The sequence below is a fragment of the Streptomyces avidinii genome, from assembly GCF_045161815.1.
GTDB lineage: Bacteria > Actinomycetota > Actinomycetes > Streptomycetales > Streptomycetaceae > Streptomyces > Streptomyces avidinii.
Genome location: NZ_CP108863.1, coordinates 7683436 through 7735253, shown reverse-complemented (window position 1 = coordinate 7735253; position 51818 = coordinate 7683436). Strand labels below are relative to the sequence as shown.

Below are 51818 nucleotides of genomic sequence, written 5' to 3'. Positions count from 1 at the left end.
CTCCCGGCAGGCGTTCGGCCGCGACGAACAGCAGCGGGAACAGCAGTCCGATGTTCAGCGTGCCGAGCACCGCGACCCTCCCCCACCAGGCTCCGCGCGGCAGTGTCCGGGTGATCGCCAGTGCGATCAGGCCGGCGGGCAACGCCCTCAACAGGCCCGCGAACAGCGGGTGTCCCGGCGGGAGCAGCTCGGTGGTGACGACGTAGACCGTGCCCCAGGTCAGCGGCGCGAGCGCGGTCAGGAGGGTGCGGGGCAGGTTCCCACGGGCCGTGCGTACGGCTGGACTTGTCATGCGTCGGAGTCTCTTGCGCCCCGATCGATGAGTCCAACACATGTTTGTCAGCTCATCGATCGCGATCCACGATGGATCCATGGAACTCCAGCAGATGCGCTACGTGCTCGCCGTCGCCGAGACGAACAGCTTCACCCGGGCCGCCGAGCGGTGTCTGGTCGTCCAGTCCGCCCTCAGTCACCAGATCGCGCGCCTGGAACGGGAGCTCGGCGCGCGGCTCTTCGAACGCACCAGCCGCCGGGTGCGGCTGACGCCGGCCGGTGCGGCCTTCCTTCCGGCCGCCCGCCAGTGCCTGGACGCCGCCGAGCGGGCCGCCGCCGAGGTCGCGGCGGCCGTCGGTGAGGTGCGGGGGCGGCTCGCGGTGGGGCTGATCCCCACCGTGGCCGCGGTCGACATCCCGGATGCGCTGCGCGACTTCCGGGGCCGGTACCCGCAGGTGCGCATCAGCCTGCGGGTGGGGGCGAGCGAGGACCTGGTCGAACAGGTCCGGGAGGGCGCCCTCGACGTGGCGTTCCTCGGGCTGCCGACCACGGCCCGGCCCCAGGGGGTCGCCGCCCACGAACTCGCCCGGGACCGGCTCGTCGCCGTGGTCGCGCCGGACCATCCGCTCGCCGGGCAACCGTCGGTCGACCTCCGCAGGCTCTCCCGCGAGGTGTTCGTGGACCTGCCGGCCGGGACGGCCGGACGCGTCCAGTCCGACCTGGCCTTCTCGGCCGCCGGTCTGGTCCGGGACGTCGCCTTCGAAGTGACCGGCGCGGACTACATCGCCCGGCTCGTGGGGCCGGGCCTCGCGGTGGCCATGCTGCCGTCCGCCTACGCGCCCCGGCTCGCCGGAGTCGTGACCGTCGAGGTGACCGACGCCCCGGCCCGCGTCGAGTACGTCGTCTGGCGCCGCACCGGCCGCACTCCCGCGGCGACCGCCTTCCTCGCCGCGCTCGACGTCGGCATACAGGACGGGCACGACTGCTGACCTCACCTCCCACCCCGCAAAAGGTGCATAGATGCGCACATGTTGACTACGCTGAATCCGACATGCTGTCATCGATCCGCCGACCGGGACGGGGACCGTGCTGTCCGTACTGCGCAACGGCACCTATCGCCGTCTGTTCACCGCCCAGGTCGTCGCCCTCGTCGGGACCGGCCTCGCCACCGTCGCACTGAGCCTGCTCGCCTACGACCTCGCGGGTGACGACGCCTCCGCGGTACTGGGCACCGCCCTCGCGATCAAGATGATCGCCTACGTCACCGTCGCCCCGGTGGTCGGTGCGCTGGCCGACCGGATTCCCCGCCGCACCCTCATGACGGCCATGGACCTCACCCGCGCCGGCGCGGCCGCGGTCCTGCCCTTCGTCACCGAGATCTGGCAGATCCACGTCATGGTCTTCCTGCTCCAGGCAGCGTCGGCGGCCTTCACCCCGACCTTCCAGGCCACCGTCCCCGCGATCCTGCCCGCCGAACGCGACTACACCCGGGCCCTGTCGATGACCCGGCTCGCCTACGACCTGGAGAGCCTGTTCAGCCCGGTCCTGGCCGCCGCCCTGCTCAGCCTGGTCTCCTACGACTGGCTGTTCGCGGGCACCACCGCCGGTTTCCTCGCCTCCGCCGCGCTCGTCGTCGCCACGGCGCTGCCCGCGCCCGCCCCCGTCGAGCGGACCGGCGGGGTCCACGCCAGGGCCGCCTTCGGCACCCGCCTCCTGTGGACCACTCCGCGGCTCCGCGCCCTGCTCGCGCTCGACCTCGCGGTCGCCGCCGCCGGAGCCGTCGTCTTCGTCAACACCGTCTCCCTGGTACGCGGCCACCTCGACCGCCCGGCCGGCGCCGTCCCGCTCGCCCTCGGTGCGTACGGCACCGGATCCATGCTGACCGCGCTCCTCCTGCCCCGCCTCCTGCAACGCTCGACCGACCGGGCGGTGATGCTCGGCGCCGGCTTCGCCCTGCCCGTGGTCCTGGCCGCCGGGGCGGCGCTCACCGCGACCGGCCCGCGCGCATGGTCCTGGCCGGCGCTCCTGGCGGTCTGGGCCGCCATCGGAGCCGCCTGCTCCGCGGCCCTGACCCCGGGAGGGCGGGTGATCCGCCGCTCCACCGCCGACGCGGACCTGCCCGCGGCGTTCGCCGCGCGGTTCTCCCTCTCCCACGGCTGCTGGCTGCTCACCTACCCGCTGGCCGGGTGGCTCGCGGCGGGGACGGGGCTGCCGCTGACCGTCATGGTCCTGGGAGCCGTCGCCCTGGGCGCCGCCACGGCCGCGGCGATGACCTGGCCGGCCCGTGACCCGTACCGGCTGGAGCACCTGCATCCGGACCTGCCGCCCGGTCACCCGCACCTCGCCGACGCCCGCCCGGCCACCGGCGGCTGGCAGCACGGGCACCACTACGTCATCGACCGGCACCACCACCGGTGGCCCGGAAAAACCTCTGGCCGGTCGGCGTGAGGGTCGATACGATCACCACGATGACGACTTCTTCTGCTCACAGATCGGGGGTCCCGTCCACGCAAGGTGAGTGCTGATGCTCACTCGAACCGTGCACGAGGATTCCCGCCTTTCCCTCTGGCTCCGCGTACGCCGGTACGCCGTGCCTCCGTCCATGATCGAGACCGCCACCGTCCGCCGCTCCGCCGGGGACTGGGCCGGGGCCTGCGCCGCAGCGGGCGTCGACGTCGATTTCGATCTGCGTTTCCTGGCGCGCTCGCGCGGCCAGGACCTCGCGTCCCGGATCCGGGCCGACCTCCGCCATCTCGCGCCCGACCTGTTGCGCTGGCACATGCCGCGCATCGCACCCGACGGACTGCTGCGCCCCGGGCTGACCGTCCCCCTGGCCCGGTACGACACGGGCGAGCCCTACGACGCGGACGCGCGGGACGGCACTGCCGTGCGGGACGACCCGCGCACCCGCCCCGTGTACCTCGTGGCCCGGACCCCGCCCGCGTGGGCGGACGGCGGTCAGCGGATCAGCCTCGCCCTGTGGGACGGCTCCCGCCCCGCGGACGGCTCCTGGGGCGATCCGCGGCGCCCGGCCCGTCCCGACCGGCGGTTCCGTCTCGACCTGCACCGGCCCCTGTGGGACGCCCGCCGGGCCGACGAACTGAGGATCCGTTCCGGGGCCGGCCGACGGCCCGCCCACGACCCGCCCGCCCCGGACCCCGAACTCCTCGCGGCGCTCCCGCAGGGGCACCGGTGCGCCGTCGACCGGTGGGCCGCCGAGGCCGCGATCCTGCTCCGCGCCGAGGGCCGGGCTACCGGCGCCGTCACCGTACGGCCGGGGGGCGGGCGGCGGTTGCTGCTGGACCTCGTGGCGGACGGACCGGGCCCGCCCGTCCTGCGGGTCGGAGCCGCGCCCGCCGGACACGCCGCCGCACTGCCGGTACTGCCCGACGCGGCGGTGTGGACCCTGCCCGACCTGGAACTGGTCCGCACCGGATCCATCGAGGTCGAGCGCCTGCACCCGCTGGTCGCCTCGGCGTTGGCGGCGGACCCTGTGCCCGACCGGGCGCCGGGAGGCCCGCCCGGGACCGCGGACCGCGCGGGAGAACCCCGCCTCGTCGAGTGCCGGGGCGCCCGGCACCGTATCGGCCTCGTCGACGGGGTACTGGCCGCACTGGACCACGATCCGGCCGAGATCCGCCGGGAGGAACTGCTCGCCGCGCTGACCGGTACGCCGCTGCCCTGCCTGCAGGCCATCGACACGGCGCACCGTCAGCCGGACTGCCTCACCGGGGTCCGCGAACGCCTGGACCACGGCGACATCGCCGGCGCGCTGGCCGTGGTCGAGGGGCTGCTGGGCCCCGACGCCCTGCTGCGCGCCGGGGCGCTGCGGGACGAACTGGAAGCCGCCGCGGAGCGGCGGATCACCTACGGGCTCTTCCGGTCGGGCCTGGCCGGACCCGGACCCGGCCGGACCCGCCCGGGAGAACTACGCCCCCGGGGCCACCGCCCCCACCCGCGCCAGGCGCACGCCCGCTGACCCGGGGGACCCCCCGTCCCCCGGGCCCACCCTGCCCCGACCCGACCCGACCCGCCCCGCCCTGCCCTGCCCCGGCCCGCCGGCCGGCTTCCTCACGAACCCACAGGTGATGCCACATGCCCTCGTACACCCCGTCCGCCGCCACCACCGACACCCGTACCGAGCCGGTGCACGGCCGTCCCTCCCGGCTCGCCGTCGCCGACGCCCTGCTGACGCTGCTGCGCGACACCACCACCGAACCGCGCCCCGACGACCAGTTGGAGGCCCTGACCCTGGCCGTGGCCGCCGACCTGCCCGTACTCCTGTGGGGTGAGCCCGGCATCGGCAAGACCGCGGCCCTGACCCAGCTCGCCGAAGCCCTGGACCTGCCCCTGACCACGGTGATCGCCAGCGTGCACGAGCCGTCCGACTTCTCCGGTCTGCCCATCGTCGGGGACGACCCCGCCGAGCAGGGCGTCCCGATGGCCCCGCCGGACTGGGCGGTGCGACTCGTCCGCGCCGGGCGGGGACTGCTGTTCCTGGACGAGCTCTCCACCGCCCCGCCGGCCGTCCAGGCCGCCCTGCTCAGGCTCGTACTGGAACGGCGGATCGGCTCCCTGCAACTGCCGCCCGGGGTGCGGATCGTGGCCGCCGCCAACCCGCGGGGCTCGGCGGCCGACGGCTGGGAGCTGAGCCCGCCCCTGGCCAACCGGTTCGTCCACCTCCAGTGGACCCACGACCACGACGTCGTGGTCCGCGGCCTCGGCGGGACCTGGCCCCGGGCGACGCTGCCGCACCTGGACGCCGCGAAGCTGCCGACGGCCGTGGAGGACGCCCGCCGTGCGGTGTGCGGGCTCCTCACCACCCGCCCGGCGCTCGTACACCGGCTGCCCAGCAGCGAGGCCCGCCGGGGAGGCGCGTGGCCGTCGCCGCGCAGCTGGGACATGACGGTGCGTCTGCTCGCCTTCGCACACGCGGCCGGCTCCTCCCGGGAGGTGCTCTCCATGCTGGTCAGGGGCACGGTCGGGGACGGTCCGGGGCTGGAACTGCTGGCCGTCCTGGACCGCATGGACCTCCCGGACCCCGAGGACCTGCTCGCCGACCCGGCGGGGGCCGACCTGCCCGAGCGGGGAGACCGGCGCCAGGCCACGCTCGACGGTGTGGTGGCGGCGGTCCGCAAGCGCCCGGACAGAGCCCGCTGGGACGCGGCGTGGGCGCTCCTGGTCCGGGCCCTGGAGACCGGAGCCCCGGACCTGGTCGTCGTTCCCGCGACCACGCTCGCGGCGCTGCGCCAGGAGGACTGGGACGTTCCGGAGTCGATCGAGCGGCTCGCCGGTGTGGTGACGCTGTCCCGGCGCGCGGACCGGTCGGTGGAGCGGGCGGCGGCCCGCACCGGGGAGCCCGTCGGGGCCGGCCGATGAACGCGGCGGCGACCGCGGCACCCGGAACGGCGGAACTCGACCTCGACAAGCTCTTCGCGGCCCGGCTGCACGCCGCCCGGGTCCGGCCCTACCTGGCGACCGCGCTGTTCGCCCTGCACACCGTGGAATCGCGGCGGGTGCCGACCATGGCCGTCGACCGGCACTGGAGGTGCTACGTCTCGCCCGGGTTCGTGGACCGCACACCGGTGGAGGAGCTCGCCGGGGTCTGGGTCCACGAGGTGTCCCACCTGCTGCGCGACCACCACGGACGCGGTGACCGGGTGGCCCGGGAGCGCGGGCTGACCGGACCGGGGGAACGGCTGCGGATGAACATCGCGGCCGACTGCGAGATCAACGACGACGTGTACGGCGAGGGACTGGTGGAGCCGGAAGGAGTACTGACGCCGCAGTCGCTGGGACTGGACCCGGGCGAACTCATGGAGGACTACCTGCGGCAGTTCCGGCTCGGACCGCTCACGCAGGAACTGGTCTGGTTGGACTGCGGCAGCGGCGCCGACGGACTGGAACGCGCGTGGGACCTGGGGCCGGACGGCGCGCACGGCCTCAGCGCGCAGGAACAGGACGCGGTGCGCTTCCGGGTGGCACAGGGGATCAACGGGCGTCCCGGCAGCGCTCCGGCGGGGTGGCGGCGGTGGGCGGAGGAGGCCTTCCACCCACCGCAGCCCTGGCGGGAGTTGCTGGGAGCGGCGGTCCGGTCGGCGGCCTCCGGCGCGGGTGCGGGCGAGGACTACAGCTACGCCCGGCCCTCGCGGCGCTCGGCCGCGGTGCCCGGCGCCGTCCTGCCGAGCCTTCGGCGCAGGCCGCCGCGGGTCTGTGTGGTCATCGACACCTCCGGTTCGGTCAGCGACGCCGAGCTGGGCGCTGCGCTGCTGGAGGTCGCGGCGATCGCCCGTGCCGTGGGCGGGCGCAGCGACATGGTCAGCGTGGTGCCGTGCGACGCGGCGGCCCGGATCGTGCACCCGCTGTGCAGCGGGGAGGGCATCCCGCTGCTGGGCGGTGGAGGGACGGATCTGCGCACGGGGTTCGCGAAGGCCCTGGGCACGGGGCCCCGGCCGGACGTGATCGTGGTCCTGACCGACGGCCAGACGGCATGGCCGGCCGTGCGGCCGCCGTGCCGGACGGTGGTGGGTCTCTTCGCCCGCCAAGGGGCGGGCCGGTGGAGCGAGAACGATCCCGACTACGTGCCGGACTCGCCTCCGGCGTGGGCCCGCGTGGTGACCATCGGCTCCGGCGCCCGGTGACCCGTCGGCGCGGGGCCCGCGGAGCGGAAGATGACGGAAGGTGCCCCGACAGGATACGAAGACCCTCGTGAGTGAAAAGACCCAGGCGGCGACCGTCCGCGTGTTCATAGCGCTGGCCCCGCCCGACGACGCGAAGGAAGAGCTGGAGGAGCGGCTGCAGCCCGCCTACGCCGCGTACCCGCGCATGCGCTGGAACCGCATCGAGGACTGGCACATCACCCTGGCCTTCCTCGGCGAGCTCCCGGTCACCGCCGTCGAACTCCTACGACCGCCGCTCGCGGAGCTCGCCGAGACCCGGCGGCCGCTGGGGCTCGCGCTGCGCGGCGGCGGGCACTTCGACGAGCGGGTCCTGTGGACCGGGATCGACGGAGACCTCGAAGGACTGCACCTCCTCGCCGCCGACGTGCGCGCCGTGGTCACCGACTGCGGCATCCCCTTCCACGGCCGGCCGCTGCGCCCCCATCTGACTCTGGCGCGCTCCCGCCGCCACGACACCACCAGCGCGGTGGAGGCGGCAGCCGGACTCGACGCCTTCGCCGGCCGCCCGTGGCAGACCCGGCGCCTCCACCTCGTCGGGAGCAACACCGGCCGCGGCCCCGGCCCCATCCACTACCGCGACATCCAGGCCTGGCCCCTGGGCGGCGAGGGCTGAACGAGCCCCGTCGCCGCTACGCTGACAGGTCCTGCGGACAGCGAGGGAGCGCGGCAGTGGGGGCCGGATCATCGGAAACCGAGGAGCCCCATGGTCGACGTGCCCCGAACCGGTCGGCAACCGGGTGAGCAACCCGTCGAGTTGCCCTACGAGGAGATCACCGCCCCCGAGTACACGGCACTGGCGGCCGCGCTCTTCACCCTGGAGGAGGGCGGACCGGACGGGACGGTGCTGCGCGGCAGCTGCCCGAGATGCGGGGCGGTCCTGGTGGTCCGCACGGCCGGGGAGTCGCTGCGGGGGCTGCGCCTGCGCTCCTTCCCGGAGGCCGTCCGGCGCATGCCGGCGGCTCCCCCGGCCGGTGAACGCGTCGAACCGATGCGCTGCACCTGCGAGGACGCGCATCCGGGACGCCCGGAGGGACGGGTCGGGTGCGGTGCGTCCTGGACGCTGCTGCTCACGGAGGAACCCGGGTGACCCGGCGGGCCCTCGCGTTCGCGCCACGGCTTGCTCCGCTTCCTCCGCACGGGTCGCCCGCCCTCGTATCGTGGCGACGGACGGCCGCCGCGAGGGTCCGTCCGTGGTCCGGCCCGAGCCGAACGCCCGTCGAACGACCGGTTGGAGCGGCATGAGGATGCTGATCAACTTGCCCTGGTTTGGCGCGGCCGCAGGTCAGGACCATCCTGAGCGCATCGAGGTCAGCAAACTCCCAGCATGAGTCCAGGAGACGTGCACTTTGGCGACCAAACTCATCCGAGGGATGGGCAGCTTCTTCAAGAGCTGCGACTGCACCCGGCAGGGCCGATGCCCCCACCCCTACGCCATCCGCTACCGCGACGCGTCGGGCCGGCAGCGCGAGGAGACGGGCTACGCGACCCAGCAGGACGCCCTCGACCGCATGACGAAGGTGTACCAGCAGAAGCAGGACACTCCGCAGCGGCAGGCTATGGAGAAGCGCGAGCTGGGCAAGCACCGGTTCGGGGAGTACACCGCCGCGTGGCTCCCCCGGCAGCGCCACTTCGCCCCGGGCACGGTCCGCACCGTGAGCCGGCTGCTGGACAACCACGTGTTGCCCAGCTTGGAGTCCCGCCGGGTCAACACGTTCTCCTCTACGGTGGTCGACGACTTCTTTCAGGCCATGGAGGAGCCGGGCACGGGCCTCGCCACACAGCAGAACGCCTTCGACACTCTCAAGAAGGTGCTCCTCGACGCACACCGGCGCGGAGCCATCACTGACGATCCGTTCCACGGGGTCGTCCCGCCCGGCTACGTTCCCGAGCAGATCACGATTCCGACCAAGGAGGAGACCCACGCTCTCAAGGCAGTGGCCTCCGACGGACTACGCGTCCTCATCGACCTGATGTCAGACTGCGGGCACCGAAACGGCGAGGCCTACGCCGCCAACATCGAGCGGATGGTCGCGGACGACGCGTACCGAATCTCCGAGCAGATAGACGGGGTGACGCGGGAGCGGTGCCGACTCAAGCACCGCAAGCCCGGAGAGTTCCGCGAGGTGCCCATGCCGGCAACCGTGCGAGACTCCCTGCTGCGCTACGAAGCGACTCACGGAACAAGCCCCGACGGATATCTACTCCGGACGCAACGGAGCCCCCACTGGGCGCACATCACACTCGAGTACCAATGGCGGGCTGCCAGGAAGCGAGCCGGCATCACACGAACGCTCAAGCCCTACTCGCTGCGCCATTACTTCGCGTCGAACTGCCTCACCAAGGGCATCCCCATCACGGATGTGGCGGAGTGGATGGGCCACAAGAACATCAACCTTGAAACTTGAGCCGCCCACCGAATTAGTACAGAGGGATCCCGTCCCGTCGCGAGACGCGGTACATCCAGCACTCGGACATGTCCAGGTACTCGGCCGCATTCAGCGATCCCGACGACCTGACGACTCATGCGACAACCTCTCCGAAACGTCCTGCATCGAGGCTACGAAGAAGTGACGGCCGCACCTGACACAGCCCTGTGAAGGGCGTCAGACCCAGAGCGGGCAAGCCGCCGAAAAGTTCCCCATGGCCAAGCAACGAGCAATTGCCAACCGGGGGTCGACAGGCTCGGCCAGAAGATCCGAAGCGGACCCGGGCAGCGCCTGTACGCAGGCCACCCCGCCGCTGCTCCGCACCCTCGCCGGCCAGGTGACCACCCTCGTGGAGCAACCATGATGTCCGGGCTCCACCGGTCACCCGGGCCGTTCCACCGCACCAAACACCGGAGTGGTCGCCAGGCTCGACGCTGTCGTTCTACGCCGACAGGCTCGTCGAGCGCCGGGGCCACGACATCGACGCTGCATCGCACAACTCGTCGCTCCGGCAGACGTTGTCACGCTGGCCGTGCGCGTTCCCTGAGGTAGGACCTCCGTCACCAGTAGTGCTTCCGGCTCCCAACAGCGTGACCCGTTGCTCCGAGGATCCAGAGAACAGCTCCGACGACCAACAGAATGATCCCGATGGTCCACAGGATGGAAATTCCGGTCACGAATCCGATGATGAGCAGAATGATGCCAAGGACGAGCATGGTGTCCTCCAACGCCTCTTGCTGCTTCACATCCAGGGTAGGCGCCAACCGCATCCGGTAGCCTGTCCAGGCACGGATCGAAGGAGCGATGTCATGATTATCATCCCCGGACTCATCATTCTGGGCATCGCCGCCCCTGTCGGCCTGCTCGGAGTATTCGGCAATGCGGGCGCCGGGCACGCAATCAGCAACGGCAACTTCTCGATTCTCGGATACCGCGCCACCGGTTCGACCGGATCACTCATCCTTACCGGAATCGATGACGCCCGCACCGGAATCGATGACGCCCGCGCCGAGACCGGGGCCCGGTGACTGACGCCCCTCATGGCCGAGGCCGCTGGTTCGGCCTCCGATCCTCACCCCGCTGACGGCTGTAGGCGGTGCATACGCGATGCGACTACCCTTCCGGCCCCGCACCAGGGCCTTGCGCCCTCGGCGCGGCCGGCGGCCGACGTACGGTTCCTGGCTGGCTGCCACGCTCAGCGGGACCCGCGTGAGCACGCTGCCAAATCAAGGGGACGGCACCCTCGTCCTCGTGCTCGCCGGTGAGTTCGACCGTGGGACCTTGGCACATTTCCGCAAGGCGTTGGCCGAGGCCCAGGCCGGCCCGGCCGTACAGACAATCATCGACGTTTCGGGGGTCGCCTACGCCGACTCCGGTCTGCTACGGCTCCTCGTACAGGCCCATCACCGGCTCCCCCGGTTCACAGTGGCGGGCCCCCTGCCACCCCAACTGCGGCGCATCCTGGAACTCAATGGTGCAGCTGGGGTCCTACGCATCGCGCCGGATTTGGAAGCGGCGCGACGCGCCTGAGGCCGCCGCGCTCGCCCTGCGGGAAGACCGCCCCCGCCACCGGCGCCCCGTCTCATGGCTTGCGGATCTGGTTCTCGAGGTGGCGGTTAGCGAAGCGGGCCGGGACGCCCGGCCATCCAGGATGATCTCGGCCCGGCCTCAAGCAGGACTGAGCCCGGGGAGCACTGACGCGCGGCAAGCGGCCTCGCCGCGGAATCGGAAGCGTGGAGCTGTCAGCGGTGCTGGGCGCGGATGACCACCAGCTCTTCCCGTTCCTCAGCCCCGACCGCCAGGCCCTGCTGTTCCAGCCACGACCGTCGCGATCGCAGGACCGGGCCCCACGGCACGATGGCCGTCGCCGTGATCTTTGCGGCCAGCCCTGCCCCCGCCAGCCGGTCGAGGGTCGCCTCGGCACCGCATATCCCCGAATGCACCATGAGCAGGATTCCACCGGGCCGCAGCAGGGCCGGGGCGTCCACGCAGATCCGGTCGATGACCGCGCGCCCGTCGAGTCCGGCATCCCAAGCCCGTTCCGGCCCCCGCGTTGGCAGTCGACTGCCGGGTGCGGGGACGTACGGAGGGTTCGAGACGACCATGTCGAAGCGCCGCCCCGTGGTGCGAGCCTCGAAATCCCCATGCAGGACGCGCAACGGCGATCGGTGAATCCAGGCGTTCAACCGGGCCGTCGCCACCACGGGCCAGGACACGTCGACGGCCTTGGACTGTGCGCCCCTCGTCGCGGCGTTCAGGGCCAGGGCGCCGGTGCCCGTACCGATCTCCAGGACGTCGGTATAGGGGCCGAGGTCCTCATTGGCCAGGGCCGTGGCGAGGAGGCCGGTGTCCGCCTGCGGCTGGTAAACCCCCGGCAGGGCCACCAGGCCACCGGGCAGCATGGCCAGGGACAGAGCAGTACGGGGCATCCGCTACCTCCGGTTCCGCTGCAGCCCCCCGAGCGAGCCACAGGGATTGACGAGGTGCGCCTGCCCTGACCGCGGCGCCTCATCCAACGGAGCATCGGTCTTCGGAGGATCAGACCAAAAGCGGCCCCAATTCGCAGCACCTATGGCAAATGCGCACCCGTTACCGAACCAAGCAGCCGACAAATGATTAAGAGTTCAAAATCTTGAAAGCGAGGTGTCGGCTAGACATAATCACAGCGGCCACGCACTCCGCAGGCTCACATTCGACAGGTAGCCAAGATGGCGCATCGAGGACGCCGGATCCCGAGGAGCGTGCTACCTCACTTCCTCGGCCCACCCGTCGGGCTACCGTGGAAAGGGGCCAATGAGAGGTGCTCGGCAGGAACGCGCATGCACCCACCCCCAGCAGACCGACCGGAATCAGCGCAGCGAGTAGCCATTCAGGCACGTCCCCCCAGAGCCTTCCCCGCACTCCGTCCAACCGGCATAGAAGCCCCCACTGACACCGCCGCGGGACGAATCACGGCCCAGTCGCAGGGGCTTCTGCATGGTGAGATCCCTTGGCCAAGGCCCACCGTCTGAGTCGGCCCGGCGGTACCGTCGCGTCAGAAGCGGTCACAGATCGGGGTGGTGGGTGTGAGCGGGTACATCGAGGAGCAAGAGCGGATCGGGCAGCGGGTTCGGCGTCAGCGGCTCTCGGTCGGGATGACTCAGGCCGACCTCGCCGCCGCGCTCGGACGGACTCAGGGGTGGGTGTCCAAGCTGGAGAAGGGGCGGATCGAACTGGACCGGGCCGGTCTGATCAACGCTGTGGCCGCCGCCCTGCACTGCCACCCGAACACCCTGATCGAGCGCCCCTACACAGGTGGCGGAGCCGAGACAAAGTGGCAGGTCTCCGCGGCCTCCATCCTGCGGGAGTTGCGCCGCTACGACCTGGCCCCCGTCTTCGACGGCACCCCGCGCCCGTCCGAGGTGCTGTGGCACGACATGAAGCGTCTGCTCCGCCTGCGTGACGCTGCGGCGAACGGCGCCGTGTTGAGCGAGCTGCCGGACATGCTGCGCGAGGCACGGGCACTCGCCGAGGTGTCCACCGGCCACGAACGCGAAGAGGCATTCGCAATCTACGCAGTGGCCTGCAAGTTCGCCCACACCGCCGCCCACGCCCTCGGACACCCCGAGCTGGTCGCCATGGCCTGCGAACGCGCCACATGGTCTGCGCAGCTCTCCGGCGACCCCGTGATGCCTGCGATGGCGCTGTGGATGCGCATGTGGGACACCTGGGCCTCGGCCGACTGGGACGATGCCCTCGCCCTCGGGGACAAGGCCCTCGCCGGCATCGAGACGGAGTACGAAGCTGGCGACCCTCTCGCCCTGCGCATGTGGGGCGCCCTGCACCTGCGGGCCGCCATCTCGTCCGCACGCGGCGGCAACGCCGCCGGATCTGATGAACGCCTCTCCCTGGCTCGTACGGCGGGAGAGCGGGTCAACGCCTACGTCGGGCCGGAGATCCACGACCGGCACTCGGTCACGTTCAGCCTCGGCAACGTCGTCATCCACAGTGTCAGCGCCGCCCTTGAAATGAGCGACCAGACCAAGGCCCTCCGCCTCAATCGCGAGGCGGACCCCGCGCACATCGCGGTCCTGCCGAACTCCCGGCTCGGTCACCACCACATGGACCTCGCCCGCGCCTGGCTGTGGGACGGCAACCGCGACCAGGCCCTGACCGAACTGGAGACCGCCGAGCGGATCGCCCCGCAAGTGGTCCGCAACCACCCCGTAGCGCGTGCGACGTTGCGGAAGATCGTCTACGCCGAGCGGGTCGCCACCCGCCAGCGTCTGCGTGGCATGACCGGACGTTTTTCGCTGGACTGATCTGCGGTTATTCCGCGGAATCATATTCGTGCGTAGCGGGCCGCATACGGTCCGCTACATGACCTCGACGCGTCGCACTGACCATGACCGCGTACGACAGCAGGCGGACGACCGTGATCCCCGCTGGCCATTGCGCGGCGATCTCGCGTACGACACCGCAACCTCCCGCACGGGTGTGGTCATAGACATCCCCGGGGACACCGGTATCACGCTCTACCGCCTGCGCCCCGAGGGCGGAGGCGAGGACGGCTGGAACGCCTCCCTCGTCACCCTGATGCCCCCTGAGGACGCCCCCGCGCCGCTGCCCCACAAGACCCCGGGCAGCACGGTGCAGGACCGGTCGGAGTACGCCCCCTGGGAGGACCCCTTCGGCTACCCCGAGGCCAGCCCCTCCCTGCGCGTACGCGCTGAGCGCGGCATGGACCGATTCCTGCGGTCGGCCGGCACGGACGGTACGGCATGAGCAGGCGCCCCTCGTGGCTCTACGAAGGCGCCCGCGTCCTGGACCCCGCCAAGGACCGCGAGGGAATCATCCAGTTCATCGGCCAGTGGGAAGACCCCCAGACCCGCCGCGTCATCCCCGAAGCCGTGTTCTTGCGCCCCGACGGGGGTACGCCGCGCCTTCTCTCGGGCAGCGCAGCGTTCTTCGACGAGCCGTGCTACCCCACGTTCGGGCAGCGCCCTCAGGGCTTTCCGCGCGTCTACGCCAACCCCGGCACGGCATCAAAGCGCCGCTACAGCACGGACGGCGCCATGTGCCGCTGGTATCCGTACGATCCTGAGGAGCGCCGATGGACGAGCCCGAAGGGCCTCCTGCATCTGTTCGAGATCGTCCGGACGCACCTGTTCCTGGAACACTGCTGGCGCCTCACCGGCGGAGAGAACGGCGGCGAATGGCTCATCGAGTACGCACCACACGGTCTGCCGAGGAGTAGCACGTGGGTACCGGCTTCGTCATCTCGACCGCGGCGCAGGCGAGCGGCTGGACGTGAGCCCAGACCACCGCTCTGATCGTTCCTGTCATCGCGCTGGTCGGCGTCTACGTCACGTACACCCTGAATAAGCGCGCGCTGCGACGCGAGCACCGCTCCAAGACGTTCGCCGAAGCGCTGACAGCGGCCCGGGTCAGGGCGAGGCGGCAAGTGCGACGCGGCGGAGGTATTCGTCGTACTCGCAGCCGGCGTCGGGATCGCCGACGGTCGGACACATCACGGGATCATCCGCCTCGCCAAAGAGGAAGACGGGAACCCTGCAGTCGGTACCGGAGAACGTGAGCTGCAGGTAGGCACCGCGATCCACCGGCTCGTCCACCCCCGGACCAAAGTGCCAGCTGCCGGAGGACATGTCCGACCGGTTGCCGCAGCGCTCTGCCGCCGACAACCGGGGAACCCCGTCACTGGTGAAACTGCCGTTCGCGTGGAAGGTCAAGACCGTCCCCTCCCGGCTGCGCCACTGGCCGGCCAGCTGGTCGGCCGAAAGCGCCACGGCGTGGTACGCCGCAGCATTACAGGCAACCGTCACCGCGCCGACAGCCACCATCAGCCCGGCACGCCGCCATCCCATGCATCCCACGGCAACTCCACCCCCGCAGCCAGGCCCGCGTCCACGGGCTCAGCACACATTTGAACACGCTCAAATGCGCGGCCTGCGCCCGGGTCCCCGCCCTACCGACCACCATCCGGCCCACATGGCCTGCCCGCCACCCCGCGAATGCCTGACCAAGCCGCCGCTTCAGGGCTGCCATCGCGCGATACGAGCAGACCCCTGTTCCTACCTCTCGCCAACATTCTTCAGGCAGCAGCCCGCAGTCGTTCCCGGAATCCGGCGACAACCGTTTCTGCCTGTGACCTACGCAGCCAGCCGTACCGCATCCGCCGACGGCCGGCTTCTCCGGACATCCGCCGGGAGCTGACCGACGAGGCCCGCTCCCTCCTCGCCCGTATGACCTTCCACCACGCCTGGCTCCAGATCGAAGCCTCGGCGGTCGCCGGACCCTGCGCCGCGCTCGTCACCGCCGCGCGCTCCGAGGCGGCATCCACATGAGCGAGGCATCGCAGCAGCCCCCGATCGACACCGACAACGGCATGAACCTCGGCGTCGCCTACTCCCGCGGCCGATCGAACGCCGCACGCACCCTCTGCATCCAAGCCATGCGGCGAAACCTCTGACCGCTACGCTCCTTACAACCCGTTGCACCCAGCCCCAGGGCCCCCGACTCCTTCGCGGCGCCCCCGAGCCATCCAGAGTCCTGACGAAGTGTCACCAACGTCAGCATTGGTCCTGGCAATGCTGACCCCACCTGGTCACGCCCGGGAAAGGTCGAGCGTGCTCAGGGGGCCTCCTGGAGCCCCCAGCGCTCGCCCCCTTCGGAACGATCTCCGCGCGGGAACCGGCCCAACCCGGCCCGCTCCGGCACTGCACCCTGACGCGGCGTCACGTGAACAGGTAGGGCTGTCAGTCTGGTTGGCAGGTGTTGTCGCGGATCTCGAAGAGGTCCAGGGCTCCGGTCATCTCCAGCAGTCTGAGCAGCTGGCTCGGGAGTGGGCCTGCCAGCGCCAGCCGACGGGTGTTCCGCAGTCGGATCAGCTCGTTGAGGAACGTCGAGTCGGCGAACCCTACTCCTGCGATATCGAGGACCAGGAGGTCGGCCTCGCCCGCCTACCCGTCACAGACATCCGCATGGACGCCGCATGTGTCCAGGTCGAACTCCCCGGAACAGACGACCACGTACAAACCGTCCGCCTCGGACCGGACGGTCACCCGCGGCGGCTCCATACTGCCTCCCGTCGTGAAGCGCATGACCGCACCAGGCCACTTGTCCCTACCTCCTTCCCCGCACATCCGTAACCATCCACGGGCATGTCGCCGAGGAGTCGCGCGGCAGGTGGCCTGCCCACGCGGGCCGCCAAGCGGGGCACCCGCGAGGCTCAGTGGTTCGGGCCGGCGGCGGGTGCGGAACCGGTGAGCCGGTTGGTGGCGATCAGCTGTTCGGCAGCGGTCAGAGCGTGGTGGACGCTGCGGTGGCCGAGCAGAACGCACAGCGTGTAGGCGGCATCGTCATACCGGGTCCGCAGACTCGGATCCTCAGGGGCGGCAAAGATACGACGGCGCAGATCCCGGAACCGTGCCAGGTGCTGGCGCAGCACGTATGGGTTCGGAATCAGCCTCGGGCCCGGCGGCCGGGCCTCGGTCAGCACGCGGTCAATCGCGGCCCGTACGGCCGACTCGAGCTCCGGCGGCGGAGGCATTGGGTCGCCCCGCAGGGAGGCGACAGCAGCCCAGGCGGCCTCCTGCAGGCAGACGTCAGCAGCACTGGCGGACTCGGACAGGATCCGGCGGGCGCAGCCGCTGTCACACGGCACCAGCGCCATCAGGATTCCGACCGCCCTGCCCACCACGGGCGTCTCCACCCTCCCCCCACAGCCCTCCGCGGGTGGAGCCTGCCGTTTGTCCACGGCTGCCAGCCCTGGTCGACCGGACTCTGCGCTGTTCACCGCACCCCTCCCCGACGGATGACCCAGGACACGATCCCCGGGTAGGGACTGTGTAGCAGCCGGGGCCGCGTCGAAGGCCCTGGGCGCGCCGCCGCAGGAGAGGGCTTCGCCCGTAGGGCTGGGGTCATCACCAATGTTGACCTGGCCGCGCTATCCGGCCGTGCCCAGGGCCATCAATCCCTGGGCACGGCAGCAGGACGTGGGGTGGTCAGACGCTGCCGCGCCAGGAGCCGGTCTCGGTGTCGCGGTCTTCTATGAAGTGTTTGAAGCACTTCAGGTCGCCCTTGGCCGGCAGGTCGACGAATCCGAGCTTGTCACCGATGTTCTCAGCGTTTCCTTCGGGGTCGAAGTCCATCATCGGGGTCACCCCGGGTGTGGGCCGGGTCGATCGGCCGGAAGGTGACCAGCCGCGACGCTCGCCCTCCCCACCGCCGCCACCGCGGTGTTCGGCAATGGCGCTCCGGACACCTGGCCGGCCTGATCGACGACGCGACGGCGGAACCCGACCGCGCCGAACACCAGGAGCGTGCAGCCTCCGAAGTGACCGCCGAGCAGCTCCGCCCAATTCCGGCGTGGACTTGGACGCGGCCAAGCATCACGGTCGGCCGCCGCGGCGTCGATCCGGTGGGCGTGAGTCCTGAACGGCCGTACGCGGCGACGGCTGGCACCTTGGCCCGCACTGGCCAATGAAGACGTTCCAAACAGCGCGATTCGGGCGGCCGTGCTCACCGGAAGGACGTGGGTGAGGCCGTTGACCGCTAACTTCCACCGCGTGGCGCCAGAGCTGGCGCAGACAGAGCACGTCGATCGTCCAGAGCTCACGCAGGTGTCGCTCTTCAGCAGGGATTTCGCGGTCCAGGCTGAAGGGCAATGTGCCGGTACAGCAACGGCTCGTCCACAGGAGTCTGGCTGTCCACCCTGACCAGGAACTCCCCCTGATCGTCAGGATGGAGATGCGGTAGTGACGGGCCAACCCTGCGGCGAAGCATCGTCCACGACGTGGTGCTCTGGTCCCTTGCCGTGTCTTGCAGGACTCCTCGCACGGTCACGGCAAGCTGGTCCGGTTCGTCGCAGAGAGCCTTGCCGGCCTCTGCTCAGCGCGTGGCGGCGGGGTTTTCGGCAAGGGCGGTGTCGACGACGCCGAGGACGCGGAGGTGATCATCCACGAGTACGGCCCAGCACGGTGACGGTAGCAGGGTCTTCACCTCCCGGCGGTGAGCCAGGACTACCGCCGTGGGCGCGTCACCAGCGGCGTGCGCCGCCCACGACGCAGCCCACGCGGCCCGGCGCGCCTCGGGTCCAAGGCCGGCGGGGGAGGCCCGGGGAACGACCGGGGCCGGCTCGGCGGACCGGGCCGGCCGCCGAGGCGCGTTTCACCGGTGCCTCCGACTGCGACGCAGGAGCAGGAAGACAACGAACATCGCAGCTGCGACGAGCAGCGGGGTGCGGTTGGCCCGCACGATGGAGGCGGCTCGAACAGCCTTCTCGCGAACCGGGTCCGGGGTCTTCTCGGCGGCAAGGTGTCCGGCGCGCGCCGCGGTGTCACGTACCTGGGCCGCAGCGTGTGCTGCCTTGTCGAGAACCGGATCGGGGGTCTTGTCCTTCACCAGCTGAGCGGCATGCGTTGCCTTCTCCCGGAGCTGGTCGGTCATCAGGGTGGCCTTCTCGGCGGCCTGCTCCTTGATCTCGGCCGCCTTCTCGATTGTCTGGGTCTTGATGTCGGCCTTGGCTGCCAGCGCCTCCACGGTCTGTCCGAGCTCCTCGCTGGTGTGCTCGACCTGCTCGCGCAGTTCCTCGGGACTGGGTTCGGGTTCCTTGTCGTCATGGGAGGGGGTGCTCATCGGTGTGCTGCCTCCTTGATCTCGGCCACATCGGCCTGGACGCTGTGGATGGCCTGCTGCGGTGCGGGAGTGCCGGCCTTAGTGATCCGTTTCTTACCGGAAGCGGCCATCACTGCCGCGACGGCGGCCAGAGGGCCGCGATGATCAGAGCCGACGCCCAGACCTTCAGTAGCAGGCGGCGAAGGTGCCGACAAGGCCCCGACCAGACCACCGCCCGCCCCGAAGCGCCTGCCCTTCTGAGTCATCTCCGCCCTGGCCAGCAGCATCTCTTCCTGGACCAGTTCTGAGATCTGCTGGGATGCTCGCGAGACAAGGTCGGCCACCGATTCCTCGCTGCTGTCACGCCCCGGCGGACGCGCAACAGCGCTCATGATCCCTCCTTGCTCCCCTCGGCCCTCTGGTGCGCTGGCTGCACGATGGCCGCCATGCGCCCTTCCGGAGCGGCGCCGCGCCGGTCAGCGGGGCTTGATTGGTCCAGGTGGTGTCCTGGATGGGGGCGTCAGCGTTGCGTTTGCCGGAGTCGATGCCGTTCAGGCAGGCCTGACGACTTTCGTAGTGCTCGCACGGCGCTGCGGCGTGGAGCATGAGTTCGACTGGAGGCGTCGAGGAGCAGTCAGAACCAGCTCGAGCGCTCATCACACCTACGGCCGATGACCGGGGTGTGGCGCTCGCGAAAAACATTCGAACACATGTTTCACTCGGGGTGTGAGACCACCGTTCCACTTCCCCGAGGACCTGATCACGTTCCAGAAGGCGTGGCAGCAGATCTACGCCGAACTCGCGCAGGCCCCCGCCGAGGCCGGTACGACCGCGCTGCGGCGCCGGCTGATCGCGCTCTCCCGACGGCGTGCACCGTGTGCGACGCGGCCGAGGCGCTGCTGCTGATCCTCGCCCAAGGCCAGGACGACGTGCGCGGCCTCGGCGACTGATCGCAGGTCAGACAGCCGGGGACACGGTGTAGTCGTGGCGTTGGTAGCCGCGTCCATTGCCGTGCCAGTCCAGGAACAGAACGGAATCGCCGATCGCGCCGGCCCGATGCTTGATGGTCGCGGTCCGGTAGGTGCCGGTGCGTGCCCCGCTGGAGGTGCCGTCCTCCAGCCGCTCCTCGACCTGGGGGAAGTCGCGCTCGGCCACCACGGGGTCGGTGTCGTCGCAGGATTGTTTGATCTGCACGCGCAGCTTGGCCCCGTCGAAGATCGTCGGGTCGTGCACGGGGTCGAAGCCAGCCCCGTCGCCGCGCTGCGCCCGCAGGGATGCCACCAGGCCGCCGACCGCTCGCGCTGGACGTCGAGTTCGAGGGCGAGGGGGAAGCGTCGGCCGCAGGGTGAAATGCCAGCAGCGTCGGGACCGCAGATTTGGGAACCGGGTACACCCGAAGCGGCGCCCCGAGCGAGTCAGCTCAGGACGATCGGTTCTCGGACATACCGTCTCAGCTTTGAACGCGTCGGTCGTACTCCATTTGGTGCGCCCGGATTTCGTCCGCGTTGTTGACCGTCCAGTCGTACAACCGGCCGAACGGCTCCCGCAGGGATTCGCCGAGCGGGGTGAGGGAGTACTCGACCCCGACCGGGGAGGTTGGCAGCACGCGGCGCACGACCATCCCGTTGCGTTCCAGGCGGCGCAAGGTGTGGGTCAAGACCCGCTGGGTCACGCCCTCGAGGCGGCGCCTGATCTCGTTGAACCGGCGGGGCTTGTCGAGGACTGCCATCACCATCATCGACCACTTGTCAGCGATCTGGTCGAGGATCGGGCGGCTCGGGCAATCGGACCGGTAGACGATGTCGATGCCTGTGCCGGCGCCGGTTTCAGAAATAGCCATGTCGGTATCCTTCGCGATCCTTGAGATGCCGAAAGTGCGTTATTGACGCCGGTCGCCCCCCACCGCACTGTAAGTATGCATCAGGAACCTAGATGCATACCGGGTACCGATCGGAGATCTCCATGAACCACGACGCATACACAACCCTGCGGGTGGGTCGCGAGGACGGCATCGTCCGCATCACTCTCGACAACCCACCCGTCAACGTCTTGAACGTCGCCCTGATGACCGACCTCCGGCACCTGCTGGCCGCGCTACGGGACGATGACTCGGTCCGGGTGATCGTGTTCGACAGCGCCAACCCGGAATTCTTCATAGCCCACGTCGACATGTCGCTCGTCGACACGCCAGACGCCTTCGACAAGCTCGCGGCCGACCTTCCAGACGGCGTCAACGTCTTCCAGGCTCTGGGGGAACTACTCCGGCACCAGCCCCAGGTGACCATCGTCAAGCTTGCCGGGATGGCGCGCGGCGGCGGGGCCGAGTTCGTCACGGCCGCGGACATGGCGTTCGCAGCGATCGGTCGCGCCGGGATCGGCCAAATTGAAGCTCTCATGGGCATCGTCCCCGGGGGAGGAGGCACGCAGTACCTCGCCGGCCGGGTCGGCCGCAGCCGCGCCCTGGAGGTGGTGCTGAGTGCGGACCTGTACGACGCCGAAACCGCAGAGCGCTACGGCTGGGTCAACCGGGCCGTCCCTGCCGACGAGCTCGACGATATCGTCGACCGCCTCGCCCGAAACATCGCCGCCCTGCCCGAAGGTGTGATCGCGGCGGCCAAGCGCGCCATCATCCCTGATGACCTGGCCGAGGGTCTCCTGCGGGAGCACGACGCCTGGGCGGGCCAGATCGTTCGCCCCGCAGCCGAGCAGGTGATCCGCGGCGGACTGGCCTTCGGTGCACAGACCCGCGACGGCGAGCGCGATCTGGAGGGACTGCTCCGGGGACTGGCCGGATAGGACCTGGACGAGTGCGCCACGTACTCACCGTTGTGCTGTCGACCGCGGCAAGGTGCGGCTCGCTCACGACAGCGTCGAGCAGACCCGTCCCCCAGGCGCGAAAGCCTCCACGTGTCGCACCCAGCGTTGCCGAGCCCTGTGGATGCGCAGCACGCCTCGCCAGTACGGCGCCAGACGACCCGCCAGGTAACACGTCCACTTCACGGCCGGGCGTGCAGACCAGCTCGAGTGCCGAAGCTCGTCGGCCTCGGAGGCCGCAAATGGCAGATGGGCCAGGGCCGGTCTTCGCCCAGTCGGCACAGAGCCGAGCCCGGCAGGCTTGGGCGTCTCCTCACGTGGTGTGGCCGCGTTTCGGACATCTTGCGCTGGAAGTGCGCGGAGAGGCGCGTACGCGGTTTTGCGGGCAGGCGAAGGCTGACTACAGCCATGCACCGCCTCCGAGCCCCGGCACTGGCCGAACGCCCGACCAGGCGGTGTTCTGTTCAAGGAGGTTTCACCATGCTCATCACCGTCACACGCACCGGCGGGCTTGCGGGCGGAGAGCAGACTGCTTCTCTGGAAACGGAGTGCCGCAGCGACAGGCTCGAGCTGGAGCGGCTGGCTGAGCGTGCGCTCAGCGGTGAAAGCCCTGCGGGGCAGGACCCCGTTCCGGACGGCTTCAGCTACGTCGTCCGCGTCGACAGCAAGCTGGTGGAGTTACGGGATCCGTACCTCACCGAGGACCAGCGGCAGCTGATCGACACTGTTCTGGCCACTGCAGCCTGACCGCCCCGACCGGGACCGGTACGGCGCTGGTCCCGGTCGTTCAGCCACCCTTGATCCTCGACTCGCTGACAAGTGTCTCTCCGAGCCGTGGAGGTTGCCCGTGATCGACGCTGGGGCCTCAGGGGCAGAGGGAGGGATGAGGCGGATCTCCGGCGCAGTCTCAGCGGGTGTTGTCGCCCGGCCGGACTTCCACGGGGTTGTCTCACTTGATGTTGCCGGTCAGTCGTCTTCGGCCGTTGTACATCGGCTGAAGGCGGCTTGGCGGCAGCGTCCCGAGCAGATGTAACGCGCATCACTCTCCGGGCGCCTTGGGCCGAGCATGCGTGATCATGACCGGAATGGACACTCGTTTCCTTGGCATCGCTGATCTCGTCGAAGCCCCGTCCGTGGCGGTCGTAGTCGACGTCATGCGTGCTTTCACCGTGGCTGCCTGGGCCTTTGCCCAGGGGGCGGAAAAGATCGTTCTTGCTGAGTCGTTGGACGAAGCCCTGGCGCTCAAGGCCCGCCACCCGGATTGGGTGGCGCTCAAAGACGGTCCGCCCGCGCCCGGGTTCGACACCGTCAACTCCCCCGGTCTGCTGCGGTCCATTGACCTTGGCGGACGGACCGTTGTGCAGAAGACCACGGCAGGGACGGTCGGCGCCCTTGCGGTGAAAGAGGCGTCGCTGGTGCTGTGCGCGAGCTTCGTGGTTGCGGAGGCAACGGCTCGGCTCTTGCGGACGTACGAGAGTGACAGTGTCACGTTCGTGGTGACCGGCGAAGATGGGCAGGCCGATGAAGATCTGGCGTGCGCTCAGTACATCGCTCGGAGGGCCACCGAGGCCGGGACGGACGCTGCTGGGTTCCTCCGCCGCGCTGCCGAGTCGCGCGCCGCGGCCGAACTCGCGGAGGGGGTGCGCCAAGGAGTCCATCCCGATGACGTTGCTCTCTGTCTTGAGATCGACCGGTTCCCGTTTGCCATGGTGGCGACGTTGGAAGGCTCGCTCATGGTCCTGCGTCCACGCGCGATGCCTTCGCCGACTGACGCGAACCCGGCCTGATCGCTATTGAGCTCTACTTTCATCATCGACAGCTAGCACCCTGTCGGGGATGCAGTGTCAACTGCATCCCCAATCGCGGTGGTCATGCGGATGCGTGGCTGAACTCGCTGGCCAGTAGGAGGCCCAAAAGACGGGCCTCCTCGATGCCCTCGGCGATCGGGAAGAGGCTCCAGGCCGAGGGGAGGCCCAGGACCCGGCCCGGCCCGGCCCGGCCACCAGAAGACGACCGGTACGCCGCAGGAGCAGCATCAGTTCGAGCGTCGAGGGGTCGGCAAGGGTCACAGCGCACCACGGTCGAGCGGTGAGCCACCGCGTGCCGGCCAGGGCGAGTGCCACGCTGACGAGGCGAGCGCGGGAACCTTGTCAGCGGACGACGTCGAAGACGTTCTTCTGCAGCCCGTTCGCGTACGCCTCGTGCTCGACGAGCTTCAACTTCTGTGTGTCCTTGTCGGTGACGCTGAAGAGCCGCTTGCCCGCGCCGAGCAGCAGCGGGAAGACAACCAGGTGGTAGCGGTCGATCAGGCCGGCGTCCGAAAGGGCCTGGTTCAGGGAGGCACTGCCGTGGACGATGATCGGGCCGCCCTCGGTCTCCTTCAGTGCGGCGACCTCGTCGAGCGAACGCAGGATCGTCGTCTCGCCCCAGTTCGACACCAGGTCGTCCTCGGTGAGGGTGGTGGAGACGATGTACTTCGGCATCACCTTGTAGTCGGCGAAGTCCTCCATGTCGGGCCACACCTGGCTGAACGCCTCGTAGCTGGTCCGGCCCAGCAGTATCGCGGAGGCTTCCTTCTGCTCCCGGCCCTTGATCTCGAACGCCTCGGGGAGGAACTCGACGTCCTTGAAGGTCCACCCGGAGTTCCGGTAACCGGGCTCGCCGCCCGGGCCCTCCACGACGCCGTCGAGCGATATGAAAGCAGTGCTGATCAGGGTACGCATCTCAGGTCCTCGGTGTCTCGTGTCTGGCTCTCAGCAGGGTCGGCCGATGCACACTTCGACCACACTCGTGGCTGCGGTGCAGCCATCATGATCTATGACTGTGGATCACGGAAAAACGCATCGGTCGACAGCCGACCAGCGGCGCATGCCCGGCGGCCGACACCGCAGTTGCGCCCCGGGCTCCCTGCGGCATCGGCCGTCGCAGCTGACCGCCCTCGGTTGTCGCGACTCGCCAGCAGCCCGCGGTGCTTGCCGGATGGCTCCGTTGCACGCAACAAGTACACCGCCGAAGGGACACCGCCGGCGAAGGTCCTGCCGGCGGAGAAGAAGCGGTGACCTGTCTCCTCACCGCCTGATATCGCGGACAGGGGATCGTCCGGCTGAGCCTGAGGTACGCCCTGCCCGCCGTCACCCAGGCCACGTTCGGGTTCGGGACCTGCTCGGTGATCTCAGCGTCGAACTCCCGCTCCACATCGGCGATCTACGTTGCGGCTGGTGGTTGGAGCGTTTCGCCGGCGCGGCGGTATTCGGCGTTGATGCGCTGGGCTTCTTCGAGCTGGTCCTCGAGGACGACGATCCGGCAAGCTGCCTCGATCGGGGTGCCCTGGTCGACGAGCTCCCGCACGCGGGCCGCGATCCGCAGCTGGTAGCGGGAGTACCGGCGGTGACCGCCCTCGGAGCGGAGCGGGGTGATCAGGCGGGCTTCGCCGATGGCACGGAGGAAGCCCTGGGTGGTGCCGAGCATGGCGGCGGCCCGGCCCATGGTGTAGGCGGGGTAATCGTCGTCATCGAGACGGCCGAACGAGTCGTCTGCTGTCATTGAACCTCTCTATGGAACGCGTGGAGGGGCCCTGGTGCCGTACGGCACCAGGGCCCCGAAGGAACTACATCACCATCTGCCGGCCCTAGTACTGCACCGGCCTACTGTTTCCGCGGACCTGACCTGAACTCGGCAGGGGGCGCGGGGATCGCGGTTGCTTGACCGGAGACCACCTCACTATCGATGTCCTGCGGTACCCGGGCTCAAGATTTCCGCCCGGGCGATCCTGATGGCGCTCGGCTCCTCCGTTCTTCCCTCGGTTATCAACTACTTTCCCAACGGGGGACTGCGTTCTGCTGGTCCTGCTCTACTGCGCACTGCTGGTGATACGAACTGCTCAGTGGCCTGTGACAGCGCCACTCTTCGGCAGCCAGCCCCGTCGCCCATCGTGCGTCTGCTCTGGCTTGGAACCCCACTGCCGAACTTCCCGGTGCGCGCGTCCGCAGCCGACGCCTTCACCGAGGTGCTGCTCACTTACTTCACTGCTGGGTACTGCGAACTGCACTTACTTCGGGTACTGCTACTGCGTTAACTGCGGTACTTCTCTCGGCGGCCCCTGATCACTGCGGGCCCCCCGGTCCGGTCGTCAGCCCCGTCGCCGTCCTGCAGCATCCCTGGCTTCGGAACTCCACCACCGCACCGTCCTGCGCACTGCAACTGCGGGTACTGCTGCCCGGCAGTTCGTCTCTGCCAGGCCTGCTGTCTCTCTGGGCTACGAGAGAAACCATAACCACGCCACCGCCCAATGTCTACTCCGGCCGTCATAGATTTCCATGTGTTCGAGAGTGAGGTAATAGACCTCGAACGCTGCCTGCCTCTGCTCTCGGGGACAGCTGACGGATGGCACCGCATCCAGTCGCACCGCCGCCTCGGCGTGCCATTGCGGAGGGTGCGGCAGTGAAGCCCTGCCGGGCGGCCTCTGCAGGCTTCGAGGGCCATGCCGCCGCTGCCGCGAGGGCGGGATCAGGCGGCGAGCTGGGGCCGGCGCAGTTCTGCCTGGCCGAAGAGCAGCGCGTAACCGTCCGGGAGCTGGTGGAGGGTGCGGGCGAGGAGGTCGGGGTCGGCGAGGCGTGTGACGACGGCGAGTACGGCGCCGGTGTCCCACCGGGCGATGGCCGGGCTCACGCCGGTTCGTACGGCCAGGTCTTTGACGAAGCCCCAGCCGGTGAGTTGTTCGGTGTCGGGGATCTGGGCGGTCAGGGCCAGGGCCGCCTCGACGGGCAAGCACTGGGCGAGGCCGACGCGTGCGTCGCCGGTGATCTGCCGGCCAAGGGCGGCCAGGACGGTGCGGACGGCTTCTGCGGCGCGTTCGCGGGTGAGGTAGGCGCCCTCGTAGCGGACGCGTTCCAGCATCTGCTCGAACGTCATGGCCGTCAGGGGCGGGTTCGCTCGAGGCTGGTCGTACATGGTGCGGTTGCCTTTCTCTTCGCGGATCCGGGTCCGGCCGGAGGCGGTCAGGTGGGCTGGGGGTGCCCGAAGAGGAGGTCGTAGCCGGGTGGGAGCTGGAGCAGGACCTCGCGCGCGAGGACGTCACCTGCGGTGGCGGCCGCCGCGTTCCTGGACGTGGGCCAGGAACGACTCCCTGCGCATCGACATCACGTCACCTCCGAGAGAGGGGTGAAGGGGCGAGGGTTGCGGTTGCGGTTGCGGTTGCGGTTGCGGTTGCGGAGGACGGGGTGCCGGAGGGGGATCGGGTTCCCCGTCCTCCGCCGCTGGTGCGGGGTTGTTCAGCCGGAGATCTGCTTGCGGCCGGACTCGCCACCGATGGCGATCTTGCGGGGCTTGGCGCGTTCGGCGATCGGGATCCGCAGGGTCAGGACACCCGCGTCGTAGTCGGCCTCGATGTGCTCGGTGTCGAGGGTGTCGGCCAGCATGACCTGGCGGGAGAAGACACCGAGGGGCCGCTCGGAGAGTTCCATCTGCACGCCGTCGGACTTGCCCGTGGGCCGGCGCTCGGCCTTCACCGTCAGCATGTTCCGTTCGACGTCGATGTCGATCGCCTCGGTGCTCACTCCGGGGAGGTCGAAGGCGATCACGTAGACGTCGCCCTGGCGGTAGGCGTCCATCGGCATGACCGACGGCTTCGACCAGGTGCCCGACGCACCTGACAGCTGCTGGACGATCCGGTCCATCTCGCGGAACGGGTCAGTGCGCATCAACATCGCGAAACACCTCCAGTTGGTTCAGGCAGGAACTGCCAATGCGCTTCAACGTGCTCCCGTTGTAACATGTCATCGAAACGATGACAAGCAAGGAGTCATCTGGAGGATGACGACCGACGGAGAGTGCCATGAAGGAAGCCGCCCCCACGCCCACCCAGGTCCCCTTCCTGGCCGCCGCCGCGGCACTGGAGACCATTGCCCGGGCCGTCAGGGACGCACAGCAACCGCCCGCATCACCGACGGCCACAGCGGCGCACGCGACGGACTCAGGGCCGGACCCGGCTCTGGCCGCGCTGCAGATGCTGCGCGAGGTCCGCGATCAGCTCGCCGGCTGGGAGAGCGGGCTGATCGAAACCGCCCGTGGCCGGGGCGCGAGCTGGGCCGACCTCGCCGGACCCCTCGGGGTCGCCAGCCGCCAGGCCGCCGAACGCCGCTACCTGCGACTGCGCCCCGGCACGGCCGGGAGCACCGGCGAGCAGCGTGTCCAGGCCACCCGCGACACCCGCGCAGCCGACCGCACCGTGAATGGCTGGGCCCGTGACAACGCGGCCGACCTGCGGCGACTCGCCGGCCAGGTCACCGCCCTCACCGGTCTCCCCGCCAGCGCCGATTCCGCCGTCGGCGACCTGAACCTGGCCCTTGCCGACAACGACGTCTCCCGCCTCGTGCGCCCGTTGGCCGACAGCCGCCCTCACCTGCGGCCGCAGGACGCCGAGCTCGCCGAACGCATCGACGCCCTGACCCGACACACCGACCGGCTCCGCCAGGACACCCACGACCAGCGCAGCATGTGATCCGCACCCCCGAATCCTCGACCGGCCGACGGGCGTCGGGACCACGCCCGTCAAGCCAAGGAGTGATCCACCATGGCCGAACACCCTCCCCGGGAGGCCGGCGGCAGCGACGTCGCCGTTGACGTCCTGAGCCACACGGTCGCGGTCCGGCCGACCGGCGAGATCGACATCGAGACGGCAGCCTCCCTCCGGCTCGCCCTCACCGAAGCCCTCGCCCACGCCTCGTCGGACAAGCCCGTGGTGGTCGACTGCAGCCACCTCACCTTCTGCGACTCCGCTGCCCTCAACGCACTCCTCACCGCGCGACGGGCAGCGCAGAAGACCGACACCGTCATCCGCCTGGCCGCCCCCAACCACCAGCTCCAGCGCCTCCTGCAGATCACCGGCGCCCTGCCCCTCTTCCCCATGGACCCGGACCCGCCTACCGACGGCCGCACTCCGACGGAACACCCCGACGGCCTGCCTCGCTAGACAGGCCTGTGGTCGGCGGACGGCGTAGAAGGGGTCGCCTGTCCGGGCCAAACCCCCGCCGTGGGGGAGGTGCTCTCTGCCGCACCGGGTACACGGCGTCAGGGCGGCGGTGTCGCCCGGCATGCCGATGCTCAGGAGGCGCTCGTGGACGGGATCGTGCTGCTCAAGGAAGACCACAAGACGGTGGAGAAGCTGTTCAAGCAGTTCGAGAAGGCCGGCGACAACGCCCACGCCGAGAAGAAGCGGATCGCCGACCAGGTGATCGAAGAACTCACCACGCACACCTGGATCGAGGAGAAGATCTTCTTCCCGGCCGCCCGCGAGGCCGCCCCCGACACCAAGGACCACGTCCTCGAAAGCATCGAGGAGCACCACGTCGTCCTGTGGATGCTCTCCGAGCTCAAGGACCTCGACCCGAGCGACGAGCGGTTCGACGCCAAGATGAGCGTCCTCATGGAGAACGTCCGCCACCACGTCGAGGAAGAGGAGAAGGAGTGGTTCCCCGACGTCCGCAAGGCCATGGGACGCAACCGCCTCACCGAACTCGGCGAACAGATGGAAGCCGCCAAGAAGAAGGCCCCCGGTAGCCCGCTCGCCGTCCCCAGCGCCAAGAAATAGCCCTCCTGGCTGCCGAAAGTCTCCCTCAAAGCCGGCCGCGTCGTTGTACCGGGCACGATCCCTACGCAGCAGATCGCCGGCGAGACGGCCGCCCTGGACCTGATACTCGCCCACCTCACCCACGACCCGCAGGCCATCGCCCCCGCCACAGCCGACACTGCCGCCTGCCCTGCAAGCATGAGCATGCTTGATTCCGTTACCCGGTCCTTCAGCTGGATCCTCGCCAGCGGCCCCGTCTCCTGGAGATCATCCAGAACCTCCGCGAGCGCATCCGCGAGGCCCGCGCCAACGGCCGGCTCGAGCCAGCTTTGACGCCGCGATGGCCAAGCTCAACAGCCTCAAACGGCTCCAACCGTTGGGAGGCCGCAGCTGGTTGACCTTGGCATGCCGGTCTTCACCGACCACGCACCACTGATTCAGCCAGGAAGGGGAGAGCCCGGCTACCGGCCCTGGTCCTGTCACCGAGCGAGTTCGGCTTGGCGAAGACTGCGGAACACCTCCGCGGTCGCCCATCCGCGCAGCGTGGCGTGAATCGACGAGCGGAATGCGGCCTCGGCCGTGGTGGCGTCGAGGGCCCCGGCCAGTTCGAGAGTCACGAGCCCGTGCAGGGTTGCCCAGAACGACAGGGCGATCGCCGTTGCGTCGCCGGCGAGGACGGACGCCGTCAAGGCGCGATCGATCGCCGCGAGGAGCGGACGGATCGGGTCACTGGCACCGACCTCTCCCGACGGGTCGAAGGACTGCACACCACCGAACAGCACCGTGTACAGGTGGCTGTGTCCGCACCCCCAACGACGGTAGGCGACGGCCAGCGTGTAGAGGTCGGCGAGAGGATCCGCGGAGGTCTGCACCGTCGACAGGTCCTGGAACAGGCCGGCGACGGCTCTGTCGCGCACCGCACCGATCAGCCCGTCCTTACCGCCGAACAAGGAGTACACCGCCGTCGTCGACGCCTCGGCCGCAGCCGCCACGGCGCGGACCGTGACCGACTCCCGCGAACGGGTGGCGAGCATCTCGGTCGCGCACTCCACAAGCCGCTCTTTGACGGCCTCGTCGTTTGTTCTGGGCCTACCCACGGTCAGCAGCCTACCTTCTTTGATAACGTCGTTTTGAAACCGCGTTCTGAAACTGTCGGAGGTCCGCCGTGCCCACGTCCGCCATACGTCTCGTCCGCTTCACCGGTCGCTTACTGCTGGCCCTGGCCGCCGTCGCGGCGCTGGTCGTCGTCTTCCTCGCAGTGATCGCCCTCACGGACGGGGCAGCTTCGGGGCTCGCCGCGTGGTTGACGATCCTCGGGGCCGGGACTGTCCTCGCACTGTGGCGGGGCCGGCACCGCACCTGGCCGACGCGGCTCGTGCCGTTCCTACCGGTGGCCGTCGCGGCGGCGATGACGGCGACGGTCTGCATCCCGACCGCGCCGATCGCTCGGCGGTACCCGCCCTCGCTGCCGTTCGTGTCCACTCAGCACTGGAACCTGGCCACGGGCAGCCGGGTCGCGGTGTACCACTACCCGCCCGCGAACCCCGGCCCCCGGCATCCCGTCCCGATCGTGTACCTCCACGGAGGGCCCGTCCGCGGCATCTCGGTGCAAGACCACCGGTTTCTGCGACTCCTGGCACACCAGGGCTACGAGGTCTACGCCTACGAACAGGCCGGCGGCGGACGAAGCGACCTGCTCTCCATGGACCAGTACACGATCTCCAGGTCGGTCCGCGACCTCGCCGCCTTCGTCGACCGCTTGAACAAGGGCAAGGTCGACATCCTCGGATTCTCCGGAGGCGGAGTCGTGCTCACCCGAGCCCTGGCCGACCCTGGCGTCGCCGCACGCCTGCACCGGGCGATCATCGCCGAGCCCGGGCCCATGGACGGCCCCACCGCACACATCACCGGGCACATCCGCACGAGGCCTCGCCCCGGCCCCGACCGGACCGCGATCGACGCACCTCCCCCGGTACGCCGTGGCATTCGGCCTCATGCGACTCGGACTCCTCACCCCCGACACCGCACTGATCGGACAGGCCGAAGGCGACAACGCCTTCACCGCCGCAGACCTCGGCAGCGACACGGCATCCGCCTACTGCGCGCGCGACGCACACCGCATCCCCGCCGAGGACACCGCACAGAACTTCTCCTTCAGCCCCGCTGCCAGCCTCCGCGTCCAGCAGACAGTCAAGGACTCACCCTCCATCGCGCCGTTACTGAGGCAGTCCGGGACTCCCACGATGCTGATGATCGCCGAATGTTCCTCCCAGGTCCGTCACTGGGCGACCGCCATCCTTGCCAAAGACCCCGCCATCCAGCGCACGCAGTACATGCCCGGAGTCGGACACCACATCTGGAACGGCCTGGACGACAACAACGACCGAGCCGCCGCCGTCATCACTGCGTTCCTCCAGGACACACCAGCCCCCCTGCCGAACTACCCGACCCAGAACGAGATCCCCACCTTCCTGCGCGACCACAAATGAAGACGTTGCAGCCCGTCACCGGCGACGGCGGGCGAACCCTCGAAGCCGCCCGGGCCCTGCGCGAAGTACAGCCGAGGACGTGCGCTTAGGCCGCCTCGTTGCCGCCACCGCGGGGTAGACCACACTGCCGCGCCAAGAGGTCCCGGCCTTCTCTGGCTGGTGAGACCCACTCGCTCTGGAAGTCACTCCGCCCCCTACGCCGGCCGCGGTGCAGGGTCAGAGAGCCAGCACGGTCCCGCAGTCGAGGAAGAAAAGCGCCACAAGGACCGCGACGGTGAGGATGATCGCGAGCGGTCCCTAGGACCAGCCGCGCTTGAGCGGGCGGTACGGTCCGGCGCCGGAGGCGGTGCCCGCCTCGGCGTGAGGAGTCTCGCCGGGCGGCACCGAGCCGCCGTGTTCCAGGCCCGGCGTGATGCGGGGATCAGGATCCGGATTGTCGATACTCATCTCCGGCGGGTCCACACAATCAGGACGAGCATGCCCCACCGGACGGCCCCCACGACGTTGCGCTCGGTGAGCATCCCGTTTCTACCGGGGGTGCGGCGGATCAGGACAGTCCGGCGCCCTGAACCTCCAGCCGTTGCAGAAGCTGGGGCCGGTGCAGCACCGCGATGCCTTCCAGGAGGTCGGGGTGACGCAGCAGTACAGCGGCTTCGCTGTCGAGGGCGCTGGGGTGGGTCAGTCGCTGCAGGCTGCCGGTTTCGGTGTGGTGCTCGGTGTCGGCCAGGGCCTGGTGGGCGTGTGTGGCCAGGGCGGGATCGGCCAGGAGGCAGGCTGCCCAGCTGACAACGGTTTCGTCGACCCAGGTACGCCACGCGGTGTCGGTGTCGTCCTCGTGCGGTTCGCATCCGGTGAGCCAGTCCAGCCGGTGGGATCCGCTGGGGGCGAGCAGGTGGAGCAGCTGGACGTCGACGCTGGTCGGATAGCACAAGGATGCTGCCAGGGTGGTGGCCTGCCGGGCCTGGGCCTCGGCCAGCGCGCGGCTCAGCGCGCCCGTCGGGGGCTGGTAGGCCGCCAGGAGCCAGCGGGCGGAGGCGGCTATGAGCGCAGTCAGGTCGGATGGCACGGGCGATCAGTCCTCAGGGGCGAGCTCCCCGGGATCGGCTTGCCGACGGTGAGCTGTTCTGTGCGGAGCCGCGCTGCACCGCTCGTGACCGACCAGTGTAGGCGGCAGTCACGCCGCGAGAGGTGACCTGCGTCACGCCGCCCGACCTGGCTGCGTGGGGGCGGCAGCATGCGGCCAGCCGCCCCCAGGTGCCGGGGACCCTGCCGGGTCCGTCAGGACTTTCCGCGGCCGGTGACGAAGTCTCGGGCTCGGTCGACCAGACCCACACCAGGGGCAAGGAGCTTGTTCGCCGGCGGGGTGCTCGGCGCGGAGGGGTGCGGGCGGGTCGGAGCCATGGCCTTGGCCCGCCGGACCTTGTCCCCGAGCTCATCGAGCTTCTCGGCGGAGCAGGTGCGCCGCAGCATCGGGAAGAGGTTGTTCTCCTCGTCCTGCAGGTGGGCGGCGACCTCGTTCATGAGCTGCTGCAGCACCGGGCTCATCTGCGCGTCGCCGGTGTCCATCTTCTCCAGCTGCTTGAGGATCTTCTCGACCCTGCTGTGGTCCTCGATCTCCTTGTCCGCCAGCCGGTCACCGCCTTCGACGTACTCGCGGACGGCCGGGTACAGGTACTGCTCCTCGGCAACCGAGTGCCGCACCAGCTCGATGGTCACCTCGTCGACCAGGTCACGCAGTTCCTGTCCCCCGCCCGCCATGGCCTGGATCCGGGCGAAGATCTCCTCGACCTCCCGGTGATCCGCCATCAGCTCCTCCAGCACGTTCCCGCCATGTCCCATCACTCATCTGCCTCTCACTGGTTGCTGTCAGGACTGGGCTATTCCGCCCGGCAGACAGTGATCCCCCGCACGACAGCGCATGACCGCCGGACGTGTGCACCCCCACCCGATCGAAGACTGTTGCCGGTCCGAATGGCTCCAGCCCCGGCCCTATGACATCTCGGGCCGCGCGTCGTGATCGTTGGTGCCGGGATCTGCCACGCCGAGCCGTCCAAACGCACGTCGGCCTCGCGAAGGCGCCTGCGCTGTCCCCCGGCGGGTTGCACGGACCGCCGATCACTGCTTTCGCACAGACCACGGGTGCACGCACCGCCTCGGCGGCGGTGGCGCAGTGGGATGCCGCGGCGTCCCGAAGTGTGCGGCGCAGCACCGAGCGTGCTCGAGGCGTGGCTCCCCGCGGCTTGCTTACTGGAACCAGGCGCCGCGCCGCGGGGAGCAGGAAAACGATCGCATGGGCTCGGGGAACGATCGACTGCGCACCGCGCTGCACGACGTACGCTCCGTCACCCCCGGCTTCGGGACGTCGCCGAGACGTGCGCGCTCACCGAACACACCGGTCTCGCGATCGTCGCGGGACCTGGACGCAGGAGGGGGAGGGGAACCTCACCGGGGTACGTAGGGGACGACGCAACTACTACCGCATCAGAGCCGGAGCGATGTTTCCGCCACCCCGCCGAAGCGGGCGGCGACCCCGCTGTCGGCGTACTGAGAAAAGTTCAGGCGTACGCCGACACCCCGCGGGCACGGAGGGACGCTCGCAGGCTCGTGGCGCCTCGATGTCAGACGGCGTGAATGTCGCGGACGGCGCCGATTGCCGCCCTTCGAGCGAGCAGGATCGCGGTAACAAGTGCGGCGGCGGCAACGGCATGTCGCCACATGGGGTGGATGGCCATGACGTTCCTCCATGGTGTCCGGGTGGGGTGTCGACGCCCCGCGGTCTGCGGCCGGGTGGGGGTCTCGTCGTGGTCGCCTTGGCCCGGTCAGGTGACGGATGGTGGCTGCTTCTGCATCAGCGCTGTACTGGCCTGTGGCGAAGATCGCACCCTTGCAGCGCGAGTGGCTTGTGGCCCCTGATGCGCCTACCCCACAACCCGCCCGTCACCCACTCCGCCCCCGGAACGCTACCGGCCTCACAGGTGAAGCTCCTGCGGAAGGCCGGTCCAGCGGAGTCGGAGGGCAGGTGGCCGGTGTCCTTGAAGAGGAGGACCGCCAGGGGGTGGTCGTGTGCATAGCGGATGACGGTGAGGGCCGGATAGGCGTGGTCGATGCCGAACCACCGCCGATTCGACGCGGGGGGGCGGCTCGCACCAGCCATCCGATAGAGGAAGTTGTGGGTGATGACAAGATCGTGGCGCGGTTCGTCGCCGACGACTGGTCCGGTGAAGTCGGCAAGCGCCGCCGCCACGAGCCCGGGGCCCTGCTCTCGCGCTTCTGCCGTGAACTGGTCCAGGAACTCGATGCAGGCGTCGGCTGCCTGGGACGGCGGTTCCGCATGCGTCGGCAGGTAGGGAATGCTTCCGTCAGTGCCTGATGGCGTTCTTCACCTGCTGCTCGGTCATGGTGGAGCGGCCGTTGATACCGCGCCTCTTCGCCTCCTGGTAGAGCTCGTCCTTCGTCCGTTCCGATGAGCTGACCCTGGACGAGGCACCCACCGCCTACGCGGATTGGATGCACCTGCCCCGCCCGGTAACAGCATTCACTCCACCAACCACCCGGACGGCTGCCCGAGCGGGGGTCCAGATCCTTGGCGAGACCCGCAGCGTGCGGGCCACCTGAGAGAGCAGCTGGACTTTCGGCACGTGGGACGACTCGATGCAGGAGTTGCTGTTGCGGGCCAATCAGATGAGGCCGAGCCAGTAGCGGTACGCCGAGGCGAAGGGTTCGACGCCGTCACCATCACCTTCGCAACGGACCTTCTCCATCAACCACTCGCAGGTCTGTCGGGCCGTGTCGACGACGCTGTCGGGGTAGCCGTATCGCATTCGACGCTCGGCGAACTGGTCCTCGTCCTCGATATGGGCCTCGCCGCCCCGAGGCCGCACGACATCGAGATCGAGGTCCACCATGCGCAGGACGGTCCCGTCCGCGTTCCATTCGGGAACCGTGCACACGTCGCAGTACACCTCGGGCCCCGGGTCGTCACAGAACGTGGCTGTCCACCACTCACCGCGCGGCACCAGCATCACGTGCGCGAACCGGCTTGGCTCCTCGCCCGTGGACGAACTGACGGGGACACCCTGCGCCGTGCCCAGCCAGACGCCGTGCTCGTCCTCACCCAGCCGGACAGCAGGCCACCGCGCGCTCAGGCTGCCGTCGTACTTCCGAACGTCGACCAGCACGGAACTGCCCTCTTTGACCATGCCAAGACGCTAACCCGACAGCGTCAGCCAAGCTGCCCGCGCGCGCCGACTGCCCGGCGCCTTATGGGACGGGGAAGTGACCCGGCTCGGAGTTGTCCTGTCGGGCCCTTGCTGCCCCGGCCGCACGGGCGGAAGCAACGGAGCCCTGCAGGGAGCGGCGCAGCAGTCGGGTGGGTCCGTCGTGGTTCCCATTGCAGCCGGCGGGTGGGCAGAGGCTGTCGATGAGGTTCATGAGGCGCAGTGGCTGGGGCTGCCAGTTGTAGGCGAAGAAGGCGATGCCGCGCGTGCCCAGGCGGTGGGCGAAGGCGGTCAGGGCATGCAGGGCGGTGACGTCCATGAACGTGAGGTGCCGCATGTCGCAGGCCACGGCGGCGACCGCGTCGAGGTCGGTCTGCACCTCGTCGAGGGCTGCGCTGGTTTCCAGGTCGAGCTCGCCGGTGGGGGTGAGGTGCACGGTGGGCCCGTAGCGCCTCTTCATCATCTGGAAGTCCATGCCGTCTCACCTCGCCGCGACCGGCAGACTTGTGCACACCCGCCCGGATCCGGGCGGGTTGGCCCGAATCGATGGTCGCGCTGCCCCACTGCCGTCCGCAAGCCCTCCCCCCGGAACGGGGCCGGCGGCGTGGCGGCAGGGCTCTGCCGGAGCCGGCATCCACCGTGCCGGGTCCGGTCCTGGTCGCTGAGGGTCAGGTGTGCAGGCGGCTGTTGGGGCCGTCCTGGTCCCCGGCCGTTTCTTCGTTGAACCAGTAGTCGCCGGCCGCCAGGTACCGGAACGAGTGGACGCTCTTCATGGGCAGTGCGACCGTGACCGCGCGCTTGCCGTCCTTGCGCGCCTTGAGGGTGTGGACGCCGGGCTGCCAGTCGTTGAAGTCACCCACCACGCTGACCGGACCCGGCGGAACGTCCGCGGGAAGGACGAAGGTGACCTCGGTGCGGTCCTTCTTCAGCGTGCGTTCCAGCATGGGGCAGGCTCCTGACGGCGTCAGCGGATGGGTACACCGCCCATCGTCGGGGGCATGCCCGCCGGCCACCCGCCGACCCGGCCGCCCACCCACCCGGCATCACCCGCCCACCACATTCGGTGACATAGATGATGCGATATGTCACGTTCCGTGTCAGCGTGCTGGAGGAATCCGTAATACGTGTACGTCGTCGCGTCCCACGCACGCAGGACCCGACCGGGGCCGTAGTCACCCGGCCGGGTCCTGTCATGTCGTCCCGCCGCTCGGATCTACCGGGCGCGGGCAGGGCCACGGCTCGGTGCGCCGGTCAGCCCGCATGACCGCCGATGGTGGCAAGCGATTCATGCGCGGGACGACTCCGGCCTTCATGGGACAGCACCGCTGTCTCGGCACGCCATTGCGGATGGTGTGGCGGCTGAAGCCCTGCCGGGCGACCTTTGCAGAGTGCGAGGGCGCTGCCGCTGCTGCGAGAGCAGGATCAGCCAGCGGGCTGGCGCTGCCGCAGTTCGGCCTGGCCGAAGAGGAGGCCGTAGCCGTCCGCGAGGCGATGGAGAATGCGGGCCAGGAGGTACGCAGCTGCCGGCCAGGCCGTCGCCGTCATGCGCCGACACGCGGTACGCCGTCAGAGGGCCACGTCGTCAGCTTCAACCGCGCCTGGCCTCACTGTGGATCGTGGCGGTCAGTCCGCGCAAACGTCTCCTCGACCGTCCTGGCTCGCTCTGGCATGCATAGCGGCCGGAGATCGGGGGCAGACGTATTGTGATGAAAATACTGTTACCCACCCACTTGGTATGTATGTACCAAACGTGACGAGGGAACGGGGATACTGTCATGAACTTCTCGGTTCGACGGAGTTCCGGCGACACCATGTGGCGCCGCCCCAGCCCCGGCTGGTTGGATCCCCGGCATCCTTTCGGGTCCATGCGGCACCAAGTGGGCCACTACCTGGAGCAGGCCGCCCTCACTCAGGCCGGTCAAGGGTGGACGCCCTTGACCGAAGAGGAGGAGACCGAGGACGCGTACGTGATCAAGGCCGAAATGCCCGGCATTCCCCGCGAGAACATCACCGTGGAGATGGACGGCAACGATCTGTGCATCACGGGCGAGCTCGACAAGAGGTCCGACAAGGTGCTCGCCCATCGCAAGGGCAGGTTCTGCTACCGCGCCAGACTGTCCGGGGGTATCGACAGCGACAAGACCGAGGCCACTCTCGACCGGGGCGTCCTGACGGTCCGCATCTCCAAGTCGGGCGAATCCAAGCCGCGCAGGATCCCCATCACCGGCGGCTATGACCAATTCGTTTGAGACAAGCGCAGCTGGGAGGCACGAGGGCGGGTGACGGCCGACGTCCTGGGCACCCCGCGTGGGCTGAGTCCGAAAGCGCGCGGCCACCCGAAGGGCCGTCTTGAGTGGAGTGGCTCCTTGTCACTCCATGATCGTGACCGGAGCCCTGAAGCTGTCCTCGGTAAGCAGGTCCAAGTCGAATACTCCGTCATTGACCTGCTGCCAGACACGTACGTAATTGGTTCTCGCCGCCCAGGTGCCGAGGTCGGCGGTATCAGCGCTGTACTGCTGCCAGGTCGTTCCGTGCTCGTCCAAGTGATCCGGCCAGGTGTCGGGCCTGTACGCCCACACGGTGACGTGGGTGACGCGGCCGATGGCCTGGCGGAACGGATTGTCGGAGGCAGAGGCCTCGACGGGGGCTTGCAGGGAGCCGAGGCGCCGCAACCCGAGGTAGGCGAGGGAGTACACGACGGCGCCCTCGCCCCTGTCCCATCCATCGGGGCGCACTGTGATGGCGTTCCCCTGGTAGTAGGCCGCGTCGTACAGCCTCGCTCCGATCTTCAGGCCGGGGTCGTTCGGCATGTCGTACTCCCGCGCCTCCGGGCTTGCGGTCCCGTGCCTCTGCCGTCGCCGATCCCTGGGGGCTGAATCGTCGAAATGCCGAGGTTCGGCCGCATGCAGGGTGGCCGCTCCTCTCGTCGGCGTGCATGGGGAGCGGCCAAACCAGCTTCCCACGTTTTGGGCACACTGCCGTGATCCGTCGGGTGTCGGCTCTCGTATGTCGTATTCCGGCTCGGTCGCCAGCGAAACCGGCACGACGCGTTTGGGTGGGGCCGTTTCCGCTGGGCAGGCGGGTAGAAGTCCATTGGTTCAAGCGCTGAATCCCGTGTGGAGCAAGCCGGCGCGTCCGGCTTGTGCGCGCCCGCTCGGACCGGTGGTGTCCGACGGGACGAGAACCCCCGGAGGCGGGGCTTTCCCCTTGCCGGATACATGGCGGCCGGAAAACACAGCGATCCCTCGCGAGCGATAGGGTGTAACTCGCGAGGAGGAGGCTGTCATGGGTGAAGCAGCTTCGACGACTACCCCCCGTGAGCGGTACCGGCAGCAGGTTCGGTCAGAGATCAAAGAACGGGCCTGGGAGCAGATCACCGCTGCCGGAACGTCCGCGCTCTCCCTCAACGGGATCGCCAGACTTATGGGCCTGAGCGGCACCGGGCTCTACCGATATTTTACGAGCCGCGACGAATTGCTCACAGAATTGGTTCATGACGCCTACCAGAGCCTGGTGGGGACACTCAGGACTGCGGCTGCCCAGGGAAAAGGGGATCTTGCAGGCCTCGGACAGGCCCTGCGTATATGGGCGCTCGATGACCCGCAGCGGTATTTCCTCGTCTACGGACCTCCGGTGCCGGGCTACCGCGCCCCGGCTGACGTCGCCGCATTGGCGGCGGAGATCATGGACATACTCACCGATGCCTGCGCCGATGTACCCGACGCGCCCGCGAGTACGCCCGAGACCCCACTGGGGGGTGGCCCTGGGCAGTCGGTAGGGCGGGCCGAGACTGCGTCGGCCCAGCGCCTGGCCATCTCCTTCCGGACCCGGCTGCACGGGGTGCTCTCCCTGGAACTCAGCGGTCACTTCGCCGGAATGGAATGCGACCCGGCCCTGCTGTACCAGGCCGAGCTGGACCTGCTCGCGTCCCACTGATGCAGGTCGTTGGGGTGCATCAGGGCATCAGCCGCGGGGCGGAAGAAGGGGGCCGAGGGGGCCGAGGTCGATGTTGAGGTCCTCCAGGGCGTAGCCGTGTTCCTCGCAAAGGTCGGCGAGGCTGTCATGGAGGGCGAGGAGGGTGGCACCGAGTTCTTCCTCCTGTTCGTCGGTGAGATCGCCGGCATCGACGCGGCGCAGGGCTTGGCGTTCGATGAGCTGGCGCAGGAGCTCGATGATGGTGAGGACGAGCTTCAGAAGGTCTTCCCCGACGGCGTCCGGGTCGGTTGTCAGGCGGTGGGCAGGGCGGGCGGGTTTGTCGTGAGGGGCGGGGGGCGCCTGGATGAGTCGGAAGGCCTGGGAGAGGCTGTCGCCCAGGTCTTGGACTCGGCCGGGCCGGGAGTGTGGAGGCGGGGGGTGTTCGGGGTGTTCACGGCTCATCGCGTCCACCCTCCTGCGCCCCGGCGGGGGCGATCTCGGAGCTGACGGAGACGATGAGGGCGCGCAGGGAGATACGGACGAGGTCGATGTCGGCGATGGACAGGACGATGTCGCCGGTGAGGACGACTCCGCCGCTCAGGAGCCGGTCGAGGAGGTCGACGAGGGCGACCTGGCGGCCGGGCAGGGGCTCGCCGTGTTCGCTGACGGTCATGGTGACGGCTCGGGGGCGTCCGTCGGGCCGGGTGCCGGCATGGCGAAGGAGTAGGGAGCCCAGGGGCCGGTGACCTCGATGCGCAGGTCGGGGAAGCGCTGGGCGGCGTCGGCGATGGCGGCCTGGAACGGCCCCGCCTGGTCATCGGGGATGAGGTAGGCGTCGTTGAGGACGTTCTCCTGGGGGCCGGTGAGTTCGCCGCGCTGGGGTGCGTGGCGTACACGCTGGGTGGCATGGCGCGAGGCGATGGTCTCAATGGTCTCGGCAGCCTGTTCTGCCTGCTGGTAGACGGCGTCGCGGGAGTGGCGCTGGGCCCTGCGCGCCTGCAGATAGGCCTTGCCCGGGCTGGCGGCCGGCGCGGGAGCCGCCGCAGGGGGCTGTGTGGCCTCGGGCGTGAGGTAGATCTTCACCCCGTACTCGGTGTGGGCGCGCAGCTGGTCGAGTCGCTGGCTGAAGACGTCCTGTTGGGCGGCGAGCGCCTGCCGGGCCCGGTGGTCGTCCTGGTAGACGGTGGCCATGCGCAGAGGCAGGACGGGGGCTCGGGCGGCGACGGCCTGGACGACATCGTGATGGGTGCGCGCGACGTACTCGAGCCAGTCCAAGTCCTCGAAGTGGTTCTTGAGGGCGGTCTCGTTGAATTCCTGTTCGGCTACGTCGCTGGCCACGAAGGCGAGCGACGCGAGCGAGGTACTGGGGGCAGGCTCGGTGGTGTCGGCGGTGAGAGGAAGAAACCTGAGCGGCGCCCGGCCGATGCCGTGCAGGCCGGCGAGGGCGTCGCCCAGCGGGCCGGTCCGGTGGGTGACTGCGTAGACGTAGGTAAGGCTGCCGGGGGTGTTCACGGAGGGCTCTTCCGTCGTCGGCCGGCCGGTCGGCCACCCTGTTCCTCACCCGGGACCCCTTCTTCGTCGTACGCGCCGGGTTCGAGTCGGCCGCGAAGGGCGTCGAGTTCGGCGCGCAGCCGACGGTTCTCCTGTTCCAGCGGGCTGCCCGTGTGCCGGGACGACAGGGAGGGGTCGTGTTCCCACCAGTCGATGCCCATCTCCTTGGCCTTGTCCACGGAGGCGATCAGGATGCGGAGTTTGATGGTCAACAGCTCGATGTCGAGGAGGTTGATGCGGATGTCGCCGGCGATGACGATCCCCTTGTCCAGGACCCGCTCGAGGATGTCGGCGAGGCTGGAGGAGGAGGACTGCCCGTATGGCATCGGCGCGCGGGAGGCGAAGCTTCCGGGTCGGCCGGGCAGAGGTTCGGTCACGGTGGCCCCTCATTCTTCGACTCAGGGAAGCTGCTGCCGGAACGCTGCGATCTCTTCCAGCCGCTCGATCAGCTCGTCCTCCTGGCGGTCGAAGGTCTCCTGATCGATCTCTCCGCGCAGCAGCTGCTGCTCCAGCTCCGCCAGCCCGCGCCAGATCGGAGCGGGGTCGTAGTACTCCTCTTCCGCCTGGTCGACCACGCGCTGGGCGACCCAGGTGACAGCGCGTACCGGTGCTACGGGGAGCGTCAGCAGGTAGGTCAGGAGTCCCATAGCGTTCCCCTTCCGTGGGTGGGGTGGTTACTGGACGAAGCTGTAGGGGGGCAGCGGTCCGGAAAAGCGCAGGTCGATGTCGCTGCCGATCTCCCGTGCCAGGTTTGCTTCCGCGGTACGCAGGGCCTCCTTGTGCTCGTCGTGCACGAGGAGGGAGAGGTTGAGGAAGTCGCTCCCCGAGGGCGGGTGGGCCAGGTATTCGCGGGAGAAGGGGACGAGCGCCTCGGTCAGGCCGGCCGCCAGCGCCTCCTGCCGTACCTGCACCTCGCGGGCGACTATTTCGCCCAGGGCGAGCGGCAGGCTCGGGTCCCGGTCTCCGCCGCGGATCCGGTCGTTGAGGTCGCTCGCCTCGGGCACGTCCTGAAGGATCTGCTGCAACAAGGGTGCCTCATCGGCCTGCGAGACCCTGACGTGGTACTCGGCGCACCCGTCCAGACGCCCCAGCGCCCCGAGGTAGATCTCCTCGTTGGACTCGAGGGCCTGGCGGACCGCATCGTCGTCGGTGGCGATGTACCCGAACTGCAGCGGCAGGATCACCCCGTCGGCCATCAGCAGCTCCTGGACCTGTTGGTGGGCGTTCAGGTCGCGGCGTTTGGGCCGGATCTCCTCGGCAATGTCGCTGACCACCGCGCACAGCGTGCCTGCAGTGACCGTGCGCAGCGGGGAGGGCTCGGCGCCGACGCCGCTGATGCCGTCCAGCTGGAGGGGGTGGTCCTTCGCGGCGATCGAGTACACGTAGAGCGGCATCGGTTACTCCTTCTCCCGCCGTACGGGGCGCCGGGCGGCAGGGCGGCGTCTCCTGGGTACCTCTTCCTCCGCCTCTTCCTCTTCTTCCGGCTCGCTGGACTTGGAGGACTTACCGGTCAGGGAATCGGTGACGGCATCGACGGCTCCGCTGATGGCTCCCTTGGTCTTCCCGCGGGCCCCTCCTTCCATCATGTTCCCCATGACGTCGGGAAGCTGCGCGGGGGCCTTGCGGCCTGCTTCGAGGTCGAGGCGGTTGCAGGCCTCGGCAAAGCGGAGGTAGGTGTCGACGCTGGCCACGACGATCCGCGCGTCGATCTTGATGAGTTCGATGCCCACCAGGGAGACGCGGACGAAGACGTCGATGACCAGCCCGCGGTCGAGGATGAGTTCCAGGACGTCGTAGAGGCTGCTCGTGCCGCCTCCCTGCCCTCGGGCGACGGGGCCACCGCCCTGCGGCACCATGGTCATGGCGCCTCCTTCCGCCGGTCGGCCTGCGCTCAGGTCGGCCGGTCGATCATGCCGCGGGTGTAGCGGCGGGTGCGTTCGTAGGAGATCAACTCGCCGTCCTCGTCCAGCGCGACCCGATAGCTGGCCATCACGCTGGTGGTGTCCGGGATGCGTTCCAGCTCCACCACTTCCACCTGCGCCTCCCAGCCGTCCTCGGTCGGCTTGAGCGAGGAGACGGAATCCGGAAGCCGGCCCAGCAGTTCAGCGAGCTGCTGCGCCGCGGCACGCATGGCCGCCGCCGCGCCCGTCTTTCCGGAACGGCGCCGGGGCGCAGTGCGCCTGGGCTTTTCCCTGTCCTGCCCCTCGCCGTCGCCGGCGGCGTGCGAAGAGGCCCGCCGGGGGCGTGCAGGTTCCGCTGCGGCCATATGGCCCTCCCTTGGGGAGACGGCCTCACAGAAACTAGAATGTCACCAAACCCAGGTATAAGCCCCATATCGGGGCAGAAGCCTTTCGGGGACGGCCTCCGGCCGGACCTCCTTCTCGTCGCCGGGCAGTGCGTACGTGGGGATCCACTGCCCCCGGGCGACACCACCAAGACCGAAAGCGCCCTGGCAGGGGATGATCATGGAGGACACCACCAAGATCGCGCTCGCAGCCGCTGTGGCTGGCGGATACATACTCGGCCGCACGAAGAAGGGCCGCCTGGCCTTCACCGTGGCGACCTATCTCGCCGGTCGCCGCTTCGGGCTCGAACCCGGACAGCTGCTCAAGGAAGGCGCCTCCCGGCTCAAGGAGATGCCACAGTTCGAAGAACTTGCCGAGCAGCTGCGCGGAGAAGCCCTCGACGCCGGCAAGCAAGCGCTGGCTGTCGCGGCCAACCGGAAGCTTGCCGACCTCGCCGGCGTACTGCACGAGCGCACCCTCGAGCTCACTCGCAGCGGGCGGGACGAGGAGGAGCAGGGCGAGGACGAGGAACCGTACGAGGACGAGGAGGAAGAGGAGGAAGAGGGCGAGGAGGCCTACGCCGAGCCCGAGGACGAGGTCGAAGAAGGCGAAGAGGAGGACGAGGAGGAAGAGGGCGAGCAGGGACCGGAGGCGGAGGCCGAAGAGGAGGAGGAACCCGAGGAAGAGGAAGAGGAAGAACCCGAGGAGGAAGAGCCGGAGGAGGAAGAGCCGGAGGAGGAAGAGGAGGAGGAGCCTCCCCCGCCACCGCGCCGGACTCGTACCTCGGCTCGCGCACGCAGCGGCAAGACCGCGGCACCCACCCGAAGGACCGCGCGGCGCCCCACCCCGGCGAAGAAGTCAGCACCTGCGAAGAAGGCGGCACCCGCAAAGAAGGCCGCCCCTGCAAAGAGGACGCCCACGAAGAAGGCAGCGCCTGCCAGGGAGGCCGCACCCGCGAAGAAGGCTGCGGCGAAGAAGTCTTCCCCCGCCAGGAAGACGGCAGCGAAGAAGACCGCCGGCGCCCGGTCGGCAAAAAAGACAGCGCCGGCCAAGAAGAGCGCCCCGCGCAGGGCGGCTGCGAAGAAGGCCAGCGCCCCGCCGCGCAAGAGGAGCACAGCTCAGAGCCCGGCACGCAAGAGCGCTGCCACCAAGGCCACCGCCAAGAAGACCACAGGCCGCAGCCCGGCACGCAAGACGGCCGCCAAGAAGTCGGCGGCGCGCAAGCCGTCCACGCGGAGGTAGGTCATGGCAACCTCAGACCGCACAGGCTCGTCGGAGTCCCCCTCCGGGATGGACAAGCTGCTGAAGGAACTCACGGGATACCTCGCGGCCCAGGCCGACCAGCTGGCCGACAAGGCGACCGACAAACTCTCCGACGTCACCGACCAGCTCTACGACGTCGCCGACAACAACGGCAGCCTCTCTGACGTCGCCGGCATCGGCGGCCGGCTCCTGCAGGGCGACTCCCCCCTGAAGGCATTCGCCGGCCAGAAGCTCGGCAACCTCAAGGACAAGGTCACTGAAGCGTTCGGTGGCGGCAAAGGCAAAGGCCGCAAGAGCAGTGGCGGCAAAGTCGTCAACATCGTCGAGGCGCTCGACGTCGGCCTGCCGTTGCGCACGGTCTACGACCACTGGACGCAGTACGAGGACTTCAGCGGGTTCACCAAAGGCGTCCGCGACGTCTCCCGCGACGACGACACCACCAGCGACTGGAAGGTCAAGGTCGGCCCCTCAACGCGAAGCTTCAAGGCAACCGTTCAGGAGCAGGTACCCGACGACCGCATCGTGTGGACCTCTCAGGGAGCCAAGGGAACGACCCGCGGCTGCGTCACCTTCCACGAGCTCGCCCCGTCGCTGACCCGCATCGTCATCGTCGTCGAGTACTACCCCTCCGGGCTGTTCGAGAAGACCGGCAATCTGTGGCGCGCCCAGGGCCGCCGACTGCGCCTGGATCTGAAGAACTTCCTGCGCCACGCCATGCTCACCACCGACGAGCCGGAAGGCTGGCGCGGCGAGATCCGCGACGGCGAGGTCGTCCAGACACACGAAGAAGCGCTCGAAGAAGAACAGGCCGAAGAGACGGAGGACGGCGAGTACGAGGAAGGCGGCGCCGAGGAGGGCGAGGAGGAGTACACGGACGGCGAAGAGCAGGGCGACGACGGAGAAGAAGGCAAGGACGCCCAGTACAGCGACGAGGAACTTGAGGACGAAGACGCGGAACCTGAGGAGGAACCGGACGAGCAAGAGGAACCCGAGGAGGAACCGGACGAGGAGGAGGAAGAGGACGAGCCCGCCCCGCCACGCCGACGTCGGCACCGGCAGCCCGCGTGAAGCCGTCCCCTCGAAGCAGCAGCGTTGACACATGCGAGGGCCGGCGGGAGATCTCCCGCCGGCCCTCGCCCCCACATCACCTCGTGTACCAGCTCACCTCGGCGTGTCAGTGCTTCAGTGTGTCTTTAGCCTTCTGGGCTGTTTGCTTCGCGTCACCCAGCATCTGCTCCCTCTGCCCCTTGGCCTCCAGGCTCTCGTTCCCCACTGCCTTGCCCGTGGTTTCCTTCACCTTGCCCTTGGTCGTCTTGGCGACGTTCTTGACCTTCTTACCTGCGCCCATTCGTCTCACCTCCCCGCCACTCGGCGCTTGGCAGTACAAGCCTTCTCAGCCCCTACCCCCCGCGGGAACAGGTACGCATTTCGCGTCATCTAGGAGAAAAGGGACGGTGCGGCGCCTGCACGGCCCACCTACGCGCCTGCAGGGCGACTCTTATGTCCGGTGAGAGCCCGACGCAACCACCCCGCTGTCAGCTCGCGCTCTCGACCGCGGGCAGGGTTCCCTATTCGGCACGGTGGGGTTTGTGCGGGGTCAACCGCAGGTGCGCCCTTGCAGGCAGGGTCCGGTCCGTGGACCGGCGGGCGCGCTCCAGCGGCCCGTCGCGCAGCGCCCGCAGGACGGGGCCGGGCTCGGCGTCGGGTGTGAGGGTAATGGCGAGATGGGCTTCGGGATGGCTCGACGAGCCGTCCATCCGTGCGCGGGCCTGGTGAACACCGGGCAGGTGCCGGGCGTCGGCGGCCAGAGCGTCGCCGAGGGCACCCTCGCGCAGTTCCACTCCGTCCACGGCGTGGGCTCCGCCCACGGACAGGGCGCCGGGGTGAGTTCGGCGCAGCTGCGCCAACAGCCACCACACGGCGAGCAGGGTGACGACGGCCAGGACGGCGATGACCGCGGGCCACCACCATCCTTCGTCTGCCCAGCGGGTGCGGTCGGCGCCGGCGAGCAGGACGTCGTGGGGAGTGGTCAGGGGCCAGCCGTCGGGTGGTGTCAGTGACCAGCGTCGGTACAGGTCGAAGCCGCCCGCCAGGATCACGAGGCCTGTGCCGAGCAGGACAATGCCCGCCAGGGCCAGCAGAACTCGATTGACTGCGGATTTTCTTTTCATCGGATCCCCTTCTGCCTTCTGCTCGGCGGCGGACATCACAGGCGTGACTACTTGTGACGTGGGCGTACCCGGACGTCGAGCGACGGAGGCCGTGCGAGGGCGAGCCGGTCGAGGGCCTCCTGCAGAGCGACCAGGAGATCGGCCTTGACGTCGACGGGGGCGCGGAATCGCACATCCGCGCGCGCCTTGACGCGGTGCTGGAAGAACCGGACCTTGGCAGCGCTGACCCCGGGGACGCGCATCGCGGCATCCCGCAGCTTCAGTTCCGCCGCCTCGCGGTCCAGCACTGCGTGCATCTCCGCGTCGGGAGTCTCAAGGGGCAGCTGGTGGCGAAGGCCCGGGCTCAGGGCCAGGATGATCAGCCAGAGGCCGATAACGGCGATGACGGCGGCCCCGATCTGCAGCGCCGGGTCATCCAGCGAGCGGGCGGCCAGTTCGTCGGCCAGGCGTATGCGCCAGCCTGCGGCGGCCTGGCCGGCACGGACCCTGATCACGTCGAACAGGAGGGTTCCCGCCGCGACCGCGATGATCAGGGCTGTGAGCGCGGCGGGTATGCGGCGCGCGGACCATGGGCGCCGAGCAGCCGAGCGTGGTCCGGCCGGAGGTTGCTCGTCCAGCAGCCCCACCGTGCGGGAGGTGGCCTCGTCCGTCTCGGTGGGCTCCTTCTCGGCCAGGGAATCTTGCTCGCGTTCCATGCCGGCTCTCCTTCCCGGTGGGAATGCGGTCCGGTTCACTGCACGCGGCGGCGCTCCAGGCCGTCGGCGGGAATCAGGTGCTCGATGGCAAGGGTGACTTCCGTGACGCGCATACCGGTCAAATGCGCCACCCGCTCACTGACGTAGTCCTGTAGCCGGCGGGAGACGCCGGCGAGGTCCGCCGGGTAGGGCAGGTCCAGAGTCAGTCCCAACCGGGCCGTGCCGCTGCCGACGGTGACCGAGGCGCGCGGACCGGCCAGTTTCGCGTGAACGCCCGAGGTGTCCGTGTGCGTGGCCAGTGCCTCCTTTGCGGCGCGGGCCGCGATGCGGGCGACCACCTTGTCCGGGATCACTGTGGCCCCGCGTTCGGCCGCCGGTAGCACCGGCGGGGTGGGGGCTGCTGCACCCCCGAGCGGCGCAGCCTCAGGTTGCGGGGTCACTGCCGGTTCCGGGAACGCGTGAAGTCGGACAGCTCCAGGTCACCCTGCACCATGCGGCCGATGATCAGGCCCACCAGGCCCAGGAACGCCACGAGCAGGAACGCCCAGAAGCCGCCGAAGAATGCGGCGAAGCCCAGGGCCATGCCGGCAAGCAGGCCCACGGTTGCTGCGCTCATTTCACTCACCTGAATTTCGCGTCGGTTGTTTCGCGGCCCGCTGAATCCGGGGGCTGCGAGGAGTCACTGCACGCGTCCCTCGCCTTCCTGGTCGTCCTCCTCGTCGGGCAGGTGGACATCGTCGACGGCGATGTTCACCTCGACGACCTCAAGGCCGGTCATGCGTTCGACGGCCATGATGACGCTGGTACGGACGTCGGCGGCGATGTCCACGATGGCGACGCCGTACTCCACGACGACGTCGAGATCGATGGCGGCCTGCCGTTCGCCCACCTCGACCTTCACGCCGCGGCTCACGCTGGGACGGCCGCCGGGGACCTTGTCGGTCACCGCCCCGAGCGTGCGGGCCATGCCGGAGCCGAGGCTGTGAATGCCCGGCACCTCGCGGGTGGCCATTCCTGCGATCTTCTCGACCACGCTGTCGGCGATGGTCGTCCTGCCCCGCGACTCGGGTGCGGTTCCGGCGCCGGTGGGGCCCGTGAGGGTCTTGCCCGCAGGACGTGACTCGTCTCCGCCTGAGGTGGGGTTGATGGTGTCCGACATGAGGACCTCCCCAGGGTGGATGTCCGGGCGCCGGTGCGGCGCCCTCATGCTTAGGACACCTCGCGTGGACATTCCTCACGGGGCTCGTGCGGGGCAGCCCGCCTACCATCGAGGAGTACGTACGCAGGCCGCAACGAGCGTCTTCGACAGGAAGCGAGCGGCGGATGCGCAACCGGACCGACCCCTCCCCCCAGCCTGACGCAGACCTCCCCCTGCGACCGGCAGCGCTGTCGATCACCGGCGTCACTGTGGAGCAGGACGCTGTCGGCACACTGGACGACAGCATGCTGGCGATACGAGCCTCGGAAGGTGACGAAGACGCCTTCGCCGTGCTGGTCCGCCGGCACAGCAGCCGCCTGCTCGCCCTCGCCCAGCATCTGCTCGGCAACCGGGCGGACGCAGAGGACGCGGTCCAAGACGCCTTCATCAGCGCTTGGCGGCGGCTGCCGGAATTCCGGCACAGCGCCTCGTTCAGCACCTGGATGTATCGCATCGTGACGAACCGCTGCCTCAACGCTCTGCGCCGCCGACCCCATCCGTTGCCCCTGGACACCGTCCCCGAACCGGCTGCCGTGGATGCGAACAGCTCACCACCCAAGGTGGCCGAGACGGACGCGGCAGCGGCCGCCCTGACGCAAGCGCTCCTGGCACTGGGCCCCGAGCTCCGGGTGTGCTGGGTGCTGCGGGAACTGCACGGCCTGCACTACGAAGAGATCGCCCACGTGGTGGGCAGCAGCGAACAAACGGTGCGCGGCAGGCTCTTTCGCGCACGACGCGCTCTGATGGAGGCGATGCGCCCATGGCGCTAGACGACCCGCACCCGACCTCAGGCGACGAGCCCGCAGGCGTGCACGCCGTAGCGGCTGAAGCGTCGCTGCATCCCGACGCGGAGCTGCTGGCGGGTGCGGAACTCCTGCCCTGCGGGCGCCCCCTCGGCCGTGCCTGGCAACAGGCCCGCGGCGCGGCTGACGCCTCAGACCCGCACAGCAGCCGCTGTCCCCACTGCCGCGAGGCCGTCGAAGGGCTGACAGCCCTGGACCGGGCAACCCGTGCTCTGCGCGCCGAGGAACAACCCGACGGTCACAGCCTCGCCACCCGGGTCATCAACGCGGTCCGCAGCGAGGTACGGCTCGGCACCATGTTGCTGCTCGACGACCCCGATCACGACCTGCGCATCGCCGAGAGCGCGGCCGCGAAAGTGCTGCGTCGGGCCGCCGACACCGTCCCCGGCGTCCGCGCCGCCAGCTGCCGCGTGGCCGCGACGAAGGACGCCCACTCCCACGCCGTCCATGTCGTCGTCATCACGGTGGCGGCCACGCTCGACCAGCCGCTGCGAGGGCGGGCCGAGGCAGTACGCCAAGCCGTCCTCCACGCGGCCGAACACGTCCTCGGCCTCGCCGTCACCACCGTCGACGTGGAAGTCAGCGCCGTGCTGGGACACTCCCGCGTACCTGGTGACGAGCGGTCCGAACTGAGCGAACCATGAACGTCTCCCCCTGCGAGAACATCCACCGAGCGGCAGCCCGGGCCGCCCTCGACGTTCCCGGCGTAGTCGCCCTCCAGCCCGCGCTCGCCGACCGGCTGGCACTCGCGGCCTCCCGCGTGTACGAAGCCGTGGCCGCAGGTGCCACCGGGCACCACGAGGCGGCCGGCGTCCGCTGCGAGCTCACCCCGGTCGGCGCTTGGCACGTGGAGGTGCGCTGCATCCTGGACCAGGACCACCGCGTCGTCGACGTCGCCCGACGGGTCCGCGAAAGCGTGCGGACGGCCGTCACCTCCTACCTGGCCCAGCACGGCAGGGCGGCGCCCGTCACCGTCGTGGTCACCGTCACCCGCACCGTGTAGCCCGCCGGGCATGCCATCCGCGTGGGTTTCGCTTACGCGCGCTGCGGGTGGACGGCCTTGCCGCTTTGGCCATGCGGTTTCGTCAGCACATGGTTGGCCTGGTCCGCGCGCACCATGGAGATACCTCAACGATTTCGGCGACTGTAGCGTTCTCGTTGTTTGAAACCGGGTAGGTGGCACACAGGGACTTACATAGGGTCCTCCCATTGATTCGGGAATTGGTCCTGCCGACGACGAAAACGCCGGCCCGTAGCTGCGGGAGGCAAGCGTGATGTTCATCCTGGGGCGGCACGGACATAAATGGAGACGGCGCTGGACGCTTGTTCGCTGGATGCGACGACCTCTCGTGGGGATCCTCTTGCGACTGACAGCATGGGGTTTGCGAGTGACGGTGTGGGCAGCTCGGCGGGCGCTGCGTCGCAAGATGAAGCGCGTCCTGCATGGGTTACAGGCGCCCGCGACACGCTCGGGCGTGGATGCCGGGTTCGATTGCGTCCGCCGGCTGGGAGCAACCCCTCGCAGCGCGGGCCTCACCCGGTTCAGACCGCAGTCAGCCGTGCTTGCGGCGCACGAAGGCAAGGAAACGGCTTCGCCCGCTCGCACAGGGAAGCCGTTTCGCGTATCAAAGGGACCGGCGTCCGGTTTCCGTTTCCTGCTAGTGCCTAGCACTCCTGAAGAGGCGGAAGACGCCGAGGAGGATGAGGGAGCCGACGATGGCGGCGACCCACGTCGAGATCTCGAAGAAGCCGTCGATGGAGTCGACTCCGAAAATCACCTTACCGAGCCACCCACCGAGCAGGCCGCCCGCGATGCCTATCAATATGGTGATGATAATGCCGCCCGGGTCCTTCCC

At 69.4% G+C, this 51818-nt stretch carries 67 protein-coding genes and 2 pseudogenes (2 of these 69 only partly in view); 31 read left to right on the top strand and 38 right to left on the bottom strand.

Going from position 1 to position 51818, the window contains the following annotated elements; genetic code table 11:
* Window positions 1-292, bottom strand: partial view of an EamA family transporter gene (locus OG373_RS34925; RefSeq protein WP_405442574.1) — the 5' end (the start) only. It extends 668 nt beyond the left edge of the window; the window shows 292 of its 960 coding nt (coding positions 1-292); its start codon is at window positions 290-292; the stop codon falls past the left edge of the window.
* Window positions 293-371: 79 nt separating this feature from the next.
* Here OG373_RS34925 and OG373_RS34920 point away from each other — a divergent pair, with 79 nt between their 5' ends.
* From OG373_RS34920 to OG373_RS34885, 8 genes are all read left to right on the top strand, one after another.
* The gene (locus OG373_RS34920) at window positions 372-1262 is read left to right on the top strand and encodes a LysR family transcriptional regulator (protein ID WP_405442572.1); all 891 of its coding nucleotides are present in this window, start codon (window positions 372-374) and stop codon (window positions 1260-1262) included.
* A gap of 97 nt (window positions 1263-1359) precedes the next feature.
* Window positions 1360-2721, top strand: coding sequence for an MFS transporter (locus OG373_RS34915; protein ID WP_405442570.1), 1362 nt, complete (start codon window positions 1360-1362; stop codon window positions 2719-2721).
* Between the two features lie 76 nt (window positions 2722-2797).
* Entirely contained in the window at window positions 2798-4252 is a 1455-nt protein-coding gene (locus OG373_RS34910) for a hypothetical protein (RefSeq protein WP_405442569.1), read from the top strand.
* A gap of 116 nt (window positions 4253-4368) precedes the next feature.
* Entirely contained in the window at window positions 4369-5652 is a 1284-nt protein-coding gene (locus OG373_RS34905; RefSeq protein WP_405442567.1) for an AAA family ATPase, read from the top strand.
* Window positions 5649-6914, top strand: coding sequence for a DUF2201 family putative metallopeptidase (locus OG373_RS34900; RefSeq protein ID WP_405442565.1), 1266 nt, complete (start codon window positions 5649-5651; stop codon window positions 6912-6914). Before OG373_RS34905 ends, OG373_RS34900 begins: the two co-directional genes overlap by 4 nt.
* A 67-nt stretch (window positions 6915-6981) precedes the next feature.
* Window positions 6982-7566, top strand: coding sequence for an RNA 2',3'-cyclic phosphodiesterase (gene thpR, locus OG373_RS34895; RefSeq protein WP_405442563.1), 585 nt, complete (start codon window positions 6982-6984; stop codon window positions 7564-7566).
* 90 nt (window positions 7567-7656) lie between these two features.
* Window positions 7657-8040 (top strand): hypothetical protein, encoded by a 384-nt coding sequence (locus tag OG373_RS34890; protein ID WP_405442562.1) that lies wholly within the window; start codon window positions 7657-7659, stop codon window positions 8038-8040.
* 259 nt (window positions 8041-8299) lie between these two features.
* The gene (locus tag OG373_RS34885; RefSeq protein WP_405442560.1) at window positions 8300-9358 is read left to right on the top strand and encodes a tyrosine-type recombinase/integrase; all 1059 of its coding nucleotides are present in this window, start codon (window positions 8300-8302) and stop codon (window positions 9356-9358) included.
* Window positions 9359-9939: 581 nt separating this feature from the next.
* On the opposite strand, the gene OG373_RS34880 is transcribed toward OG373_RS34885, so the two are convergent.
* Complete coding sequence (locus OG373_RS34880; RefSeq protein WP_405444311.1) at window positions 9940-10095, bottom strand: DUF6131 family protein; 156 nt, start codon at window positions 10093-10095, stop codon at window positions 9940-9942.
* 93 nt (window positions 10096-10188) lie between these two features.
* On the opposite strand from OG373_RS34880, the gene OG373_RS34875 reads away from it, so the two are divergent.
* Complete coding sequence (locus OG373_RS34875; RefSeq protein ID WP_405442559.1) at window positions 10189-10407, top strand: hypothetical protein; 219 nt, start codon at window positions 10189-10191, stop codon at window positions 10405-10407.
* A 181-nt stretch (window positions 10408-10588) separates the two neighbouring features.
* Window positions 10589-10909 (top strand): STAS domain-containing protein, encoded by a 321-nt coding sequence (locus OG373_RS34870; protein ID WP_405442557.1) that lies wholly within the window; start codon window positions 10589-10591, stop codon window positions 10907-10909.
* 212 nt (window positions 10910-11121) lie between these two features.
* Here the strand turns inward: OG373_RS34870 and OG373_RS34865 are convergent, their stop codons facing one another.
* Window positions 11122-11808, bottom strand: coding sequence for a HemK2/MTQ2 family protein methyltransferase (locus OG373_RS34865; protein WP_405442555.1), 687 nt, complete (start codon window positions 11806-11808; stop codon window positions 11122-11124).
* Between the two features lie 636 nt (window positions 11809-12444).
* Between OG373_RS34865 and OG373_RS34860 the strand changes: the two genes are divergently transcribed.
* Genes OG373_RS34860 through OG373_RS34850 form a run of 3 tightly spaced genes read left to right on the top strand, consistent with a single transcriptional unit; the run spans window position 12445 to window position 14691 of the window.
* On the top strand, window positions 12445-13680 hold the full coding sequence (locus tag OG373_RS34860) for a helix-turn-helix domain-containing protein (RefSeq protein WP_405442554.1): 1236 nt from the start codon (window positions 12445-12447) through the stop codon (window positions 13678-13680).
* 58 nt (window positions 13681-13738) lie between these two features.
* Window positions 13739-14143: a hypothetical protein gene (locus tag OG373_RS34855; RefSeq protein WP_405442552.1), complete on the top strand. Its 405-nt coding sequence runs from the start codon at window positions 13739-13741 to the stop codon at window positions 14141-14143.
* Window positions 14140-14691, top strand: a complete 552-nt coding sequence (locus OG373_RS34850) for a hypothetical protein (protein WP_405442551.1) — start codon at window positions 14140-14142, stop codon at window positions 14689-14691. Before OG373_RS34855 ends, OG373_RS34850 begins: the two co-directional genes overlap by 4 nt.
* A 114-nt stretch (window positions 14692-14805) precedes the next feature.
* Here the strand turns inward: OG373_RS34850 and OG373_RS34845 are convergent, their stop codons facing one another.
* Window positions 14806-15243 (bottom strand): hypothetical protein, encoded by a 438-nt coding sequence (locus OG373_RS34845; RefSeq protein WP_405442550.1) that lies wholly within the window; start codon window positions 15241-15243, stop codon window positions 14806-14808.
* Window positions 15244-15719: 476 nt separating this feature from the next.
* On the opposite strand from OG373_RS34845, the gene OG373_RS34840 reads away from it, so the two are divergent.
* A complete protein-coding gene (locus OG373_RS34840) occupies window positions 15720-15848 on the top strand; it encodes a hypothetical protein (protein WP_405442549.1) in 129 nt (42 codons plus the stop codon).
* Window positions 15849-16607: 759 nt separating this feature from the next.
* Here OG373_RS34840 and OG373_RS34835 read toward each other — a convergent pair.
* From OG373_RS34835 to OG373_RS34820, 4 genes are all read right to left on the bottom strand, one after another.
* Window positions 16608-17051, bottom strand: coding sequence for a DUF5133 domain-containing protein (locus OG373_RS34835; protein ID WP_405442547.1), 444 nt, complete (start codon window positions 17049-17051; stop codon window positions 16608-16610).
* Between the two features lie 331 nt (window positions 17052-17382).
* A complete protein-coding gene (locus tag OG373_RS34830; protein WP_405442545.1) occupies window positions 17383-17532 on the bottom strand; it encodes a hypothetical protein in 150 nt (49 codons plus the stop codon).
* 1015 nt (window positions 17533-18547) lie between these two features.
* On the bottom strand, window positions 18548-19015 hold the full coding sequence (locus OG373_RS34825; protein ID WP_405442543.1) for a DUF3618 domain-containing protein: 468 nt from the start codon (window positions 19013-19015) through the stop codon (window positions 18548-18550).
* On the bottom strand, window positions 19012-19386 hold the full coding sequence (locus OG373_RS34820; RefSeq protein ID WP_405442541.1) for a phage holin family protein: 375 nt from the start codon (window positions 19384-19386) through the stop codon (window positions 19012-19014). Before OG373_RS34820 ends, OG373_RS34825 begins: the two co-directional genes overlap by 4 nt.
* 334 nt (window positions 19387-19720) lie before the next feature.
* On the opposite strand from OG373_RS34820, the gene OG373_RS34815 reads away from it, so the two are divergent.
* Window positions 19721-19900, top strand: a complete 180-nt coding sequence (locus OG373_RS34815) for a hypothetical protein (RefSeq protein WP_405442539.1) — start codon at window positions 19721-19723, stop codon at window positions 19898-19900.
* A 51-nt stretch (window positions 19901-19951) separates the two neighbouring features.
* Here the strand turns inward: OG373_RS34815 and OG373_RS34810 are convergent, their stop codons facing one another.
* Both OG373_RS34810 and OG373_RS34805 read right to left on the bottom strand, forming a co-directional pair.
* Entirely contained in the window at window positions 19952-20275 is a 324-nt protein-coding gene (locus tag OG373_RS34810; protein WP_405442538.1) for a hypothetical protein, read from the bottom strand.
* A gap of 169 nt (window positions 20276-20444) precedes the next feature.
* A complete protein-coding gene (locus OG373_RS34805) occupies window positions 20445-20834 on the bottom strand; it encodes a winged helix-turn-helix transcriptional regulator (RefSeq protein WP_405442537.1) in 390 nt (129 codons plus the stop codon).
* Window positions 20835-20956: 122 nt separating this feature from the next.
* On the opposite strand from OG373_RS34805, the gene OG373_RS34800 reads away from it, so the two are divergent.
* The 3 genes from OG373_RS34800 to OG373_RS34790 all read left to right on the top strand — a co-directional run bounded on the left by OG373_RS34800 (window position 20957) and on the right by OG373_RS34790 (window position 23595).
* The gene (locus OG373_RS34800; RefSeq protein ID WP_405442536.1) at window positions 20957-21790 is read left to right on the top strand and encodes an enoyl-CoA hydratase/isomerase family protein; all 834 of its coding nucleotides are present in this window, start codon (window positions 20957-20959) and stop codon (window positions 21788-21790) included.
* Window positions 21791-22288: 498 nt separating this feature from the next.
* Window positions 22289-22555 carry a protealysin inhibitor emfourin gene (locus OG373_RS34795; protein ID WP_405442535.1) on the top strand — a complete coding sequence of 89 codons (267 nt, stop codon included), beginning with the start codon at window positions 22289-22291 and terminating at the stop codon, window positions 22553-22555.
* 338 nt (window positions 22556-22893) lie between these two features.
* Window positions 22894-23595, top strand: coding sequence for a 2-phosphosulfolactate phosphatase (locus OG373_RS34790; RefSeq protein WP_405444309.1), 702 nt, complete (start codon window positions 22894-22896; stop codon window positions 23593-23595).
* A gap of 363 nt (window positions 23596-23958) precedes the next feature.
* Here OG373_RS34790 and OG373_RS34785 read toward each other — a convergent pair whose 3' ends face one another.
* The 5 genes and pseudogenes from OG373_RS34785 to OG373_RS34765 all read right to left on the bottom strand — a co-directional run bounded on the left by OG373_RS34785 (window position 23959) and on the right by OG373_RS34765 (window position 27513).
* Entirely contained in the window at window positions 23959-24531 is a 573-nt protein-coding gene (locus OG373_RS34785) for a dihydrofolate reductase family protein (protein ID WP_405442534.1), read from the bottom strand.
* 481 nt (window positions 24532-25012) lie between these two features.
* The gene (locus OG373_RS34780; protein ID WP_405442533.1) at window positions 25013-25351 is read right to left on the bottom strand and encodes a MerR family transcriptional regulator; all 339 of its coding nucleotides are present in this window, start codon (window positions 25349-25351) and stop codon (window positions 25013-25015) included.
* Window positions 25352-26314: 963 nt separating this feature from the next.
* A complete protein-coding gene (locus tag OG373_RS34775) occupies window positions 26315-26758 on the bottom strand; it encodes a DUF2267 domain-containing protein (protein WP_405442532.1) in 444 nt (147 codons plus the stop codon).
* A gap of 47 nt (window positions 26759-26805) precedes the next feature.
* A pseudogene (locus tag OG373_RS34770) lies at window positions 26806-26907 on the bottom strand (DUF2267 domain-containing protein); the annotation flags it as partial.
* A gap of 171 nt (window positions 26908-27078) precedes the next feature.
* Window positions 27079-27513, bottom strand: coding sequence for an Hsp20/alpha crystallin family protein (locus tag OG373_RS34765; RefSeq protein ID WP_383396511.1), 435 nt, complete (start codon window positions 27511-27513; stop codon window positions 27079-27081).
* Between the two features lie 128 nt (window positions 27514-27641).
* Here OG373_RS34765 and OG373_RS34760 point away from each other — a divergent pair, with 128 nt between their 5' ends.
* The 3 genes from OG373_RS34760 (at window position 27642) to OG373_RS34750 (ending at window position 29396) form a co-directional block, all read left to right on the top strand.
* Window positions 27642-28307, top strand: a complete 666-nt coding sequence (locus OG373_RS34760) for an HSP18 transcriptional regulator (RefSeq protein ID WP_405442531.1) — start codon at window positions 27642-27644, stop codon at window positions 28305-28307.
* Window positions 28308-28379: 72 nt separating this feature from the next.
* Complete coding sequence (locus OG373_RS34755) at window positions 28380-28778, top strand: STAS domain-containing protein (protein ID WP_405442529.1); 399 nt, start codon at window positions 28380-28382, stop codon at window positions 28776-28778.
* A 144-nt stretch (window positions 28779-28922) separates the two neighbouring features.
* Window positions 28923-29396 carry a hemerythrin domain-containing protein gene (locus OG373_RS34750; protein ID WP_405442527.1) on the top strand — a complete coding sequence of 158 codons (474 nt, stop codon included), beginning with the start codon at window positions 28923-28925 and terminating at the stop codon, window positions 29394-29396.
* 458 nt (window positions 29397-29854) lie between these two features.
* Here OG373_RS34750 and OG373_RS34745 read toward each other — a convergent pair whose 3' ends face one another.
* Window positions 29855-30472, bottom strand: a complete 618-nt coding sequence (locus OG373_RS34745; RefSeq protein WP_405442526.1) for a TetR/AcrR family transcriptional regulator — start codon at window positions 30470-30472, stop codon at window positions 29855-29857.
* Window positions 30473-30783: 311 nt separating this feature from the next.
* On the opposite strand from OG373_RS34745, the pseudogene OG373_RS34740 reads away from it, so the two are divergent.
* Both OG373_RS34740 and OG373_RS34735 read left to right on the top strand, forming a co-directional pair.
* Window positions 30784-31191: pseudogene (locus tag OG373_RS34740) on the top strand (alpha/beta fold hydrolase); the annotation flags it as partial.
* Window positions 31192-31369: 178 nt separating this feature from the next.
* Window positions 31370-31864 carry a hypothetical protein gene (locus OG373_RS34735; protein ID WP_405444390.1) on the top strand — a complete coding sequence of 165 codons (495 nt, stop codon included), beginning with the start codon at window positions 31370-31372 and terminating at the stop codon, window positions 31862-31864.
* Between the two features lie 297 nt (window positions 31865-32161).
* Here the strand turns inward: OG373_RS34735 and OG373_RS34730 are convergent, their stop codons facing one another.
* The 3 genes from OG373_RS34730 to OG373_RS34720 all read right to left on the bottom strand — a co-directional run bounded on the left by OG373_RS34730 (window position 32162) and on the right by OG373_RS34720 (window position 33703).
* Complete coding sequence (locus tag OG373_RS34730) at window positions 32162-32311, bottom strand: DUF6480 family protein (protein WP_405442524.1); 150 nt, start codon at window positions 32309-32311, stop codon at window positions 32162-32164.
* A 100-nt stretch (window positions 32312-32411) separates the two neighbouring features.
* Window positions 32412-32930, bottom strand: a complete 519-nt coding sequence (locus OG373_RS34725; RefSeq protein WP_405442523.1) for a hypothetical protein — start codon at window positions 32928-32930, stop codon at window positions 32412-32414.
* 212 nt (window positions 32931-33142) lie between these two features.
* Window positions 33143-33703 carry a hemerythrin domain-containing protein gene (locus OG373_RS34720; protein WP_266479371.1) on the bottom strand — a complete coding sequence of 187 codons (561 nt, stop codon included), beginning with the start codon at window positions 33701-33703 and terminating at the stop codon, window positions 33143-33145.
* Window positions 33704-34883: 1180 nt separating this feature from the next.
* On the opposite strand from OG373_RS34720, the gene OG373_RS34715 reads away from it, so the two are divergent.
* Window positions 34884-35234: a hypothetical protein gene (locus OG373_RS34715; protein ID WP_405442521.1), complete on the top strand. Its 351-nt coding sequence runs from the start codon at window positions 34884-34886 to the stop codon at window positions 35232-35234.
* Window positions 35235-35541: 307 nt separating this feature from the next.
* Here the strand turns inward: OG373_RS34715 and OG373_RS34710 are convergent, their stop codons facing one another.
* The 3 genes from OG373_RS34710 to OG373_RS34700 form a co-directional block, all read right to left on the bottom strand.
* Complete coding sequence (locus OG373_RS34710) at window positions 35542-36063, bottom strand: DUF402 domain-containing protein (protein WP_405442519.1); 522 nt, start codon at window positions 36061-36063, stop codon at window positions 35542-35544.
* A gap of 61 nt (window positions 36064-36124) precedes the next feature.
* Window positions 36125-36556, bottom strand: a complete 432-nt coding sequence (locus OG373_RS34705; protein WP_405442518.1) for an STAS domain-containing protein — start codon at window positions 36554-36556, stop codon at window positions 36125-36127.
* A gap of 193 nt (window positions 36557-36749) precedes the next feature.
* The gene (locus OG373_RS34700) at window positions 36750-37025 is read right to left on the bottom strand and encodes an isoamylase early set domain-containing protein (RefSeq protein ID WP_397730190.1); all 276 of its coding nucleotides are present in this window, start codon (window positions 37023-37025) and stop codon (window positions 36750-36752) included.
* A gap of 921 nt (window positions 37026-37946) precedes the next feature.
* Here OG373_RS34700 and OG373_RS34695 point away from each other — a divergent pair.
* Window positions 37947-38330: an Hsp20/alpha crystallin family protein gene (locus OG373_RS34695; RefSeq protein WP_405442517.1), complete on the top strand. Its 384-nt coding sequence runs from the start codon at window positions 37947-37949 to the stop codon at window positions 38328-38330.
* 120 nt (window positions 38331-38450) lie between these two features.
* On the opposite strand, the gene OG373_RS34690 is transcribed toward OG373_RS34695, so the two are convergent.
* On the bottom strand, window positions 38451-38891 hold the full coding sequence (locus OG373_RS34690) for a hypothetical protein (protein WP_405442515.1): 441 nt from the start codon (window positions 38889-38891) through the stop codon (window positions 38451-38453).
* Window positions 38892-39366: 475 nt separating this feature from the next.
* Between OG373_RS34690 and OG373_RS34685 the strand changes: the two genes are divergently transcribed.
* Window positions 39367-40017 carry a TetR/AcrR family transcriptional regulator gene (locus OG373_RS34685; protein WP_405442514.1) on the top strand — a complete coding sequence of 217 codons (651 nt, stop codon included), beginning with the start codon at window positions 39367-39369 and terminating at the stop codon, window positions 40015-40017.
* Between the two features lie 27 nt (window positions 40018-40044).
* Here OG373_RS34685 and OG373_RS34680 read toward each other — a convergent pair whose 3' ends face one another.
* From OG373_RS34680 to OG373_RS34645, 8 genes are all read right to left on the bottom strand, one after another.
* Window positions 40045-40458 (bottom strand): gas vesicle protein K, encoded by a 414-nt coding sequence (locus OG373_RS34680; protein ID WP_397733834.1) that lies wholly within the window; start codon window positions 40456-40458, stop codon window positions 40045-40047.
* The gene (locus tag OG373_RS34675; protein WP_266479387.1) at window positions 40448-40669 is read right to left on the bottom strand and encodes a gas vesicle protein; all 222 of its coding nucleotides are present in this window, start codon (window positions 40667-40669) and stop codon (window positions 40448-40450) included. The genes OG373_RS34680 and OG373_RS34675 overlap by 11 nt, the downstream gene beginning before the upstream one ends.
* Window positions 40666-41508 carry a GvpL/GvpF family gas vesicle protein gene (locus OG373_RS34670; RefSeq protein WP_405442513.1) on the bottom strand — a complete coding sequence of 281 codons (843 nt, stop codon included), beginning with the start codon at window positions 41506-41508 and terminating at the stop codon, window positions 40666-40668. Before OG373_RS34670 ends, OG373_RS34675 begins: the two co-directional genes overlap by 4 nt.
* The gene (gvpJ, locus tag OG373_RS34665; RefSeq protein WP_405444308.1) at window positions 41505-41873 is read right to left on the bottom strand and encodes a gas vesicle protein GvpJ; all 369 of its coding nucleotides are present in this window, start codon (window positions 41871-41873) and stop codon (window positions 41505-41507) included. The genes OG373_RS34670 and gvpJ overlap by 4 nt, the downstream gene beginning before the upstream one ends.
* Window positions 41874-41945: 72 nt before the next feature.
* A complete protein-coding gene (locus OG373_RS34660) occupies window positions 41946-42194 on the bottom strand; it encodes a gas vesicle protein GvpG (protein ID WP_397733837.1) in 249 nt (82 codons plus the stop codon).
* A 27-nt stretch (window positions 42195-42221) separates the two neighbouring features.
* Window positions 42222-42941, bottom strand: coding sequence for a GvpL/GvpF family gas vesicle protein (locus OG373_RS34655; RefSeq protein ID WP_405442512.1), 720 nt, complete (start codon window positions 42939-42941; stop codon window positions 42222-42224).
* Window positions 42942-42944: 3 nt separating this feature from the next.
* Window positions 42945-43409 carry a gas vesicle structural protein GvpA gene (locus OG373_RS34650; RefSeq protein ID WP_397733841.1) on the bottom strand — a complete coding sequence of 155 codons (465 nt, stop codon included), beginning with the start codon at window positions 43407-43409 and terminating at the stop codon, window positions 42945-42947.
* Window positions 43410-43438: 29 nt separating this feature from the next.
* Complete coding sequence (locus tag OG373_RS34645) at window positions 43439-43813, bottom strand: gas vesicle protein (RefSeq protein ID WP_405442511.1); 375 nt, start codon at window positions 43811-43813, stop codon at window positions 43439-43441.
* Window positions 43814-44012: 199 nt separating this feature from the next.
* Here OG373_RS34645 and OG373_RS34640 point away from each other — a divergent pair, with 199 nt between their 5' ends.
* Together OG373_RS34640 and OG373_RS34635 are read left to right on the top strand one after the other, a co-directional pair.
* Window positions 44013-45074, top strand: coding sequence for a histone protein (locus OG373_RS34640; RefSeq protein WP_405442509.1), 1062 nt, complete (start codon window positions 44013-44015; stop codon window positions 45072-45074).
* A gap of 3 nt (window positions 45075-45077) precedes the next feature.
* A complete protein-coding gene (locus OG373_RS34635; protein ID WP_405442507.1) occupies window positions 45078-46163 on the top strand; it encodes an SRPBCC family protein in 1086 nt (361 codons plus the stop codon).
* Window positions 46164-46269: 106 nt separating this feature from the next.
* On the opposite strand, the gene OG373_RS34630 is transcribed toward OG373_RS34635, so the two are convergent.
* The 6 genes from OG373_RS34630 to OG373_RS34605 form a co-directional block, all read right to left on the bottom strand.
* On the bottom strand, window positions 46270-46443 hold the full coding sequence (locus OG373_RS34630; RefSeq protein WP_266479400.1) for a CsbD family protein: 174 nt from the start codon (window positions 46441-46443) through the stop codon (window positions 46270-46272).
* Between the two features lie 220 nt (window positions 46444-46663).
* Window positions 46664-47266, bottom strand: coding sequence for an alkaline shock response membrane anchor protein AmaP (locus OG373_RS34625; RefSeq protein WP_405442504.1), 603 nt, complete (start codon window positions 47264-47266; stop codon window positions 46664-46666).
* Window positions 47267-47313: 47 nt separating this feature from the next.
* Window positions 47314-47961, bottom strand: a complete 648-nt coding sequence (locus tag OG373_RS34620; protein ID WP_405442503.1) for a DUF6286 domain-containing protein — start codon at window positions 47959-47961, stop codon at window positions 47314-47316.
* A 35-nt stretch (window positions 47962-47996) separates the two neighbouring features.
* Window positions 47997-48314, bottom strand: coding sequence for a hypothetical protein (locus tag OG373_RS34615; protein ID WP_405442502.1), 318 nt, complete (start codon window positions 48312-48314; stop codon window positions 47997-47999).
* Between the two features lie 83 nt (window positions 48315-48397).
* A complete protein-coding gene (locus tag OG373_RS34610; RefSeq protein WP_397733856.1) occupies window positions 48398-48577 on the bottom strand; it encodes a DUF2273 domain-containing protein in 180 nt (59 codons plus the stop codon).
* A 63-nt stretch (window positions 48578-48640) separates the two neighbouring features.
* Entirely contained in the window at window positions 48641-49120 is a 480-nt protein-coding gene (locus OG373_RS34605; protein WP_397733858.1) for an Asp23/Gls24 family envelope stress response protein, read from the bottom strand.
* 284 nt (window positions 49121-49404) lie between these two features.
* Between OG373_RS34605 and OG373_RS34600 the strand changes: the two genes are divergently transcribed.
* Genes OG373_RS34600 through OG373_RS34590 form a run of 3 tightly spaced genes read left to right on the top strand, consistent with a single transcriptional unit; the run spans window position 49405 to window position 50965 of the window.
* On the top strand, window positions 49405-49929 hold the full coding sequence (locus OG373_RS34600) for an RNA polymerase sigma factor (RefSeq protein WP_405444307.1): 525 nt from the start codon (window positions 49405-49407) through the stop codon (window positions 49927-49929).
* Window positions 49920-50606 (top strand): hypothetical protein, encoded by a 687-nt coding sequence (locus OG373_RS34595; protein WP_405442499.1) that lies wholly within the window; start codon window positions 49920-49922, stop codon window positions 50604-50606. The genes OG373_RS34600 and OG373_RS34595 overlap by 10 nt, the downstream gene beginning before the upstream one ends.
* The gene (locus tag OG373_RS34590) at window positions 50603-50965 is read left to right on the top strand and encodes a hypothetical protein (protein ID WP_405442497.1); all 363 of its coding nucleotides are present in this window, start codon (window positions 50603-50605) and stop codon (window positions 50963-50965) included. The genes OG373_RS34595 and OG373_RS34590 overlap by 4 nt, the downstream gene beginning before the upstream one ends.
* A gap of 655 nt (window positions 50966-51620) precedes the next feature.
* Here OG373_RS34590 and OG373_RS34585 read toward each other — a convergent pair.
* A protein-coding gene (locus OG373_RS34585) for a GlsB/YeaQ/YmgE family stress response membrane protein (RefSeq protein WP_397734116.1) crosses the window boundary here: on the bottom strand, window positions 51621-51818 show its 3' portion. The gene runs 66 nt beyond the window's last position; the window shows 198 of its 264 coding nt (coding positions 67-264); its start codon lies off the right edge, out of view; its stop codon occupies window positions 51621-51623.

Excerpts from the sequence above, each read along its gene's own strand:
- OG373_RS34920 (WP_405442572.1), top strand. The coding sequence starts at position 372 with ATGGAACTCCAGCAGATGCGCTACGTGCTCGCCGTCGCCGAGACGAAC.
- OG373_RS34910 (WP_405442569.1), top strand. The coding sequence starts at position 2,798 with ATGCTCACTCGAACCGTGCACGAGGATTCCCGCCTTTCCCTCTGGCTC.
- OG373_RS34905 (WP_405442567.1), top strand. The coding sequence starts at position 4,369 with ATGCCCTCGTACACCCCGTCCGCCGCCACCACCGACACCCGTACCGAG.
- OG373_RS34900 (WP_405442565.1), top strand. The coding sequence starts at position 5,649 with ATGAACGCGGCGGCGACCGCGGCACCCGGAACGGCGGAACTCGACCTC.
- OG373_RS34890 (WP_405442562.1), top strand. The coding sequence starts at position 7,657 with ATGGTCGACGTGCCCCGAACCGGTCGGCAACCGGGTGAGCAACCCGTC.
- OG373_RS34880 (WP_405444311.1), bottom strand. The coding sequence starts at position 10,095 with ATGCTCGTCCTTGGCATCATTCTGCTCATCATCGGATTCGTGACCGGA.
- OG373_RS34875 (WP_405442559.1), top strand. The coding sequence starts at position 10,189 with ATGATTATCATCCCCGGACTCATCATTCTGGGCATCGCCGCCCCTGTC.
- OG373_RS34865 (WP_405442555.1), bottom strand. The coding sequence starts at position 11,808 with ATGCCCCGTACTGCTCTGTCCCTGGCCATGCTGCCCGGTGGCCTGGTG.
- OG373_RS34855 (WP_405442552.1), top strand. The coding sequence starts at position 13,739 with ATGACCTCGACGCGTCGCACTGACCATGACCGCGTACGACAGCAGGCG.
- OG373_RS34850 (WP_405442551.1), top strand. The coding sequence starts at position 14,140 with ATGAGCAGGCGCCCCTCGTGGCTCTACGAAGGCGCCCGCGTCCTGGAC.
- OG373_RS34845 (WP_405442550.1), bottom strand. The coding sequence starts at position 15,243 with ATGGGATGGCGGCGTGCCGGGCTGATGGTGGCTGTCGGCGCGGTGACG.
- OG373_RS34840 (WP_405442549.1), top strand. The coding sequence starts at position 15,720 with ATGAGCGAGGCATCGCAGCAGCCCCCGATCGACACCGACAACGGCATG.
- OG373_RS34835 (WP_405442547.1), bottom strand. The coding sequence starts at position 17,051 with ATGGCGCTGGTGCCGTGTGACAGCGGCTGCGCCCGCCGGATCCTGTCC.
- OG373_RS34830 (WP_405442545.1), bottom strand. The coding sequence starts at position 17,532 with ATGATGGACTTCGACCCCGAAGGAAACGCTGAGAACATCGGTGACAAG.
- OG373_RS34825 (WP_405442543.1), bottom strand. The coding sequence starts at position 19,015 with ATGAGCACCCCCTCCCATGACGACAAGGAACCCGAACCCAGTCCCGAG.
- OG373_RS34820 (WP_405442541.1), bottom strand. The coding sequence starts at position 19,386 with ATGAGCGCTGTTGCGCGTCCGCCGGGGCGTGACAGCAGCGAGGAATCG.
- OG373_RS34805 (WP_405442537.1), bottom strand. The coding sequence starts at position 20,834 with ATGGCTATTTCTGAAACCGGCGCCGGCACAGGCATCGACATCGTCTAC.
- OG373_RS34800 (WP_405442536.1), top strand. The coding sequence starts at position 20,957 with ATGAACCACGACGCATACACAACCCTGCGGGTGGGTCGCGAGGACGGC.
- OG373_RS34795 (WP_405442535.1), top strand. The coding sequence starts at position 22,289 with ATGCTCATCACCGTCACACGCACCGGCGGGCTTGCGGGCGGAGAGCAG.
- OG373_RS34790 (WP_405444309.1), top strand. The coding sequence starts at position 22,894 with ATGGACACTCGTTTCCTTGGCATCGCTGATCTCGTCGAAGCCCCGTCC.
- OG373_RS34785 (WP_405442534.1), bottom strand. The coding sequence starts at position 24,531 with ATGCGTACCCTGATCAGCACTGCTTTCATATCGCTCGACGGCGTCGTG.
- OG373_RS34780 (WP_405442533.1), bottom strand. The coding sequence starts at position 25,351 with ATGACAGCAGACGACTCGTTCGGCCGTCTCGATGACGACGATTACCCC.
- OG373_RS34775 (WP_405442532.1), bottom strand. The coding sequence starts at position 26,758 with ATGTACGACCAGCCTCGAGCGAACCCGCCCCTGACGGCCATGACGTTC.
- OG373_RS34765 (WP_383396511.1), bottom strand. The coding sequence starts at position 27,513 with ATGTTGATGCGCACTGACCCGTTCCGCGAGATGGACCGGATCGTCCAG.
- OG373_RS34760 (WP_405442531.1), top strand. The coding sequence starts at position 27,642 with ATGAAGGAAGCCGCCCCCACGCCCACCCAGGTCCCCTTCCTGGCCGCC.
- OG373_RS34755 (WP_405442529.1), top strand. The coding sequence starts at position 28,380 with ATGGCCGAACACCCTCCCCGGGAGGCCGGCGGCAGCGACGTCGCCGTT.
- OG373_RS34735 (WP_405444390.1), top strand. The coding sequence starts at position 31,370 with ATGCGACTCGGACTCCTCACCCCCGACACCGCACTGATCGGACAGGCC.
- OG373_RS34730 (WP_405442524.1), bottom strand. The coding sequence starts at position 32,311 with ATGAGTATCGACAATCCGGATCCTGATCCCCGCATCACGCCGGGCCTG.
- OG373_RS34720 (WP_266479371.1), bottom strand. The coding sequence starts at position 33,703 with ATGGGACATGGCGGGAACGTGCTGGAGGAGCTGATGGCGGATCACCGG.
- OG373_RS34710 (WP_405442519.1), bottom strand. The coding sequence starts at position 36,063 with ATGGTCAAAGAGGGCAGTTCCGTGCTGGTCGACGTTCGGAAGTACGAC.
- OG373_RS34705 (WP_405442518.1), bottom strand. The coding sequence starts at position 36,556 with ATGGACTTCCAGATGATGAAGAGGCGCTACGGGCCCACCGTGCACCTC.
- OG373_RS34700 (WP_397730190.1), bottom strand. The coding sequence starts at position 37,025 with ATGCTGGAACGCACGCTGAAGAAGGACCGCACCGAGGTCACCTTCGTC.
- OG373_RS34695 (WP_405442517.1), top strand. The coding sequence starts at position 37,947 with ATGCGGCACCAAGTGGGCCACTACCTGGAGCAGGCCGCCCTCACTCAG.
- OG373_RS34690 (WP_405442515.1), bottom strand. The coding sequence starts at position 38,891 with ATGCCGAACGACCCCGGCCTGAAGATCGGAGCGAGGCTGTACGACGCG.
- OG373_RS34685 (WP_405442514.1), top strand. The coding sequence starts at position 39,367 with ATGGGTGAAGCAGCTTCGACGACTACCCCCCGTGAGCGGTACCGGCAG.
- OG373_RS34680 (WP_397733834.1), bottom strand. The coding sequence starts at position 40,458 with ATGAGCCGTGAACACCCCGAACACCCCCCGCCTCCACACTCCCGGCCC.
- OG373_RS34675 (WP_266479387.1), bottom strand. The coding sequence starts at position 40,669 with ATGACCGTCAGCGAACACGGCGAGCCCCTGCCCGGCCGCCAGGTCGCC.
- gvpJ (WP_405444308.1), bottom strand. The coding sequence starts at position 41,873 with ATGCCATACGGGCAGTCCTCCTCCTCCAGCCTCGCCGACATCCTCGAG.
- OG373_RS34660 (WP_397733837.1), bottom strand. The coding sequence starts at position 42,194 with ATGGGACTCCTGACCTACCTGCTGACGCTCCCCGTAGCACCGGTACGC.
- OG373_RS34655 (WP_405442512.1), bottom strand. The coding sequence starts at position 42,941 with ATGCCGCTCTACGTGTACTCGATCGCCGCGAAGGACCACCCCCTCCAG.
- OG373_RS34650 (WP_397733841.1), bottom strand. The coding sequence starts at position 43,409 with ATGACCATGGTGCCGCAGGGCGGTGGCCCCGTCGCCCGAGGGCAGGGA.
- OG373_RS34645 (WP_405442511.1), bottom strand. The coding sequence starts at position 43,813 with ATGGCCGCAGCGGAACCTGCACGCCCCCGGCGGGCCTCTTCGCACGCC.
- OG373_RS34640 (WP_405442509.1), top strand. The coding sequence starts at position 44,013 with ATGGAGGACACCACCAAGATCGCGCTCGCAGCCGCTGTGGCTGGCGGA.
- OG373_RS34635 (WP_405442507.1), top strand. The coding sequence starts at position 45,078 with ATGGCAACCTCAGACCGCACAGGCTCGTCGGAGTCCCCCTCCGGGATG.
- OG373_RS34630 (WP_266479400.1), bottom strand. The coding sequence starts at position 46,443 with ATGGGCGCAGGTAAGAAGGTCAAGAACGTCGCCAAGACGACCAAGGGC.
- OG373_RS34625 (WP_405442504.1), bottom strand. The coding sequence starts at position 47,266 with ATGAAAAGAAAATCCGCAGTCAATCGAGTTCTGCTGGCCCTGGCGGGC.
- OG373_RS34620 (WP_405442503.1), bottom strand. The coding sequence starts at position 47,961 with ATGGAACGCGAGCAAGATTCCCTGGCCGAGAAGGAGCCCACCGAGACG.
- OG373_RS34610 (WP_397733856.1), bottom strand. The coding sequence starts at position 48,577 with ATGAGCGCAGCAACCGTGGGCCTGCTTGCCGGCATGGCCCTGGGCTTC.
- OG373_RS34605 (WP_397733858.1), bottom strand. The coding sequence starts at position 49,120 with ATGTCGGACACCATCAACCCCACCTCAGGCGGAGACGAGTCACGTCCT.
- OG373_RS34600 (WP_405444307.1), top strand. The coding sequence starts at position 49,405 with ATGCTGGCGATACGAGCCTCGGAAGGTGACGAAGACGCCTTCGCCGTG.
- OG373_RS34595 (WP_405442499.1), top strand. The coding sequence starts at position 49,920 with ATGGCGCTAGACGACCCGCACCCGACCTCAGGCGACGAGCCCGCAGGC.
- OG373_RS34590 (WP_405442497.1), top strand. The coding sequence starts at position 50,603 with ATGAACGTCTCCCCCTGCGAGAACATCCACCGAGCGGCAGCCCGGGCC.